The following is a 57,671-nucleotide window of genomic DNA, read 5'->3' on the forward strand; positions in this document are numbered from 1 at the left end:
GCCGGGACGCGATCGAACTGGCCGGTGGCAAGCGGACGTTCCTGGAGGACGGCGACGAGGTCGTGCTCACGGCCTGGGCACCGGGCCCGGACGGCACGCGGGTGGGTCTCGGCGAGGTCCGGGGCCGGATCGTTCCTTCCGCCTGACTTCCTTCCGCCTGACCGCTAGCGCAGGCGCCAGAGGGCGGGGACGTTCGGCGGCTCCCAGCCGGCCTGGGCGGTGTGTGCCTGGAGGCACACATAGCCCGGGCCGCCGTACGTGACGGTGTCCCCGGCCCGGTAGGCGGTCCCGGCGGCCCAGGTGCCGCCGGGCGTCCCCGTGGGGCTCGGCGTCGGGCTGGGGCCGGGGTCCTGCGGCACGTTCAGGACGAAGTCGAAGGCGGCTTCCCGGGCCCCGCCCGCGTCCCGGACGGTCATCAGGAGCCGCGGGTCGAAGATCGTGTCGGTGTTGTTGCGGGGTTCGTTCGGGAAGTACAGCTGCGTGGTGAGCACGGGCCGGCCGGGGGCCTGGAGCTTGACGTGGAGGTGCCGGGTGCGGCCCGGGTAGAGGCCGGGGACGATCGTGGTGAGCGCGAAGGCGCCCCGCGCGTCGGTGAATTGGTGGCCGCGGAAGCGGAATCCGGAGTTGTCGTAGGCGCCGTTGGTGTCGGCCTGCCAGAAGTCGAGCAGGACGCCCGGTATCGGCTTGCAGGCGAGCCCGAAGACATAGCCGCTGACGGTGAGCCGGATCCCCGGGGTCCCGGCCTCCAACAGGCTGGTCCTTCGCGGCGAGTTGGGCTTGAAGTACGGGCCCTCGGTCTGCGGCGGAGTCGGGTCGTCACCGTCGTCGCACGCCGGGGTGAGCGCGGGCACCGCCTCGCCGGCGGTGAGAGTACGGGCGAGCGCCGGGACGCCCATGAGCACGGCGGGCGCCGCCATACCGGCGGCGAGCGCGGCGCGCAGCACCGCCTTGCGGGTGACGTGCCCGGTGCTGGTTTCGTTGTCCATGCCTGCCTGCTCCTCGCGTGGGGGCTGAGGGGGTTCGGCAACGAACCTAGGCGGGGACGCCGCCGTCTTCGATGGACGGAACGGGGCCGTCATGGTGTTTTCGGAAGTCCCCCGGGCTGCGTCCCGCCTCCCGCCGGAAGAAGCGGCAGAAGTACGCCGGATCCTCGAACCCGACCCGCGCCGCCACCTGCCGCACCGACAGCGAGGTGGCCACCAGCAGCCGTTGCGCCTCCCGCACCCGCGCCTCCCGCAGCAGTACGGCGGGGGTCCGCCCGGTGGCGGCCCGCACGAGCTCGGTCAGGTACCCCGGGGTGACCCCCAGCCGCCCGGCACACTCCCGCACGGACACCCCGCCGACCCCGGCGTCGGACGCGATCCGCAGGAACTCCCCGGCAAGCCCCTGCGGCGGCACCACGACCCGCCCGCCCGGCACCCGGGCGGCCCGCACGAGCAACACGTGCAGCAAGGACCGCAGCACCCCGGCGAACCCGTCGTCCCCGCCCCGGTACTCCTCGGCGAGCTCCCCCATCAGCAACGAGGTCCGCTCGTGCGCGCTCCGGTCGAGATCCACCCAGGGCCGCTCGCCGAGCCGCCGCAGCAGCTCCTCGTCCCCGACGCCGCCCACCAGGAACTCGGGCGTGAACAGCACGAGGGACCCTTCGAGCCCCCGCACCCCCTCCCACCGGTGCACCTGCCCGGGAAGGATCACCCCCAGCTGGGGAGGACGGAGGACGAACCGCTCCGCGTCGAGCACGTGCACGCCCGTCCCCTCGACGACGTGCACGATCTCGTAGAACGTGTGCCGGTGCGGATAGTCGGCCCGGGACATCGGCCCCATCGCATCGAACCCCCCGGCCGCGAACGGCACCCGCTCCGGCAGCCGCACCTCCAACCGGTGCACCGGCGGCTCCCCGGCTAAAACCGCGGTCCCACGCACGGAATCCTCCCCGACAGGTACAGACCATTCGGCGATCCACGATCCCACGCGAACCGCCCCCTGTCAGGAGGCCCCGCGTCACCGGCCGCGCCGGCTCGGGTACGCCGAAGGGCCCGGCTCGCTTCGAGCCGGGCCCCGCACGCGCGCGTGACGCCTACCGGACGAAGACGCTCGCCTGGTTCGCCAGGTTCAGGAAGTACTGCGGCGCGAGGCCGAGCACCAGCGTGACCACGACGCCCGCCGTGATGGTGAGTGTCGTCAGGGCCGAGGGCACGGCGACCGTGGGGCCGTCCGCCTTCGGCTCGCTGAAGAACATCAGCACGATCACTCGGATGTAGAAGAACGCGGCGATCGCCGAGGAGAGCACGCCGACCACGACGAGCGCGCCCGCGCCGCCGTCCGCCGCCGCCTTGAAGACCGCGAACTTGCCGGAGAAGCCGGAGGTCAGCGGAATGCCGGCGAAGGCGAGCAGGAAGACTGCGAAGACCGCCGCGACGAGCGGCGAACGGCGCCCGAGACCGGCCCACTTGGAGAGGTGGGTGGCCTCACCGCCCGCGTCCCTGACCAGGGTGACGACGGCGAACGCGCCGATCGTCACGAAGGAGTACGCCCCCAGGTAGAAGAGGACGGACGAGATGCCGGCGGGGGTGGCGGCGATGACACCGGCCAGCAGGAATCCGGCGTGCGCGATGGACGAGTAGGCCAGGAGCCGCTTGATGTCGGTCTGGGTAATGGCGACGATCGCACCGCCCAGCATGGTGACGATCGCGACGCCCCACATGACCGGCCGCCAGTCCCAGGTGAGGCCCGGCAGCACCACGTACAGCAGGCGGAGCAGCGCGCCGAACGCGGCGACCTTGGTCGCGGCGGCCATGAAGCCGGTGACCGGGGTCGGGGCGCCCTGGTAGACGTCCGGGGTCCACATGTGGAACGGCACGGCGCCGACCTTGAAGAGGAGCCCCGCGAGGACCATGGCGAAGCCGATGAGCAGCAGGACGTCGTTGCCCATGGTGCCGGCGAGCGCCGGGTCGACGGAGACGACAGCGCCGTCGACGACGCGGGCGATCGTCGCGTACGAGACGGAGCCCGCGTAGCCGTAGAGCAGGGCGATCCCGAAGAGCAGGAACGCCGAGGAGAAGGCGCCGAGGAGGAAGTACTTGACGGCCGCCTCCTGCGACATCAGCCGCTTGCGGCGGGCGACGGCGCAGAGCAGGTACAGCGGGAGGGAGAAGACCTCCAGGGCGACGAAGAGCGTCAGGAGGTCGTTGGCCGCCGGGAAGACCAGCATGCCGGCGATCGCGAACAGTGCGAGCGGGAAGACCTCGGTGGTGGTGAAGCCGGCCTTGACGGCCGCCTTCTCCTGCTCGCTGCCGGGGACGGCGGCGGCCTCGGCGGCGAAGGAGTCGACCTTGTGGCCGTGGTCGGCCGGGTCGAGCCTGCGCTCGGCGAAGGTGAAGACCGACACGATCGAGGCGAGGAGAATGGTGCCCTGGAGGAAGAGGGCGGGTCCGTCGACGGCGATGGCGCCCATGGCCGCGATCTGGGCCTTGGTGGAGCCGTAGCCCCCGGCCGCCAGGCCGACGACGGCGGCGAAGGCGGCGGCGAGGGCGAGGACCGACAGGAAGACCTGGGCGACGTACCGGCCCTTGCGGGGCACGAAGGCCTCGACGAGGACGCTGAGGATCGCGGCGGTCAGCACGATGAGTACGGGCGAGAGCTGCGTGTACTCGATGTGCGGTGCCGGGATCTTGTTCAGCGGCTCGACCGCCGCCGTCGTCCACAGGCTGTGGACAGCCGTTGTACTCACTGGGCGGCCTCCACGTTCGGCACGGTGGGCTGGGGGTCCTTCTGCTGGACGTCGGACATGGTGTGCTGCACCGCCGGGTTGACGATGTCCGTCAGCGGCTTCGGGAAGACGCCGAGGAAGATCAGGACGGCGATCAGCGGGACGACCACCGCCAGTTCACGCACGCGCAGGTCCGGCAGCCCGCGCACCTCCTCCTTCACCGGCCCGGTCATCGTCCGCTGGTACAGGACGAGGACGTAGAGCGCGGCGAGGACGATGCCGGTGGTGGCGATGATGCCCGCCACCGGGTACCGGGCGTAGGTGCCGACCAGGACCAGGAACTCGCTGACGAACGGCGCCAGTCCGGGCAGCGACAGGGTCGCGAGGCCGCCGATCAGGAAGGTCCCGGCGAGCACCGGGGCGACCTTCTGCACGCCGCCGTAGTCGGCGATGAGCCGCGAGCCGCGCCGGGAGATCAGGAAGCCGGCGACGAGCATCAGCGCGGCCGTCGAGATGCCGTGGTTGACCATGTAGAGCGTGGCACCGGACTGGCCCTGGGTGGTCATCGCGAAGATGCCCAGGATGATGAAGCCGAAGTGCGAGATCGACGCGTAGGCGACCAGCCGCTTGATGTCCCGCTGGCCGACGGCGAGCAGCGCCCCGTACACGATGCTGATGAGCGCGAGGACGATGATCGCCGGGGTGGCCCACTTCGAGGCCTCGGGGAAGAGCCCGAGGCAGAAGCGGAGCATCGCGAAGGTGCCGACCTTGTCGACGACGGCGGTGATGAGGACGGCGACCGGGGCGGTCGCCTCCCCCATCGCGTTCGGCAGCCAGGTGTGCAGCGGCCAGAGCGGCGCCTTCACCGCGAAGGCGAAGAAGAAGCCGAGGAAGAGCAGCCGCTCGGTGTTGGTCGCCATGTCGAGCGAGCCGTCGGCCCGCGCCGCGGCGATCTCGGTGAGCGAGAAGTTCCCCGCGACCACGTAGAGCCCGATGACGGCCGCCAGCATGATGAGGCCGCCGACCAGGTTGTAGAGCAGGAACTTGACCGCCGCGTACGAGCGCTGGGCCGCCGCGTTCTCGTCGGAGCCCGAGTGCGCCCGGTCGCCGAAGCCGCCGATGAGGAAGTACATCGGGATGAGCATGGCTTCGAAGAGGACGTAGAAGAGGAAGACGTCGGTGGCCTCGAAGGAGAGGATCACCATCGCCTCGACCATGAGGATCAGGGCGAAGAAGCCCTGGGTCGGGCGCCAGCGCGGGGACTTCGTCTCCAGGGGGTCGGCGTCGTGCCAGCCCGCCAGGATGATGAAGGGGATCAGCAGCGCGGTGAGCGCGATGAGCGCCACCCCGATGCCGTCCACGCCGAGTTCGTAGCGGACTCCGAAGTCCTTGATCCAGGCGTGGTTCTCGGTCAGCTGGTACCGGTCGCCGCCGGGTTCGAACCGTACGAAGACGACGGCGGCGAGCACCAGCGTGGCGAGCGAGACGAGCAGCGCCAGCCATTTGGCGGCGGTGCGACGGGCGGCGGGGACGGCGGCGGTGAGGATCGCACCGGCCGCCGGCACCGCTGCCGTCAGCGTAAGGAGCGGGAAGGACATGGGAGTTACACCGCCCTCATCAGCAGGGTCGCGGCGATCAGCACCGCAGTACCTCCGAACATGGAGACCGCGTACGTGCGGGCGTAGCCGTTCTGGAGCTTGCGCAGCCGGCCGGAGAGTCCGCCGACGGCGGCCGCGGTGCCGTTGACGACGCCGTCGACCAGGGAGTGGTCGACGTAGACGAGGGAGCGGGTGAGGTGCGTGCCGCCCGTGACGAAGACCGCGTGGTTGAAGTCGTCCTGGAGCAGGTCGCGGCGGGCGGCCCGGGTGAGGAGCGAGCCGCGCGGGGCGACCACCGGGACGGGCCTGCGCCCGTACTGGAGGTAGGCCAGCCCGACGCCGATCACCATGACGGCGACGGTGGCGGTGGTGACGGCGGCGGCGCTGAGCGGCGAGTGGCCGTGGGCGAAGCCGGTGACCGGCTCCAGCCACTCGACGAAGCCGGCGAACTCGAAGTAGGCGCCTGCGGCGACCGAGCCGACGGCCAGCAGGATCATCGGGATCGTCATGGACCTGGGCGACTCGTGCGGGTGCGGCGGGTTGCCGTTCTCGTCGTCCTGCCAGCGCTTCTCGCCGAAGAAGGTCATCAGCATCACGCGGGTCATGTAGTACGCGGTGATGGCCGCGCCGAGGAGGGTGACCGAGCCGAGGATCCAGCCCTCGGTGCCGCCCTTCGCGAAGGCCGCCTCGATGATCTTGTCCTTGGAGAAGAAGCCGGACAGACCGGGGAAGCCGATGATCGCGAGGTAGCCGAGGCCGAAGGTGACGAAGGTGACCGGCATGTACTTCCGCAGGCCGCCGTACTTCCTCATGTCGACCTCGTCGTTCATGCCGTGCATGATCGAACCGGCGCCGAGGAAGAGCCCGGCCTTGAAGAAGCCGTGCGTCACCAGGTGCATGATCGCGAAGACGTAGCCGATGGGGCCGAGGCCGGCCGCCAGGATCATGTAGCCGATCTGCGACATCGTCGAACCGGCGAGCGCCTTCTTGATGTCGTCCTTCGCGCAACCGACGATCGCACCGAAGAGGAGCGTGACGGCGCCGACGACGGTGACGACGAGCTGCGCGTCCGGCGCCGCGTTGAAGATGTCGGCGGAGCGGACGATCAGATAGACACCGGCGGTCACCATCGTGGCCGCGTGGATGAGGGCCGAGACCGGGGTCGGGCCCTCCATCGCGTCCCCGAGCCAGGACTGCAGCGGCACCTGGGCCGACTTGCCGCAGGCCGCGAGGAGCAGCATCAGGCCGATCGCGGTCAGGGTGCCCTGGGAGGCCTCGCCGGTCGACGCCAGGACCGGCCCGAAGGCGAAGGTTCCGAAGGTGGTGAACATGATCATGATGGCGATCGACAGGCCCATGTCGCCGACCCGGTTGACCAGGAAGGCCTTCTTCGCGGCGGTGGCCGCGGTGGGCTTGTGCTGCCAGAAGCCGATCAGGAGGTACGAGGCGAGGCCGACGCCCTCCCAGCCGAAGTACAGGAGCAGGTAGTTGTCGGCGAGGACGAGCAGGAGCATCGCCGCGACGAACAGGTTGAGGTAGCCGAAGAAGCGGCGGCGGCGCTCGTCGTGCTCCATGTAGCCGATGGAGTACACGTGGATGAGCGTGCCGACCCCGCTGATCAGCAGGACGAAGGTCATCGACAGCTGGTCGAGCTGGAAGGCGATGTCCGCCTGGAAGTTCTCGACCGGGATCCAGGTGTACAGCCGCTGGTGCATCGCCCGGTCGTCGGCGCTCTTGCCGAGCATGTCGGCGAAGAGCGCCAGGCCGATGGCGAAGGATGCGGCCGCGAGCAGGGTGCCGAGCCAGTGCCCGGACTTGTCGAGCCGCTTGCCGCCGCAGAGCAGGATGGCGGCGCCGAGCAGGGGTACCCCGACGAGCAGCGCAATGAGATTTTCCACGGGTCAGCCCCTCACAGCTTCATCAGGCTGGCGTCGTCGACCGAGGCCGAGTGGCGGGCACGGAAGACGGACACGATGATCGCGAGCCCGACGACGACCTCCGCGGCGGCGACGACCATCGTGAAGAACGCGATGATCTGGCCGTCGAGGTTGCCGTGCATGCGGGAGAAGGTGACGAACGCGAGGTTGCAGGCGTTGAGCATGAGCTCGACGCACATGAAGACCACGATCGCGTTGCGCCGGATCAGTACCCCGGCGGCGCCGATGGTGAACAGCAGGGCCGCGAGATACAGGTAGTTGACGGGGTTCACCGGGTGGCCTCCTCTTCGTCCCGGTCCCGGCCGAGCCGCTCCTCGGAGCGCTGCTCCAGGGCCTTGAGGTCGGCGAGCGCCTCGCTGGACACGTCCCGGATCTGGCCCCGCTTGCGCAGGGTCTGCATGACGGTGAGCTCCGACGGGGAGCCGTCGGGCAGCAGGCCGGCGACGTCCACGGCGTTGTGCCGGGCGTAGACGCCGGGTGCGGGCAGCGGCGGCACGTGCGTGCCCTGCCGTACGCGCTGCTCGGAGAGCTCGCGCTGGGTGCGGGCCCGCTCGGTGCGCTCGCGGTGGGTGAGCACCATCGCGCCGACGGCGGCGGTGATGAGGAGCGCGCCGGTGATCTCGAAGGCGAAGACGTACTTGGTGAAGATGAGGGCGGCGAGGCCCTCGACGTTTCCGCCGCGCGCGGAGTTGGCCGCGCCGAGGCCGTTGAACTCGGTGAGCGAGGCCTGGCCGATGCCGGCGATCAGCAGGATGCCGAAGCCGAGGCCGCAGGCCGCGGCCCACCAGCGCTGGCCCTTGATGGTCTCCTTCAGGGAGTCCGCGGCCGTGACGCCGACCAGCATGACGATGAAGAGGAAGAGCATCATGATCGCGCCGGTGTAGACGACGATCTGGACGATGCCGAGGAAGTACGCGCCGTTGGCGAGGTAGAAGACCGCCAGGATGATCATCGTGCCGGCCAGCGACAGCGCGCTGTGCATGGCCTTCTTCATCAGGATCGTGGCGAGGGCGCCGGCGAGGGCGACGGTGCCGAGGACCCAGAACTGGAAGGCCTCGCCGCTCGACGTGGTGTACGCCGCGAGGTTCGCGCTCATGCGTCCGCCCCCTCCGGCTCGCCCTGCTCACCCTTGGAGACGGCGACCTGCTGGACGGTCCCGGGCGCGGCCTCGGTGACGAGGCCCCGGTAGTAGTCCTGCTCGGTCATGCCGGGGAAGATCGCGTGCGGCGAGTCGACCATCGTCTCCTCCAGGCCCGCGAGGAGCTGCTCCTTGGTGTAGATCAGGTTCTCGCGGGAGGAGTCGGCCAGTTCGAACTCGTTGGTCATCGTCAGCGCGCGCGTGGGGCAGGCCTCGATGCACAGCCCGCACAGGATGCAGCGGGCGTAGTTGATCTGGTAGACGCGGCCGTAGCGCTCGCCGGGCGAGTAGCGCTCCTCGTCCGTGTTGTCCGCACCCTCGACGTAGATGGCGTCGGCGGGACAGGCCCAGGCGCACAGCTCGCAGCCGACGCACTTCTCCAGGCCGTCGGGGTGACGGTTGAGCTGGTGCCGGCCGTGGAAGCGGGGCGCCGTCGTCTTCTGCTGCTCCGGGTACTGCTCGGTCAGCCGCTTCTTGAACATGGCCTTGAAGGTCACGCCGAAGCCGGCCACCGGATTCTGGAAGTCAGACACCGTCCGTCTCCTTTCCCTCACTCGCAGTAGCAGTATCGGAGGCGCCACTGACAACGAGGTCCCCCTCGTGCCGCGGCCTGCGCCGGGGCACGGGCGGCAGGGACTGTCCGGGCTTGGGCGGTACGGGGAAGCCTCCGGCCATCGGGTCGAAGGCCGGCGCGTCGGCGGGTTCGCCCGCCTCCGCCTTCGCCTTCCTGTCGCGGAACGTGTCGAAGAGGAAGGAGAGCAGCAGCAGTCCGAGGACGGCACCGGCCACGTACAGGACGATGTTGGAGAAGCCGATGTTCTCGTTCCGCAGGGCCCGGACGGTGGCGACGAGCATGAGCCAGACCACGGAGACCGGGATGAGGACCTTCCACCCGAGCTTCATCAGCTGGTCGTAGCGGACGCGGGGCAGGGTGCCGCGGAGCCAGATGAAGAAGAAGAGCAGCAGCTGCACCTTGAGGACGAACCAGAGCATCGGCCACCAGCCGTGGTTCGCGCCCTCCCAGAAGGTGGAGACCGGGTACGGGGCCCGCCAGCCGCCCAGGAAGAGCGTCACCGACACGGCCGAGACCGTCACCATGTTCACGTACTCGGCGAGCATGAACATCGCGAACTTGATGGACGAGTACTCGGTGTTGAAGCCGCCGACGAGGTCGCCCTCGGACTCCGGCATGTCGAAGGGGGCGCGGTTCGTCTCGCCGACCATCGTGACGATGTAGATGATGAACGACACCGGCAGCAGGATGACGAACCAGCGGTCCGCCTGCGCCTCGACGATCGCCGAGGTCGACATCGACCCGGAGTAGAGGAAGACGGAGGCGAAGGCCGCGCCCATGGCGATCTCGTACGAGATCATCTGGGCGCAGGAGCGCAGACCGCCGAGGAGCGGATACGTGGAGCCGGAGGACCAGCCGGCGAGGACGATGCCGTAGATGCCGACGGAGGCGACCGCGAGGACGTACAGCATCGCGATCGGCAGGTCGGTGAGCTGCATCGCCGTGCGCTGGCCGAAGATCGACACCTCGTTGCCCGCGGGCCCGAAGGGGATCACGGCGATCGCCATGAACGCCGGGATGGCGGCGATGATCGGGGCGAGGACGTAGACGACCTTGTCGGCCTTCTTGACGATCAGGTCCTCCTTGAGCATCAGCTTGATGCCGTCCGCGAGGGACTGGAGGAGGCCCCAGGGGCCGTGCCGGTTGGGGCCGACGCGCAGCTGCATCCAGGCGACGACCTTGCGCTCCCACACGATGGAGAAGAGCACGGTGACCATCAGGAAGGCGAAGCAGAAGACGGCCTTGATCGCGACGAGCCACCAGGGGTCCGTGCCGAACATGGACAGGTCTTCGGCGGCGAGGAGGGTGTTCATGCCGGGACCTCCGTCGTGGTGACGCCGCCGATGCGGACCAGGTCGCCGGGGTGGGCTCCGGTGTCGGAGTAGACGCCGGCCCCGGTCGAGTTCAGCGGGAGCCAGACCACGCGGTCGGGCATCTCGGTGACCTGGAGGGGGAAGGTGACGGAGCCGGCCGGGCCGGTGATCTCCAGCGTGTCGCCGTCCTTGACGCCGGTGTCGGCGGCGGTGGCGGCCGACAGCCGGGCGACCGCCGCGTGGCGGGTACCGGCCAGGGCCGTGTCGCCCTCCTGGAGGCGGCCGAGGTCGAGGAGGAGCCGGTGTCCGGCGAGGACGGCCTCGCCGTCGCCGGGCCGGGGCGCGGCCTGACCGGGCTCGGTGGGCTCGGAGGCCCGCTCCTCGGTCCAGCGGCCGAGCCGGTCGATCTCGCGTCGCGCGGACCGGAGGTCGGGCAGGGCCAGGTGGGCGTCCATGGCGTCGGCGAGCATGTGGAGCACGCGCGCGTCCGACGGCGACAGGGTCCTCGTCATCTGCTCGGGCTTGAGCGCGGCCTCGAAGAGCCGGGCCCTGCCCTCCCAGTTGAGGAAGGTGCCGGGCTTCTCGGCGACGGCGGCGACCGGCAGGACGACGTCGGCGCGGTCGGTGACCTCGCCGGGCCGCAGCTCCAGGGAGACCACGAAGGCCGCGTCGAGCGCTTCCCGCGCGCGGGCCGGGTCGGGCAGGTCGGCGACCTCGACGCCGCCGACGAGCAGCGCGGCGAGCTCGCCGGTGGCGGCGGCCTCCAGGATCTGGCCGGTGTCGCGGCCGTAGCGGTGCGGGAGTTCGCGGACGCCCCAGGCGACGGCGACCTCCTCCCGCGCGCGCGGGTCGGTCGCGGGCCGGCCGCCGGGCAGCAGCGCCGGGAGCGCGCCCGCCTCCACCGCTCCGCGCTCGCCGGAACGGCGCGGGATCCAGACGAGCCGGGCGCCGGTGGCGGCCGAGGCCCGCAGGGCGGCGGTGAGCGCGCCGGGCACGCCCGCGAGGCGCTCGCCGACGGCGATGACGGCGCCGTCCTGGCGGAGGGCCTCGGCGGCGGCGAGTCCGTCGCCTTCGAGGCCGACCCGGGAGGTGAGCGCGTCGAGCCACTCGGTCTCGGTGCCGGGGGCGGCGGGCAGCAGGGTGCCGCCCGACTTCTCCAGGCCGCGGGTGGCGTGGGAGGCGACCGCGTAGGTCCGCTGCCCGTGCTTGCGCCAGGCCTTGCGGAGCCGCAGGAAGACGCCGGGGGCCTCCTCCTCGGACTCCAGCCCGACGAGGAGGACGGCCGGGGCGGCTTCGAGCGAGGTGTACGTGACGCCCGTGCCGTCCAGGTCGCGTCCGCGGCCGGCGACGGCGGAGGCCAGGAAGTCGGCCTCCTCTCCGGAGTGGACCCGGGCCCGGAAGTCGATGTCGTTGGTGTCGAGGGCGACCCGGGCGAACTTGGCGTACGCGTAGGAGTCCTCGACGGTCAGCCGGCCGCCGGCGAGGACGCCGGTGCGGCCGCGGACGAGCCCGCGGGCGGCGGCCTCCAGCGCCTCGGGCCAGGACGCGGCTTCGAGCTCACCGGTCTCGGCGTTGCGGACGAGCGGGGTGGTGAGCCGGTCGCGCTGTTGCGCGTACCGGAAGCCGAAGCGGCCCTTGTCGCAGATCCACTCCTCGTTGACCTCGGGGTCCTCGGCGGCGAGCTTCCGCATGACCTTGCCGCGCCGGTGGTCGGTGCGGGTGGCGCAGCCGCCGGAGCACTGCTCGCAGACCGACGGCGAGGAGACCAGGTCGAAGGGGCGGGAGCGGAAGCGGTAGGCGGACGAGGTGAGGGCGCCGACCGGGCAGATCTGGATGGTGTTGCCGGAGAAGTACGACTCGAAGGGGTCGCCCTCGCCGGTGCCGACCTGCTGGAGCGCGCCGCGCTCGATCAGCTCGATCATCGGGTCGCCCGCGACCTGGTTGGAGAAGCGGGTGCAGCGGGCGCACAGGACGCAGCGCTCGCGGTCGAGCAGCACCTGCGTGGAGATGTTGACCGGCTTCTCGTAGGTCCGCTTGTGGCCGTCGAAGCGGGACTCCGACTGGCCGTGGGACATGGCCTGGTTCTGCAGGGGGCACTCGCCGCCCTTGTCGCAGACCGGGCAGTCCAGCGGGTGGTTGATGAGCAGCAGCTCCATCACGCCGTGCTGGGCCTTCTCGGCGACGGGGCTGGTCAGCTGCGACTTCACCACCATGCCGTCGGTGCAGGTGATGGTGCAGGAGGCCATGGGCTTGCGCTGGCCCTCGACCTCGACGATGCACTGGCGGCAGGCGCCGGCGGGGTCGAGGAGCGGGTGGTCGCAGAAGCGCGGGATCTCGATGCCGAGCTGTTCGGCGGCGCGGATGACCAGCGTCCCCTTGGGGACGGAGATCTCGATGCCGTCGATGGTCAGCGTGACGAGGTCCTGGGGCGGGAGCGCCGCCTCGCCGCCCCCGGAGGGGGCAGACGTGGTGACTGTCATGCGTTCACCTCCGTGTGGTCTGCGCGCCGGTCGGCCCAGACGGTCGACTTGGCGGGGTCGAAGGGGCAGCCCTTGCCCGTGATGTGCTGCTCGTACTCCGCGCGGAAGTACTTGAGCGAGGAGAAGATCGGCGAGGCGGCGCCGTCGCCGAGGGCGCAGAACGACTTGCCGTTGATGTTGTCGGCGATGTCGTTGAGCTTGTCGAGGTCGGCCATGACGCCCTTGCCGGCCTCGATGTCGCGGAGCAACTGGACGAGCCAGTACGTGCCTTCGCGGCAGGGTGTGCACTTGCCGCAGGACTCGTGGGCGTAGAACTCGGTCCAGCGGGTGACGGCGCGGACGACGCAGGTGGTCTCGTCGAAGCACTGGAGGGCCTTGGTGCCGAGCATGGATCCGGCGGCGCCGACGCCCTCGTAGTCGAGGGGCACGTCGAGGTGCTCCTCGGTGAACATGGGGGTGGAGGAGCCGCCGGGGGTCCAGAACTTGAGCCGGTGGCCCGGCCGCATGCCGCCGCTCATGTCGAGGAGCTGGCGCAGCGTGATGCCGAGGGGGGCCTCGTACTGGCCGGGCGAGACGACGTGCCCGCTGAGCGAGTAGAGCGTGAAGCCCGGGGACTTCTCGCTGCCCATCGAGGTGAACCATTCCTTGCCGCGTTGGAGGATCGCGGGAACGGACGCGATGGACTCGACGTTGTTCACGACAGTGGGGCAGGCGTACAGACCGGCGACCGCGGGGAAGGGGGGTCGCAGCCGGGGCTGGCCGCGGCGCCCTTCGAGCGAGTCGAGGAGGGCGGTCTCCTCGCCGCAGATGTACGCGCCGGCGCCGGCGTGCACGGTGATGTCCAGGTTCAGTCCGCTGCCGAGGATGTTCCGGCCGAGGTAGCCGGCCGCGTAGGCCTCGCGGACTGCCTCGTGGAGGCGGCGCAGGACGGGGACGACCTCGCCGCGCAGATAGATGAACGCGTGCTCGGAGCGGATCGCGTAGCAGGCGATGATCATTCCCTCGATGAGGGAGTGCGGGTTGGCGAAGAGGAGCGGGATGTCCTTGCAGGTGCCGGGCTCGGACTCGTCGGCGTTGACGACGAGGTAGTGGGGCTTGCCGTCGCCCTGCGGGATGAACTGCCACTTCATGCCGGTGGGGAAGCCGGCGCCGCCGCGGCCGCGGAGCCCGGATTCCTTGACGTACGCGATGAGGTCGTCGGGGCTCATCGCGAGGGCCCGCTTGAGGCCCTGGTATCCCTCGTGCCGCTCGTAGGTCTCCAGGGTCCAGGAGTTGGGCTGGTCCCAGAAGGCGGAGAGGACGGGGGCGAGAAGCTTCTCGGGGCTGCTGTTGTCGATCTCGGCCGCCAAGGTCATCACTCCCCCTCCTGACGGGTTGCCTCACCGCGCGGGTGAACGATTCGGTGGTGGAGCGGCTCGCCCTTGGACAGGCGCAGGCCGACGAGGGAGGCCGGGCCGGCTCCGCCGGTGGCCTCGACGGCGCCGGGGCGCTCGTCCGGGAAGCCCGCGAGGATGCGGGCCGTCTCTTTGAAGGTGCAGAGGGGGGCGCCGCGGGTGGGTTCGACGGTCCGGCCGGCCCGCAGGTCGTCCACCATCTTCTTGGCGGACTCGGGGGTCTGGTTGTCGAAGAACTCCCAGTTGACCATCACGACGGGTGCGAAGTCGCAGGCCGCGTTGCACTCGATGTGCTCAAGGGTGATCTTGCCGTCCTCGGTGGTCTCATCGTTGCCGACGCCGAGGTGGGCCTTGAGCTCGTCGAAGATGGCGTCGCCGCCCATGACCGCGCAGAGCGTGTTCGTACAGACGCCGACCTGGTAGTCGCCGGAGGGCTTGCGCCGGTACATCGTGTAGAAGGTGGCGACGGCGGTGACCTCGGCGGTGGTCAGGCCGAGGAGTTCGGCGCAGAACCGCATGCCGGTACGGGTCACGTGGCCCTCCTCCGACTGCACGAGGTGCAGCATCGGCAGGAGTGCGGAGCGGGAGTCCGGGTAGCGGGCGATGATCGCCTTCGCGTCCTCGGTCAGGCGCTCGTGGACCTCGGCCGGGTACGCGGGGGCGGGCAGCTGGGGCATCCCCAGGCTGACGTTCTCCGTCATCGGTCGACGCCTCCCATCACGGGGTCGATGGAGGCGACGGCGACGATGACGTCGGCGACCTGGCCGCCCTCGCACATCGCGGCCATGGCCTGGAGGTTGGTGAAGGACGGGTCGCGGAAGTGGACCCGGAAGGGGCGGGTGCCGCCGTCGGAGACGACGTGCACGCCGAGCTCGCCCTTGGGTGACTCGACGGCCGCGTAGGCCTGCCCGGCCGGGACCCGGAAGCCCTCGGTGACCAGCTTGAAGTGGTGGATCAGGGCCTCCATGGAGGTGCCCATGATCTTCTTGATGTGGTCGAGGGAGTTGCCGAGGCCGTCGGGGCCGAGCGCGAGCTGCGCGGGCCAGGCGATCTTCTTGTCGCCGACCATGACCGGTCCCGGGGCGAGGCGGTCGAGGCACTGCTCGACGATCCGGAGCGACTGCCGCATCTCTTCCAGGCGGACGAGGAAGCGTCCGTAGGAGTCGCAGGTGTCGGCGGTCGGGACGTCGAACTCGTAGTTCTCGTAGCCGCAGTACGGGTCGGTCTTGCGCAGGTCGTGCGGGAGGCCCGCGGAGCGCAGGATCGGGCCGGTGGCGCCGAGGGCCATGCAGCCGGTGAGGTCGAGGTAGCCGACGTCCTGCATGCGGGCCTTGAAGATGGGGTTGCCGGTGGCGAGCTTGTCGTACTCCGGCAGGTTCTTCTTCATGGTCTTCACGAACTCGCGGACGGCGTCGACGGCGCCGGGCGGCAGGTCCTGGGCGAGGCCGCCGGGGCGGATGAACGCGTGGTTCATGCGCAGGCCGGTGATCAGCTCGTACAGGTCCAGGATCATCTCGCGGTCCCGGAAGCCGTAGATCATGATCGTGGTGGCGCCGAGCTCCATGCCGCCGGTGGCGATGCACACCAGGTGGGAGGAGAGCCGGTTGAGCTCCATGAGCAGGACGCGGATGATGCTCGCCCGGTCGGGGATCTGCTCGGTGATGCCGAGGAGCTTCTCGACGCCGAGGCAGTACGCCGTCTCGTTGTAGAACGAGGTCAGGTAGTCCATGCGCGTGACGAAGGTCGTGCCCTGCGTCCAGGTCCGGTATTCGAGGTTCTTCTCGATGCCGGTGTGGAGGTAGCCGATGCCGCAGCGGGCCTCGGTGACGGTCTCGCCGTCGATCTCCAGGATGAGCCGGAGCACGCCGTGGGTGGACGGGTGCTGCGGGCCCATGTTGACGATGATGCGCTCGTCGTCGGCCTTGGCGGCGGACTGGACGACCTCTTCCCAGTCGCCGCCGGTCACCGTGTAGACGGCGCCTTCTGTCGTCTCGCGGGGAGACGCGTGGGAAGTGCTCACGAGTACGACCTCCGCTGGTCCGGAGCCGGGATCTGGGCGCCCTTGTACTCGACGGCGATGCCGCCGAGGGGATAGTCCTTGCGCTGCGGGTGGCCCTGCCAGTCGTCCGGCATCATGATCCGGGTGAGGGCGGGGTGGCCGTCGAAGACGATGCCGAAGAAGTCGTACGTCTCGCGCTCGTGCCAGTCGTTCGTCGGGTAGACGGCGACGAGGGACGGGATGCGCGGGTCGGCGTCGGGCGCCGAGACCTCCAGGCGGATCAGCCGGCCGTGGGTGAGCGAGCGCAGGTGGTAGACGGCGTGCAGCTCGCGGCCCTTGTCCCCGGGGTAGTGGACGCCGGAGACGCCGGTGCAGAGCTCGAAGCGGAGCGCCGGGTCGTCGCGCAGGGTCCGGGCGACCCGGACGAGGTGCTCGCGCTCGATGTGGAACGTGAGCTCGTCGCGGTCGACGACCGTCTTCTCGATGGCGTTCTCCGGGAGCAGTCCCTGCTCCTCCAGTGCGCCTTCGAGCTCGTCGGCGACCTCGTCGAACCAGCCGCCGTACGGGCGGGAGGCCGGCCCCGGGAGCCGGATGGAGCGGACGAGGCCGCTGTAACCGGACGTGTCGCCGCCGTTGTTGGCGCCGAACATGCCACGCTGGAGGCGTACCTCCTCGCCGTGCTCCCCGCGCTGGCCCGGCAGGTTCTGCTCGCTCAGCTCCTTCTCGGGGTTGGGTGTCTCGTCACTCACCGGAGCAGACCCTTCAATTCGATGGTCGGCAGCGCCTTGAGCGCCGCCTCCTCCGCCTCGCGCGCCGCCTCCTCGGCGTTCACGCCGAGCTTGGAGGTCTGGATCTTCTGGTGGAGCTTGAGAATCGCGTCGAGGAGCATCTCCGGCCGCGGCGGACAGCCGGGCAGGTAGATGTCGACGGGCACGATGTGGTCGACGCCCTGCACGATCGCGTAGTTGTTGAACATGCCGCCCGATGAGGCGCAGACGCCCATGGAGATGACCCACTTGGGGTTCGGCATCTGGTCGTAGACCTGCCGCAGCACGGGCGCCATCTTCTGGCTGACGCGGCCGGCGACGATCATGAGGTCGGCCTGGCGCGGCGAGCCGCGGAAGACCTCCATGCCGAAGCGGGCCAGGTCGTACCGGCCTGCGCCGGTGGTCATCATCTCGATGGCGCAGCAGGCGAGGCCGAACGTCGCGGGGAACACGGACGCCTTGCGCACCCAGCCCGCGGCCTGTTCGACCGTCGTCAGCAGAAAGCCGCTCGGGAGTTTCTCTTCGAGTCCCATAGGTGCCCCTCAGCCCCTCAGTCCCATTCCAGGCCGCCGCGACGCCACACGTAGGCGTAGGCGACGAAGACGGTGAGCACGAAGAGCAGCATCTCCACGAGCCCGAAAAGCCCCAGGGCGTCGAAGGTGACCGCCCAGGGGTAGAGGAAGACGATCTCGATGTCGAAGACGATGAAGAGCATCGCCGTCAGGTAGTACTTGATCGGGAAGCGGCCGCCTCCGGCGGGAGTGGGTGTCGGCTCGATGCCGCACTCGTACGCCTCAAGCTTTGCCCTGTTGTACCGCTTTGGCCCGATAAGCGTGGCCATGACCACGGAGAAGATCGCAAACCCCGCACCCAGGGCACCGAGCACGAGGACGGGCGCGTACGCATTCACGCTCCTCGCTCCTTCCAGTCGTCCTTGACCGTTGGATCGCACGACCGGACCGTGAAAGATCGCCCCCATGTGAGGCAGTTCACAAGCCCGGCTGCCCCGCATCTTATGCCCGCCCCTCTGTGATCTGCGACACGGGGTACAGCAACGAGTTTGTGATCTCCACCACCTGACGAAGGATCATGAAGCCGGATGAGCGGTGATCTTGTTGCGCGAAGCGCCCAGGTGATCACCAGATGTGACATCCGTACCGGAAGTCGCTGCTCGGAGGGGGTGTCGCACTATCAAGCCATGGCCCATACAGGCAAATTGGCGATGGGATGGATCAAGGTGATAAAGGAAGCGCGCGTCGCCCGGTCGGGGGGTCCGGCGTACGGAGGTGGACGCGTGCACCCGTTCACGAGCTCGGCTGTGACCTGCGTCACGTCGCACAGGGGCCTGGGAAAGCGGGGCTTGGCCACTCAGGTGAAGAGATGGTAAGTGACGGGCAATTCGGACGTTTTATTGAAAACACATGATCAAGGGCGCGATGACGCGTGCCCGATTTGCCCGTTACGGCGTCAATAAGGGCGCCAGAGAAGCGGATTCAGCCGCTCCTGGGGCAACTGTGGCGCAGCCCACGTTTCTTGAAGGGAACCACCAAGCCCTGATAGCGGTTGTTCCCATGTCCCACACCGCTCACATACCCAGCCACCGGAAGCCCCGCCGCAGCGCCTCGAAGCTCGCGCTCCGTGCCGGAGTTGCCGGTGGCGTCCTCGGCACCATCGCGGTGGCCGGTGCTGCCGGGCCGGCGAATGCCGAGCCGGTGACCGAGACCATCGAAATGCCCACGCTCGGATCCCTCGACACCGCGGGCCTGGCGAGCGCCGTCGCCGCCTCGGCCGAGACGTCCCAGCAGGAGGCCCTCGACCAGAGCCTCCAGGCCCAGGAGAACGCGGCCCTGCAGAAGGCCGCCAAGGAGGCCAAGAAGGCCAAGGCCGAGGCGGACCGCAAGGCCGAGGCCGAGCGCGCCGAGAAGGCCCGCGCCGAGGCCGAGGCCAAGGCTCAGGCCGAGCAGGAGCGCAAGGACGCCGAGGAGCGCGCCTCCCGCGACCGTGCGCGCACCCAGCTCTCCACCACCTCGACGACCTCGGGCAACACCGGCTCCACCGTCTCGGACTCCGACTCCAACGGCTCCGGCTCCACCGGTTCCTCCTCCTCGGACGGCGGCTCCTCCGCGGGCAGCAGCACCGAGACGCAGGCGCCCTCCGGCACCGCCGCCGCGATCGTGGCCTTCGCGCGCGCCCAGGTCGGCGACGCGTACGTCATGGGCGGCACCGGCCCCAACTCCTGGGACTGCTCCGGCCTCGTCCAGGCCGCCTACGCCTCGGCCGGCATCGACCTGCCGCGCATCTCCGGCGACCAGTCGAGCCGCGGCACCTCGGTCTCGCTGAGCAACCTCCAGCCGGGCGACGTCCTGTACTGGGGCAGCCGCAGCGGCTCGTACCACGTCGCGATCTACGTCGGCGGCGGCAAGTACATCGGCGCGCAGAACCCGTCCACGGGCGTCGTCGAGCGCTCGCTCGACTGGGACACCCCGTCGGGCGCCGTCCGGATCCTCTGATCCGACGCACCACGTGAGCGGAAGGGCCGTCACTCCTCGGGGGAGAGACGGTCCTTCCGCTTTTGTCCTGCTTGAGACGTGGCTTCCGTAATGTTCCTATCGGCCGGAATGTGCCGTCGGTCGGAATGTACCGTCAGCCGGAATGCGCCGTCGGTCGGAAAGCGTCGATGAGGCGCGCGTAGCTGTCGCCGCCATGACCGGACTCCACCGCCGAGCGCATCAGATCCAGGTGCAGGCGCGGCAGGCGCCCGTCCACGCCCCGGGCCTCCCCCGCGTGCAGCAGGTGGCCGATGGCCGCCACCTGCACGTCGATGGTGGCGTCGTCCCCCGGGTACTCCCCCGCGTCGATCTGCTCCGCGTAGCCGCTCATGAACCAGGAGACGGTCTTCAGCCAGCGGTTCGAGACCTCCGTGAACCGTGCGGCCGTCACCCCGTCCGCGCCCGCGAGCGCCGTCGCGTGCAGCCAGCCGCCGAAGACCGACCACATGAGGCCGAGGAGCCCGGCGTCGTACAGCGAGGCGAGTCCCGCGTCCGCGCCGAGGTCGACCGGGTCCCCGAGCGCGGCCAGCGACGGGCGGTGCGCGGCGAGGAGCTCCGGGGACCCCGAGTAGAGAATCATGTTGGCGCTGTCGCCGATGCCGGGCGGGGTCGTCATGATCCCGCCGTCCAGGTAGCCGATGCCGTGCTCCGCCGCCCACTCCGCCTCCGTACGGGCCTGCTCGGGCGAGCCCGTCGTGAGGTTCACGAGGGTCTTGCCGCGCAGAGCCGCGGCGGCGGGGGCGAGCAGTTCGCGCACGGCCGGGTAGTCGAGGACACAGATCAGGACAAGTTCCGCCCCCGCGACGGCCTCGGCGACGCTCGCGGCGCGGACCGCTCCCCGGGCCGCGAGCGGCTCGGCCTTCTCCGCGGTGCGGTTCCAGACGGTGGTGGGGTGGCCGGCGGCGAGGAGGGCGGAGGCGAGGGCGGCACCCATCTGGCCGAGGCCGATGACGGTGACGGGGGTGGGGGTGGGGGTGGGGGTGGGGGTGGCGGTGGCGGTGTTCTGGTTGCTGCTCATGGGTTCCACGCTCGCAGCGGCGGGATCCGGCCGACAGTGGCAGAACTGACCCTGTGCGCACGGTTCCTGCCATAGCCTGGCGGTCATGGGTGCAGGGGCGGGAGCGGGTACGCGTACGGGCGCGGGGGTCGTCGCCATCGCCGTCGTACCGGACGGCAGGGTCGGACTCACCCTCTGGGAGCTGTACGAGATCTCCCTCGCGTCCGCGGTCTTCGGCATCCCACAGCCGGATCTGGCCGATTCCTGGTACGAGTTGCGGCTCTGCGGCGACCTGACGGCGGCGCCGGCACCGGGACCGCTCTCCCTGCGCGTCACGCACGGCCTCGACGGGCTGGTCGGCGCGGACACGGTCATCGTGCCGTCCGTGCCCGAGGCGGTCGTCGACGACGGCGAGGAGGTGCCCGCCGAGCTGGTCGCGGCCCTGCGCGCGGCGGCCGACTCCGGCGCCCGCATGGTCTCCCTGTGCACGGGCGCCTTCGCGCTCGCCGCCGCCGGGCTCCTCGACGGCCGGCGTGCGACCGCGCACTGGCAGCACACCGCGCGGCTCGCCGCCCGGTACCCCGAGGTCATCGTGGACGACTCCGTGCTCTACACGGACGAGGGATCGGTGTTGACCAGCGCCGGTGCCACCGCCGCGCTCGACCTGTGCCTGCACCTGGTCCGCAAGGACCTCGGCGCGGGCGTGGCGGGCCAGTTGGCCCGGCGGCTCGTGGTGCCTGCCCACCGGACCGGCGGGCAGGCGCAGTTCATCGAGGCGCCGCTGCCGCCCAGCGACGACGACAGCCTCGGCCCGGTCCTCCAGTGGGCGACGGAGCACCTGGCCGAACCGCTGACCGTGGAGGACCTGGCCCGGCGGGCCCGGCTGAGCCCGCGGACCTTCCACCGCAGACTCCAGGAGACCTGCGGGACCACACCGCTCCAGTGGCTGCTCCAGCAGCGGGTCGCGCGGGCGCAGACCCTGCTCGAGTCGACCGATCTGCCGGTGGAGCAGATCGGCGACCGCAGCGGGCTGGGCACGGCGGCCAATCTGCGGCGACATTTCACCCGGACGGTGGGGGTCTCGCCGAGCGACTACCGGCGGGCGTTCAGGCCGTCTTCCGGGGGATCGGGGACGGGTACGGGACCGGGCGCGGGACCGGGCGCCGGTTCGCGTACGGACTCGGGCTCGGGCGCCGGATCGGACGCGGTCTCCGGATCGGGCGCGGGCTCGCGTACGGACTCGGGCTCGGGCGCCGGATCGGGTGCGGGCTCCGGCTCCGGTCAGTGGCGGAGTGCCTCGGCAGGTTCGATCCGGGAGGCCCGCCAGGCCGGGTAGAGACCGGCCACCACCCCGGTGGCCAGTCCGATCACGGGGGCCGCGACGACGACCGTGGGGTGGACGACCGGGGTCCAGTCCCGCACGAGCGCCACCCCGATCACCGTACAGACGCCCATCGCCGTCCCGACGAGCCCGCCGACCGCGCCCAGGGCCCCGGACTCCGTGAGGAACTGGACGGTGATGTGGCGCCCCCGCGCGCCCAGGGCGCGCCGCAGTCCGATCTCGCCGGTCCGCTCCAGGACCGCGACCAGGGTGGTGTTGGCGATGCCGACCGCGCCGATGACCAGGCAGATCCCGGCGAGCAGCAGGAACAGCTGGTCGAGGTCGCCGGTCACACCGGCCCGCAGCGTCCTCGGGTCCGGCGGCGGGACGGCCTTCAGGTACTCCGGATGGTCCGGGCGCAGCGCGACCGGGGCCTCGTCCGCGATCTGCCGGGCGGCCCCCGTCTCCGTGGCGACGAGCATCCGCGCCTCCCCGGCCCCGGGCGGCCCCCACATCCGCTCGGCGGTCGTCCGGGGCACGCTCACGGACATCAGGACGTCCGGCCGGCGTTCGACGTCGTCGACGATGCCGGCCACGACGAACGGCTCGTCCCCGATGAACACGGCGGGCCGGGTCTCCAGGGTGGTGATGCCGAGCCGGGCCGCGACGGTCGCCCCGATGACGGCGACCGGCTGCGCCTTCGACGAGGCGAACTCGTCGTAGAGCCGGCCCTGCGCGAGGCGGGGGACGGCGGCCCGGAGCGCGCCGGGCGAGGCGGCGACCACGTCGACCGGTACGCCGTCCGCGCCATCGCCCACGGGGGCGGCGCGGACGGTGACGTCGGGGCCGAGCCGGACCGTCCAGTAGACCCCGGCGTCCCGGACGCCGCCGAGCCGCTGGATCCGGGCGTCCGCGTCGGCGGGGAAGCCGGGGCCCGCGAACTCGTTCTGCTCCCGCGCGATGTCCTCGACGGTCACCTCGGTGGCGGTCAGCAGGTTGAACCGGGAGTCGATCCGGGAGGACGTGGTCGCGGTCAGGCCGAGGATCGCAACGAAGGTGCCGACGCCGAGGACGGTGCCGAGGGCGGTGAGCACCGAGCGGCCGGGACGCTGGAGCATGCCCGCGACGGCCTCGGAGAGCGCGTCGCGGGCGGCGAGGCGGGAGGGCTCGACGACCCGGCCGGACCGGGGGCGGATGATTCTCATGCGGGGTCCCGTTCGGGGCGGTGTACGCCGTCCCGGGGCGCGTCGGCCTGGGGTGTGCCGTCCCGGGGCGCGTCGGCCCGGGGTATGCCGTCCCCGGGCGCGTCAGCCCCGGGCGCGTCGGCCGCCCGCTCTTCGCTCAGGATGCCGTCGCGGATCGTCACCGTGCGCCCGGCCCGAGCGGCGACGTCCCGGTCGTGGGTGATGACGACGACCGTCATGCCGGAGGCGTGGAGTTCGCCGAGGAGCGCGAGGACCGTGTCCGCGTTGCCGGAGTCGAGGTTGCCCGTCGGCTCGTCGCAGAGCAGCAGCGAGGGCCGGCCCGCGAGCGCGCGGGCGATGGCGACGCGCTGGCGCTCGCCGCCCGACAGGCGGCCGGGGAGCGCGTCGAAGCGGTGGGCGAGGCCGACGCGTCGCAGCGCGTCCCTCGCCCGGGTGCGGCGCTCGGCGCGGGGCACGGCCGAGTACACCATGGAGAGCATCACGTTCTCCGTGGCGCTGCGGTGCGGCATGAGGTGGAACGCCTGGAAGACGAAGCCGATGCGGCGGCCGCGCAGGGCCGTGCGGTCGGCGTCGGAGAGGGCGGCCGTGTCGATGCCGTCGAGGAGGTACGTGCCCTCGGTGGGGGCGTCGAGGAGCCCGGCGACGTTCAGGAAGGTGGACTTGCCGGAGCCGGAGGGCCCGACGACGGCGACGAACTCCCCCACGTCGACGGAGAGTTCACAGGGCCGGAGGGCGTGGACGGGTGGCGGCCCGGGGTAGGTGAGGCCGACGCCCCGGAACTCCATGACGGGGCTCACTCCTGCCCCCGCCCGTCAGCGGTACCGCTGTCCCGCACGCCGGTCACCACCTCGGCACCCTCCTTCAAGGCTCCCGCCGCGAGCGGGACGACCTCGACGTACCCGTCGCCGAGGGTGCCGGTCCGCACCTCCACGGGCGTACGCCGCCCGTCGCCGGCCACGACGGTGACGAGGGTCCGGCCGTCGGCGCCCGCCGAAACGGCGGTGACGGGGACGACGAGGGCCTCGCCGTCCGTGGACGCCGCCTCGATCGTGAGCCGTACGTCCTGGCCGGCGAGGGCGGGCGGGATCTCCTTGTCGGGGACGGCGGTGAAGAGATAGCCGGCCGGGCCCTTGTCGGGGGCGGCGCCCTCCTGCCCCTCCTCCTGGCCGGTGCCCTCCTGCGCGGTGCGGGGGGTGGTGGGCGTGGGGGCGACGGTCCCGACCCGGGCGGTGAGTTCGGTGCCGGTCACCTCGTCGACGACGCGGACCTTCTGGCCGGGGCGGACCATGCCCTTCTGGTGGTCCTGGAGGTAGCCCTGGGCGAGGAGCCGGCCGGAGGAGAGGGACATCAGCGTGCCGGAGACCGGCGACCCGGGGCGTACGGCGGTCGACGCCACGCGGGCGGGGAAGCGCTCCACGAAGACGACCTCCCCGGCGGGGACCATCGGCCCGGCGGCGGCCCACACCGTGCCGAGCGCGGTACGGGCCTCGGCCAGGTCCTCGACGGCCCGGTCCCGCGCCTTGCGCAGGCTCTTCCTCTGGGCCTCGTCCTTGTTCTCGGCGAGCGCGTCGCGGGCGTCCTCGACGGCCCGTTCGGCGGAGGTCACGGCGGAGGTGGCGGCAGCCACGCCGGCGCCGCCGTCGTCCACAGCCGGGCGCGGGTCGTATCCGGCGGCGGCGTAGAACCCCTCCACGGCGACCTTCGTCCCCGGACCGTACGTCCCCGACGGGTCACCGCCCCGCCCGAGTCCGAGCGAGGCGAGCGCGCTCTGGAGCTGGGCGACGTCGTCACCGGTCGCCCCCGGCTTGAGGTCCCGGTAGACGGGCAGGTGCCCCGGCAGGACGAAGAGGGGCCGCCCGGATATCTCCAGGAGCACCTGTCCCGCCCGCACCGCCGCCCCCACCGCGAACGGCACCTTGGTGACAACGGCCACCCCACCCTCACCACCGGTCGCAACAGGCGCCACCTGCACGGTCTGCCCGGCGGCGACGGTGCCCCGCAGCACGACCGTCTCGTGCAGAACCCGCCGCTCGACGGGGGCGGTGAGCACGTCGGCGGGAGGTGGGGCGGCGTCCGCCGCGACCTGGGCGGGCGACTTGATCACCGTACCGGCGAAGGCGCCGGCGGCGGTCAGGACGACGGCCCCGACGACGAGCGCCCCCACGGCGAACCGCCCACGCCGGGCTCGGCGCTCGGGGCCGGGTCCGGTGTCCTGCGTGCTGCTGGGCTCCATGGCGATGTCCCTGTCCGCATCCCTGTCCGCACCCCTGTGCGTATCCCTGTCCGTATCCCTGTCCGCGTCCACGCCGGTGACTCGGTCGGAGACGGGCGCGGTGCCGAGGCTGCCCGGAAGCAGGTGCTCGCACTTCCGGCGCGGAACGGGCCGGGCACGTCGTACGGGTGCTCGACCGGCGCCACTCTAACCAGAAGGGGAAGGACGCCACTTACCAACTGCCGGACAATTCCGGCCTGTTGCCCACTTCGACCGACAGGGCGCGGCGGCTGGAGTACCAGGTGCGACGATTCCCCCTCTTCCGAAAGGGAGAGGGGAATCGTCACGTGGCCGGCGGTCGGAAGGGTCAGCCGCCCTCGACCGCGTTCCCCTGGCCCTCCTGGTTCTCCGCGGACACCGGGCCGCATTTGCGGAGGATCTCGGGGAGCTTGGTGTCGTACTTGAGGGCTTCGCTTTCCGGGAGGCGGCCGGTCTTCGGGTCCGGGTCGGGGTAGTCGGGGTATCCGTTGCGTCGGACGCATTCGGACACGGCCTTGTCGCGCTTCAGTTGTGCCTGGTCGACGGGCAGTTGGCTGGGCATCAGGCTTTTGCAGGCCTGGTCGGCTTCGCGCTGGGCCTTTTCGCTGTTGGCGTCCTTGTCGACGCGGCGGGCGCCGCCCTCCGTCTCCTCCAGCTTCAGGCCCTGCTCGGCGAGGCAGTCGTAGAACGGGGCGAAGGCGGATTCCGCCGCGGATGTCGGGTCCGGGCGGGCGGCGGGGGGTTCCGCGCCGTCTCCGCCTCCGCATCCGGTGAGCGCGAGAGCGGCGAGGAGTAAGGGGGCGGCCAGCAGGCGTCTCATCGGTGCACGTCCTTATCCGGGGTCCCGATGCCCGGGACATCCCGATACGGGGGGGTGGCGCTCGGGGGCCGGTGGCGTGGTGCGCCCCCACGGCTCGGCGCGGAACAGGCCGAGCGCCTCGTGCGGCTGCTCGACCGGTGCCACTCTAACCACCCGGGAGGGACGGGGGACCTCTCTCCAACTTGCTTGTTGTTTCTGCCTGTTGATTGCGTTTTCGGCCATGGCGCTTTGGAATCCCTCGACTTGACATAGTCGTCGTGGCGCCGCTTGGCCAATTCCCTTGCCGTGACGTCTACTTCCCTGTCGTCACCGCACAGGCACCCTCCGTCACACAGCTCTCGTGCAGCCTCCCTCGTACCGAAAGGCAAGGACATGAAGAACACCGCCCTCAAGCGCGCCCTCAGCACCGTCGTCGTCCTCGGCACCCTCGGAACGGGCGTGCTGGCAACCGCCGGCAGCGCCTCGGCCGTGACCAGGGACGGCTACCTGGACATCCGGGAGTTCGGCCTGTTCTACAACTCGTCCCTCGGCGGCTCATTCATTGACCTGTACATGGCAGACGGCGACCTCTCCAACGACCGGTTCATCAGCCCCGGGCCCGGCCAGGGTTACGTCGTGGGCAACAACGCCGCCTCGTACTTCAACAAGGACAAGGTCACCTGGTACGTCTACACCGGCGCGAGCGCGGGTGGCATCGAGGGCTGGATCCCCCCGGACCGCTTCGGCACCTTCTCCGACACGTTCAAGAACGAGGTCTCCTCGGTCTACCACTTCAAGGCCCGCTGACCCGCTGATCCGCTGCTCGCTTCCTCCCTGCCTCGCCCCTCCCGGAGCTCTCCATGCGTCCCCGCCGTCCACTCGCCGCCGCTGGTCTCCTGCTGAGTGCGGGGCTGTCGCTCACCGCCTGCTCCTCGGGCGAACCCGCCGTCTCCGCCGGCGCGAAGCCGCTGTCCGACCCTGCCAAGGTGTCCGCCGCACAGCTCGTGTACCCCCTGGACCCCTACAAGACGTCGAACGAGCAGATCCGCAGCCTGGAGAAGGCGCAGGACCTGCTGACGGCGGACTGCATGAAGCGGTTCGGGTTCACGTACAAGCCGCCGGTCCGGCCCCTGCCGCGCCCCCAGGGCACGTCCTCGCGGTACGGGGTCACGGACGCGGCGACGGCCGCCCGGTACGGGTACCTCAAGCCCGGCGTCGGCCCCGGGCCCGGCAAGGGCGCCGAGGACCCCCTCTCCCCGTCCGAGCAGCTCGCGCTGAGCGGACCGCCCCTCAAGGCCAAGCCGGGCGGCGGCATGGCGCTCCCCCCGCTCACCCTGGAGGAGTCACGCAAGACCGACAGCGGCCGGACGCTCAACGGGCAGAAGGTGCCGGTCGGCGGCTGCGGCCGGGAGGGGCACCTCCGGCTCTACGCGGAGAAGAAGGACCCCGTGGACCTGCTCTACGTCTTCGGGATGGAGTCGGAGGCGTTCTCCCGGGCCAAGGAGGCCCCGAAGGTGGCGAAGGCCCTCAAGGCCTGGTCGGCGTGCATGGCGGAGCAGGGGTACCGCGTCACCGACCCCATCTCGCCCCAGAAGGCCCTCGGCCTGACGTCCGAGGCCGACTTCGGCACCGCCCCGGCCATCGCCGCCGCCAAGCAGGACGTCGCCTGCAAGAAGCGCACGGATCTCGTCTCCCTCTGGTACGCCGCCGAGACCGGGTTCCAGAGCGAGCTCATGGACGAGCACGCCGAGACCCTGAAGCAGGTCAAGGTGGAGCTGGACGAGCGGATCCGGAAGGCCGCCTCCGTCAACGGCAGCTGAGCATGGGCGGCTGAGCAGATGCGGATACGGCGCTGCCCCCTCTTCCCGGGAGGGAGAGGGGCAGCGCCGTAAGAAGGTCGGCAGCGCCTCGCCGTCAGGCCTTCGGGGCCACCTTGGTTCCACCGAGGTAACCATCGGACGGGAAATTTCCTACCGCCGGTGGTAGGTTTTTGGGTATGAGCAGTCACGTGGCACCCCAGGCCGTCGAGCGGGCCGGCAAGAGATCCGTGTCGCTCGCCCAGTCACTGATCAAGGAAGTCGAGGAACGCGCCGGCAAGAGCGGATTCTCCTCCGTCGTGGCCGAAGCTCTGGAGGAGTGGCTCGCCGCGCAGAAGCTCCGTGAGGTCGTGACCGCCGACCGCAAGGCGTTCGGCCCCGTCTCCGCCGAAGCGCGGCGGCAGGCGGAGGAGGAGTGGTAAGCAAGCGCCTCAAGATCAAGGCAAAGAGCGAGGGCACGCTCGTCCTGGACGCCCAAGGGCTCTCACTGCACGTCGACGGTGACGAGGGGATGCGTGCGCGCATCGAGGTCGCTCAGCAGAGCGGCCGGCGCGTGGCGCTGTCCGCACTGACACCCTTGGAGGTGCGCCGGACAGGGGAAGCCGCCAAGCGACTCCGGTTCCTGCTGTCCCGGTTCGACGTGAAACCGGTCAGCGACGCGGTGACGGACGCCGCAGCGAATCTGCTGGACGCCTCGGGCCTTGACGGACACGAATGCCTCGTGGACGCCCTCGTGGTCGCCACGGCCGCACTCTGCACTCCCCCGGTACTACTCGTCACTTCCGACAAGTCGCACATCCCGGCGCTGTGCAAGGCCGCCGAGGAGCTTCCCGGCTCACCGAAGGTGAAGATCGTCAACGTGTGACGGCCAAACGCCACGAGCCGGGCCGCTCGACTGTCCAACGAGCGGCCCGGCGTCGAACCGTCAAGCTCGGGGTGCCACCTTCGAGAGGCCGTTGATGATGCGGTCCATCGCGTCGCCGCCCGTCGGGTCCGTGAGGTTCGCCAGCATCTTGAGGGTGAACTTCATGAGGAGCGGGTGGGTCAGGCCGCGCTGGGTCGCGATCTTCATGACCTTCGGGTTGCCGATGAGCTTCACGAAGGCGCGGCCGAGCGTGTAGTAGCCGCCGTAGGTCTCCTTGAGGACCTGCGGGTAGTTCCGCAGGGCCAGCTCGCGCTGGGCCGGGGTCGCGCGGGCGTGGGCCTGGACGATGACGTCGGCCGCGATCTGGCCGGACTCCATGGCGTACGCGATGCCCTCGCCGTTGAACGGATTGACCATGCCGCCGGCGTCGCCGACGAGCAGCAGGCCCTTCGTGTAGTGCGGCTGGCGGTTGAAGGCCATCGGGAGGGCGGCGCCGCGGATCGGCATCGTCATGTTCTCCGGGGTGTACCCCCAGTCCTCCGGCATCGAGGCGCACCAGGCCTTGAGCACCTCGCGCCAGTCGAGCTCGCGGAAGGCGGAGGAGGAGTTGAGGATGCCGAGGCCGACGTTGGACGTGCCGTCGCCCATGCCGAAGATCCAGCCGTAGCCGGGGAGCAGCCGGTCCTGCGGGCCGCGGCGGTCCCACAGCTCCAGCCAGGACTCCAGGTAGTCGTCGTCGTGGCGGGGCGAGGTGAAGTACGTGCGGACGGCGACGCCCATCGGGCGGTCCTCGCGGCGGTGCAGGCCCATGGCGAGGGAGAGCCGGGTGGAGTTGCCGTCGGCGGCGACGACGAGCGGGGCGTGGAAGGTGACCTCGCGCTTCTCGTCGCCGAGCTTGGCGTGGACGCCGGTGATGCGGCCGGTGCGGTCGTCGACGATCGGGGCGCCGACGTTGCAGCGCTCGTACAGCCGGGCGCCGGCCTTCTGGGCCTGCCGGGCGAGCTGCTCGTCGAAGTCGTCGCGCTTGCGGACGAGTCCGTAGTCCGGGTACGAGGCGAGCTCCGGCCAGTCGAGCTCCAGGCGGACGCCGCCGCCGATGATGCGCAGGCCCTTGTTCCGCAGCCAGCCGGCCTCTTCGGAGATGTCGATGCCCATGGAGACGAGCTGCTTGGTGGCGCGGGGGGTGAGGCCGTCGCCGCAGACCTTCTCGCGGGGGAACGCGGTCTTCTCCAGGAGCAGGACGTCGAGTCCGGCCTTGGCCAGGTAGTACGCGGTGGTGGAGCCGGCCGGGCCCGCCCCGACGACGATCACATCTGCGGTGTGCTCGGAGAGGGGGTGCTCGGTCACGGCAGAGTCTCCCGGGTGTTCGGCGATGAGGACGTATCGCAGTCTATGGGGGGCGGGTGCGGGAGAAACGGAGGGTCACCCCACCGCTTTCCCGCAGGGTGAACACGTGTTCCCATGTGCCGAGCGTGATGGCAGATTGATCTTCCGTGACCGACTTCCGATTCGACCTACGGCGGGGCGCGCTGATCACGGCCGTCCTCGCCCTCCTCTGCTCGGTGTTCTACGTGCTGCCCGCGAACGCCGAGCCCACCGACTACGCCGACTGCCCGGCCGCCACGCTCTGCCTCTACTCCGGACCCGACGGGACCGGCGTGCGGCAGGACTTCACCGACCGGCAGAACCTGGAGGGCTACGAGCCTGCCTGGGACGGCAAGATCCTTTCGGCGAAGAACAACACCGCCCTCTGGGCCTGCGTCTACGGCGACCCCGCGTACGGCGGCGTCCTGCAGACCGTCAAGCCGGGCAACCCGGACGCGTACGCGCCCGGCGCCGTCCGCTCCCACAAGCTGGTCCCGACCCGCGCCCGCTGCTTCACCGGCTACGAGCGCTGCCCCGACAACCGGGTCTGCACCTTCACCGAGCCCAACGGCCGCGGCGCGATGACCGTCCACCTCCCGAAGACCGACCCGGTCACCCAGAACTACGGGAACAGCTACGGCACCGGCCCCATGCCCAAGTCCGTCTGGAACCACACGCAGAAGCACGTCTGCTTCTACCCCGAGCCGACGTTCAGCGGCGGCTGGACCGACAAGGCCGACTCCAAGAGGTACGGCGCGTACGTCGTCCTCCGCGGCAACAGCATCACCGTCCCGGAGCCGTTCGTCACGTCCCTCCGCTCCCACGAGCTCGTCGACGGAACGGCGGCATGCCAGTGACGAACCGCCTCCGCCCCTGGGTGGCCGTGGCCGCCGCGCTCGGCGCCGCCCTCACCCTCACCTCCCCCGCCGCGCGCGCCGACGAACCGGCGCCCGCTCCGACCAGCAACTGGACGAAGGACACCACGGTGGACACCATCACCGCCGGCGTCACCCGCACCACCTGGCACGAGAAGGTCCTCGCGGACGGAACGAGCCCCGAGAACCGCGCCAAGCCCCGGATCCTCCAGATCGTCGAGATCGACCCCACCGCCGGGGCACTCACCCTGGAGAGCACCATCGGGACGAGCGGCGGATCGGCCGAGAAGGTGATCGACCAGCTCACCGAGGTCTCCGACACCCCGGCCCGCCGCCCGTACGCGGGCGTCAACGGCGGCCTCTTCCAGCCCGAACCCGCCGGGGCCGGCGCCGCGGACACCGCGGCCCACTCCAGCGTGTCGGCCACCGACGGCGTCCTGCACAGCTCCAGCTGCTGGAACGACGGGAAGGGCAGTACCGGTGCGGTGATCCAGTACGGCACCCCGTACATCACCAAGCTCCTCACCTACCTGGAGCTGACCGGGCCCTCCGGCGAGACCGTGCGCTTCGACGACTTCAACCGGACCCCGGGCCGGCCCCCGCACTGCGCGCGGGACGACGAGGACACGCGGGTGAGCACGAAGCCGTCCGTCTACACCGACCCCGACGAGATCGTCGTGTTCACCGACGACTACGGCCTTCCCGTGCCCAAGCCCGGAACCGACCCGAACATCGCCGCCACCGCCGACCCCGGCTTCGAGGTCGTCGTCGACGCGCACGGCGTCGTCACCAAGGTCCGCGAGGGCCGCGGCGGGACCATCGTCCCGGCGGGCGGCCGCATCATCCAGGGCATCGGCACCGGGGCCCAGTGGCTCCGCGACCGGCTCGCCGTCGACGACCGGGTGACGATCGGCCAGAGGCTCCGCGACGTCACCCTGGCCCGCGACATCCCGCTGGACGACTCCGTCGACGTCGTCAGCTCCTTCCACCAGCTGCTCCGCGACGGATCGATCCCCGATGAGCTGCGCAACACGTGCAGCGAGCCGAGGACCGGCAAGGACGGCACGACCCCGATCTGCATCGACTCGCGCACGGCGCTCGGCACCAACGTCTACGGCCGCACGGTGCTCGTCACCCTCAGCGGCGAGACCGTCCCGCCCGACTCGACCGGCAAGTACACCCAGACCAACGAGGACGGCGCCTACCTGCGGGACTTCGCCACGCTCCTGAACGACCCGGCGCTCAACCTCCGGATCATCGACGCCATCAACCTGGACGGCGGCGGCTCCACGACCCTGGTGACGCGGCCGACGACGGGCTTGACCGTGAACACCCCGCCGACGGACCGGGTGAACGGCGAGTACGTGCACCGGAAGGTGGCGGACTCGGTGTACGCCGGAGTCGGAAGCTACGGCATGTACGCGAAGTAACCGCCGCCCGTCAGACGGCCTTGAACCCCCGGTGGAGCGCCACGATCCCGCCGGTCAGGTTCCGCCAGGCCACCTTCGACCAGCCGGCCTTCTGGAGCAGTCCCGCCAGGGTCGGCTGGTCCGGCCAGGACTGGATGGACTCCGCCAGGTACACGTACGCGTCGGGGTTCGACGAGACGGCGCGCGCCACCGGCGGCAGCGCGCGCATCAGGTACTCCTCGTACACCGTGCGGAACGGCGCCCAGGTGGGGTGCGAGAACTCGGAGATGACGACACGGCCGCCGGGCTTCGTCACCCGGTACAGCTCGCGCAGCGCCGCCTCGGTGTCCTGGATGTTGCGCAGCCCGAAGGAGATGGTGACGGCGTCGAAGACGTCGTCGCGGAACGGCAGCTTCGTGCCGTCGCCCGCCGTGAACGGCATCCACGGGTGGCGCTTCTTGCCGACCTGGAGCATCCCGATCGAGAAGTCGCAGGGCACGACGTACGCGCCCGCGCGGGCGAAGGGCTGCGAGGAGGTCGCCGTACCCGCCGCGAGGTCGAGGATCTTCTGCGCGGGGCGGGCGTCGACCGCCTTCGCGACCTCCTTGCGCCAGCGGCGGTCCTGGCCGAGGGAGAGCACGTCGTTCGTGAGGTCGTAGTTCGCCGCCACGTCGTCGAACATCGAGGCGACTTCGTGCGGCTGCTTGTCCAGGGATGCTCGGGTCACCCGGCCATTGTGGCAGCCGCCGGAATCCGTCTTCGTACCGCTTCAACCTTTTGGGCCCGGCCGCGCTCAGGGATGGGTGAGTGCATGACAGCGGCCGGTACGCGCCGGCGAGGAAGGCAGGGGTGCGATGGCGGTATCGACCGGATGGAGACCCGGGCCGGTGGACGGGTCGACGGACGGGGCGATGGGCAGGGCGACGGACGGGGCGACGAACGGGTCGATGGCCCTTGGCCACGGGCCGGCTGCGGTCACCGTCGAGGGGTTCGAGACCTTCGCCCGTGGCGCGCAGCAGCGGCTGTACCGCACGGCGTACCTGCTCTGCGGCGACGCCGAGACCGCCCGCGACCTGACCCAGACCACGCTCGCCAAGCTCTACCAGCACTGGCGGCGCGCGGGCACCGCCGAGCACCCGCACGCGTACGCCAAGACCGTGCTGACCAGGACGTTCCTGGCGGAGCGGCGCCGGCGGCTGCGGGATCTGCTCGTCCTCACCCGGGCGGGGGGCACCGTGCCGGAGCCCGCCGCCGACCACACCGATCTGCGCGTCACCCTGCTCGCGGCACTCGCCGAGCTGCCGCCGCGGGCCCGGGCGATGGTCGTGCTGCGCTACTGGGACGACCAGAGCGTGGCCTCCGTGGCCTCGCAGCTGCGGTGCAGCGAAGCCACCGTCAAGAGCCAGTGCTCGCGCTCGCTCGCCCGACTCCGCCTGCGCCTGGCCGACGCCGGGCTCTCGATCTGAGGAAGGGGTCCGCTGTGGACACCGACGACACCACTCTGCTCCGCGACGCCCTGGACCGTACGACGGACGGTCTTCCCCCGCTGCCCGACCTCGCCCCGCTCGCCGTGCGCGAGGGGCGGCGGCGGAGGGCCCGGGCCCGGATCGCCGTCGCGACGACCGCCTTCGGCGTGGTCACGGCGGGGGCCCTCGGCCTCACGCTGCTGACGGGGACGACCGGCCCGGGCGTGTCGAAGCCCGCCGCCGGGGGCGCGAGGACGAACTACCCCCCGGTGGTCGTGGAGGAGACGCCGGGCGTCACGCCGCCGGACAACCCCGAGAGGCTTTCCGAGGCCGAGCGGGAGCGCCGCGCGCAGCACCAGCAGAAGATGGCGGCGCTCCTGGACGAGCTGCTGCCCCCGAAGATCACCGACATCCGCCCGGTGAAGGACCGGACGGCCGAGTACCGGATCACGGCGGGCGGCGAGACCTTCCACATGGTCGCGTCGGTGCGGCCGGAGAACGATGCGGTCCTCCAGCGCTGCGCGAACAGGCAGAAGGGGATGCCTCCCTGTGAGGAGGACACGAAGCTGAGGCCCGGTTTGATGATCGCGTGGCCCACCCGGGCGACCGTGCAGTACTGGTTCCGCAAGAGCGTGGTCGAGCTCTCCGTGTACGGCGCGAAGGTGGTGCCGGTGACGGGACGCGTTCTGTCCGACGTCGCCAAGGACCCGCGCTTCCTGGAACTGGTGAAGGACGCGGACGCGCATCCGATGGAAGCGGAGGGGAGCATGATCGGCTCGGGCATTTCCTGGTAAGGGCTTCCCCGAGCGGCCTCCGGGAAAGGTCAGCGGGCCCGGTAGACCAGCCGGCCGTCGATGACCGTGGCGACGCAGGTCGACGCGCCGAGCCGGACCAGCGCGGCCCGGTCGGGGACGTCGAAGACGGCGAAGCGGGCCGGGCCTCCCGGGGCCAGGCCGGGAAGCAGGACCAGCGGCGCCGGGGAGAAGGACGGCGGGCCGGGGAGCGTGTCGGGGCGCCGGCCGATGACGAGACCGGCCCGGCGTACGGCGTCCACGGCGCCCTGGCCGCGGAGTTCACCGGCGACGCCGACCGTCCCGTGCGCCAGCATCCGCTGCACGCCCCGGCGCGCGGAGGCGCCCCGGCGGGAGGGGTCCATCCGGAAGATCCGCTGCGCCCGCTCCCCGGGGATCGGCTCGGTGCCGAAGCCCGCGGCCTCCCGGGGGTCCGGGTGGTACATGCCTTCGAGGAGCTCGGGGCCGTACGGGTTGAGCAGTCCGGGCGTGAGGATGCCGGGCCACTGCCGCACCCGCGCCTCGGGGCGCAGGGCGGCCAGGTCCTCGTACGGGCCGACGGCGGCGACGAGCGCGCCGTCGACCAGGACGGCGGTCTCGGGCGACGCCTCGGCGTAGTGGATCGTCAGCACGGTCGCGTCAGTTGGCGTCGAGGAGCTTCAGCTCGGGGTGTGCCGTGCCGCCCTCGATCGCCGTGGAGGAGATGTGCGAGGCGACGCGCTCGTCGACCGGGTCGTTCGCCGGGTCGTCGTGGACGACGAGGTGCTCGTACGTCGTGCTCCGCTGCGCCGGGACGCGGTCCGCCGTGCGGATCATGTCGATCATCTCGCGCAGGTTGGAGCGGTGCTTGGCGCCCGCCGAGGAGACGACGTTCTCCTCCAGCATGATCGAGCCGAGGTCGTCCGCGCCGTAGTGCAGGGTCAGCTGGCCGATCTCCTTGCCCGTGGTGAGCCACGAGCCCTGGATGTGGGCGACGTTGTCGAGGAAGAGCCGCGCGATGGCGATCATGCGCAGGTACTCGAAGAGCGTCGCGTGCGTACGGCCCTTGAGGTGGTTGTTCTCGGGCTGGTACGTGTACGGGATGAAGGCCCGGAAGCCGCCCGTCCGGTCCTGCACGTCACGGATCATGCGCAGGTGCTCGATCCGCTCGGCGTTGGTCTCGCCGGTGCCCATCAGCATGGTGGAGGTCGACTCGACGCCCAGCTTGTGGGCGATCTCCATGATCTCCAGCCAGCGCTCGCCGCTCTCCTTGAGCGGGGCGATGGCCTTGCGCGGCCGCTCGGGCAGCAGCTCGGCGCCGGCGCCCGCGAAGGAGTCGAGCCCCGCGGCGTGGATCCGGGTGATCGCCTCCTCGACGGAGACCTTCGAGATCCGCGCCATGTGCTCGACCTCGGAGGCGCCGAGGGAGTGGATGACCAGCTGCGGGTAGGCCTGCTTGATCGCGGCGAAGTGCTTCTCGTAGTACTCGACGCCGTAGTCCGGGTGGTGGCCGCCCTGGAACATGATCTGGGTGCCGCCGAGCTCCACGGTCTCCGCGCAGCGGCGCAGGATGTCGTCGAGGTCGCGGCTCCAGCCCTTGGCCGTGTCCTTCGGCGCCGCGTAGAACGCGCAGAACTTGCACGCCGTCACGCAGACGTTCGTGTAGTTGATGTTCCGCTCGATGATGTACGTCGCGATGTGCTCGGTCCCCGCGTACCGGCGGCGGCGCACGGCGTCGGCCGCGGAGCCGAGGGCGTGCAGCGGCGCCGAGCGGTACAGGTCGAGCGCCTCCTCGGGGGTGATCCGGCCACCCGCGGCAGCGCGGTCGAGAACAGACTGGAGCTCGGCCTTCTCGGTCACCGGATGCGTCCCTTTCGGAGGGGTTCTGACTGTCCGAACCAGCGTACGCCAGGGGGTGTCACGGCTACCGCAGGGTCTTCGGCGGGAGCAGTTCCACCCGGACGTCGGCCGGGAAACCCGTCGTCGGGCCGGTGCGGCGGGCGAACTCCCGCACGCCCGCGAGCTGCTCCGGGCCGAAGCGGAAGTCGAGCGTACGGAAGTACCGCTCCAGGAGTTCGGCGTCGAAGGTCTCCCAGCGGGCGGCCTGCTCGGCGACCTTGGCGACCTCTTCGAGGGAGAGGTCGCGCGAGGCCAGGAACGCCTGGTGCACCTCGTGGACGGTCTCCGGCTCGCGCGCCAGGAAGTCCTTGCGGGCCGCCCAGACGGCGAAGACGAACGGCAGCCCGGTCCACTCCTTCCACATGAGGCCCAGGTCGTGGACCTGGAGCCCGAGGCGGGGAGCGTCGTGGAGCGAGGCCCGGAGCGCGGCGTCGCCGATGAGGACCGCCGCCTCCGCCTCCTGCATCATCACGCCGAGGTCCGGCGGGCACGTGTAGTAGTCGGGCTTCACCCCGTACTGCTCGGCGAGCAGCAGCTGGGCGAGGCGCACCGAGGTGCGGGAGGTGGAACCGAGCGCCACCCGGGCGCCGTCCAGCTCCCGGAGCGGCCGCTGGGAGACGATCACGCAGGACATGACGGGGCCGTCGCAGCCCACGGCGATGTCGGGGAGGGCGACCAGGTCCTCCGCGTTGCGGAGGTACTCGACGAGGGTGATGGGGCCGACGTCGAGGTCGCCCCGGACGAGCCGCTCGCTGAGCTTCTCCGGGGTGTCCTTCGTGAGCTCGAGATCGAGGAGCGTTCCGGTCCTCGCCAGGCCCCAGTAAAGGGGGAGGCAGTTCAGGAACTGGATGTGTCCGACGCGGGGCCGGCTGCGCTGGTGGTCATTGGTTGCATTGTCCACATCGCGAGGCTAGACCCGCCTCATGGCGGGGGCATCGCCGGGGCTCGCGACACGGCGGGCGTCAGCATGGAACCGCAGATCAAACATGTGGGTGACGTGATCTTTCCCTCTACCGCCCGCCGAGTTCTGCGTGCTAGGCTCATCGCAAGTTGCAGTTTGGTTTCCCTTGCAGTACAGAGCCTGCGGAGCATGTGACCCGCAGGCTTTTGTAGTTTTCAGACTTGTTTGCAGGTTCTGGAGCAGGGCAACCCTTTGGCCCAAGGAGGGCTTATGGCTACCGGAACCGTCAAGTGGTTCAACGCTGAAAAGGGCTTCGGCTTCATCGCCCAGGACGGCGGCGGCCCGGATGTCTTCGTCCACTACTCCGCGATCAACGCGAACGGTTTCCGTTCGCTTGAGGAGAACCAGCTCGTGACCTTCGACGTCACGCAGGGCCCGAAGGGCCCGCAGGCGGAGAACGTCACCCCGAGCAACTAAGTTGCCTGGGTCGGCGGAGTCGCACGACTAGAGCAGTACCCAAGGAGCCCCGCTCCGTGCCTCACCGCACGGAACGGGGCTCCTGCCTTTGGCCGGGCCGGTCAGCAGGTGGGGATGACCGTCCCGTTGTTGTCGCGGGCCTCGTCGTTGCCCCAGCGCGACAGGTAGTACGCGGAGACGTACGCTCCGTAGCCGTTCTTCCCGGCGTAGACGGTGTCGAGGTCCGTCCTCAGCCACCAGTGGTTGAAGTTCCCTGAGCCGTCCCGGACCTCCTGGCCCCAGACCTTGCAGTAGACGTAGTTCGTGCCCGCGTTCAGCACGCCCTGGGCGTCGTTGGTGTTCGCCTGGGCGTAGCCCGTGGCGTTGGCGAAGGTGTCGACCCAGTACTTCCCTCCCCCGCCGCCCGAGCAGCCGTTGTCGCTCGTCAGGTACTTGGAGCCGTAGGAGCCCGGGTAGGGGGCGAGGGAGGCGCCGTTGATGACGATGGGCTGGCCGACGCCGTTGTAGAGCTGCTCGTAGTGGATGTGGGCGCCGGAGCTGTTTCCTGTGGTGCCGGTGGTGCCGATCTGCTGCCCCTGGGCGACCCAGGCGCCGTTGGCGACGGAGTACGCGTTCAGGTGGAAGTAGTACGTCTTCCAGCCGCTGCCGTGGTCGACCACGATGTAGTTGCCCGCGCCGGACGGCTGGGAGTAGCGGTAGGCGGTGCCGGACGCCGAGGCGAGGACCGGGGTGCCGGCCGTCGTGCCGCCGTCGGAACGGATGAAGTCGAGGGCCTGGCGGACCTCGGCGGAGTGGTGGCTGTAGGTCCACTTCTGGCCGCACGGGTAGGGCGCCTTGAAGAGCGGCGCCGCCTGGGCGGGGCTGGAAGTGGCGAGCGCGGTGAGCAGGCCCGCGACGAGCGCCAGCAGGGTGCCGAGCGGGGTGATCCGTGCACGCATGCGTCCTCCGGTACGAGGGTGGGGGCGGGGATCGGTGGCGCGGGGACCCTTGGGGGATCAGGGTCGACGCGCGTTGAACGGACCACAGCGTGCCGGAAGATCGCGTGCCGCAGTAGACCGCGAGAACCACACTCGTGCGGCGGTGATTACGTAGTCTGGACACATGACCGAACGGAAACCGCCGGGCGTGAGCTTCGAGTCATTCGTCGACAAGCAGATCCGGGAGGCCTCGGAGCGCGGCGAGTTCCGCAGTCTGCCCGGCTTCGGAAAGCCCCTGCCCGACGACTCGGCCCCGTACGACGAACTGTGGTGGATCAAGGGCAAGATGCACAGCGAGGGCGCGTCCGTGCTCCCGCCGTCGCTCGCCCTGCGCAAGGAGGCCGAGGACGCGGAGGAGGCGGTGGCCGCGGCCGTCTCGGAGCGCCAGGTCCGCCGGATCCTCGGCGAGATCAACACCAAGATCGCCGAAGCCCTCGCCCGGCCGCCGGCCGGACCCCCGCTCAACCGGACGCTCTTCGACGTCGAGGCGACGGTGGCGCGGTGGAAGGCGGAGAGGAGCCACCCGTGAACCCCGCGACTCCCAGGCATCTCGCGCATCTCACGCATGCCACGCATCCCGTGAACAGCGCCGCACTCCTGGTGGACGCGTTCGGCCGGATCCGCGAGGTCGTCCGCGATGCCGTGGAAGGGCTGACGGAGGACGAGCTCGCCGCCCGGATCGACCCGGACGCCAACTCGGTCGCCTGGCTCGTCTGGCACCTCACCCGGATCCAGGACGACCACCTCGCGGACGCCTTCGACACGGAGCAGCTGTGGGCCTCGGACGGCTGGGCCGCCCGCTTCGCCCTGCCGTTCTCCCGCCGGGCCACCGGGTACGGGCAGACGAGCGCCCAGGTCGGCGAGGTGCGCGCGTCGGCGGAGCTGCTGCTCGGGTACCACGACGCCGTGCACGCGCGGACGGTGGAGCTGATCGGCTCGGTGACGAACGCGGACCTGGGCCGGATCGTCGACACCGCCTGGGACCCCCCGGTCACCCTCGGCGTCCGACTGGTCTCGGTGATCGCGGACGACCTCCAGCACGCGGGGCAGGCGGCGTTCGTACGGGGCGTGGTGGAGCGGCGCGCAACGTCGTGACGCGTGTCAGCGGCGGCTGATAGCCTCCGCTCGATCTTCGTGTGAGGCAACTGTTCCGGTTGGGGGGCACCACCGGCCGCCTCCGCGCACCACGACCGCGTCGCAGCCTGCCTTCGCGCGGTCGCCCCTGGGGAGGACCGCAGCTTTGTCGTACCGCCTTCGCTCTACTCCACCGCACCCGCGTACGTCCGGTGTTCGTACGTCCCACCGTCTGCTCGCCGTCACGGTGGGCACGGTGCTCGCCGTCACCGCTGCCGTCACCACGGTCGTACCGGCCGCCGCGGCACCGGTCGCCACCGCGCCCGTCACCACGCCCGCCACCGCGCCCGGCGCGACCTCGGACGTCACGCTGCTTGGCCACAACATCCCGGCCGTGCTGGACCTCGACGCGGTCGGGAGCCGCTTCACCATGGCGTGGCGGCTGAGCCGGACCGACGTCGAGGTGACCGTCAGGATCCGCAACACCCGCACAGGCGAGACCCGGACGGAGGACGTCCGTCCGCTGAGCGTCCCCGACTACGAGTACGCGCGCTTCACCTGGCGGGGCGAGGTCACCTGGAACGGCACGGGCGACCAGTGGACCGGCGCGCAGAGCGGCCCGTACACCTGGGAGATCGTCGCGGTGCCGCTCGACGGCGTCGGCCGGGACCTGCGGGCCTCGGGGTCGTTCACGGTCGCCCGCGCACCCGGTGCGCACGACTACGACGGCGACGGCTCGCCGGACGTGCTCGTACGGGAGGCGGCCACGGGCCGACTCTGGATCAACGACACGTTCCCCTCTCCCTACTGGGACCGGCTGGACCAGAACCCCGGGCTGCTCGTCGGTACGGGCTGGCAGGTCCACGACCGGATCGAGGCCGTCGGGAACGTCGGCGGCGCGGCCTTCAGCGATGTCGTGGCCCGGGACAGGACGGGCGTGCTCTGGCTGTACCAGGGCACCGGGATCGCAAAGGCCCCGCTCGCCACCCGGGTCAGGGTCGGCGCCGGCTGGAACGCCTACACACAGTTCACCGGCGGCAGCGACCTGACCGGCGACGGCCGGGCGGACCTGGTCGCCGCCGACGGGGCCGGGGCGCTGTGGCTCTACAAGGGCACGGGGAAGGCGAGCGCCCCCTTCGCCACGCGGAAGAGGATCGGCAGTGGCGGCTGGGGCGCGTACGACCAGCTGACGGCCGTCGGGAACATCGGCGGAGGCACCGCCGGGGACCTCGTCGCCCGCGACCGGGCCGGTGTCCTCTGGCTGCACCTCGGGAAGGGCGACGGCACGTTCGCGGCCCGCACGAGGATCGGCGGGGGCTGGAACGCGTACAAGCAGCTCGTCGGCATCGGTGACGCCAACCGGGACGGACACCCCGACCTGTACGTCGCCGAGGCGGACGGCCGTGGGCCGGCGGCCCTCTACAAGGGCACGGGCTCCTGGAAGCAGCCGTTCCGTGCCGTGGGGGAAGTCGCTCACCTCGGCTGGCTCGACGACCCTTTCTTCGACATCTTCGTCTGACCCCGTACGGAAGGCGTCGCCGGCGGACCTCCTCCGCCGTACAACCACTGAAGCCGATCATGAGTCCAACCAAGCGTGGCACTCGCCATGTTCGTTTGTCTTGGGGGGATTTGACCTTGCAGAACCGTTTGTCCGGCCGTCGCCGTCACCTCGTCGCCGCCGTGGCCGCCGTCCTGTCGATCACCGCCGGTACGGCCCTGGCCGCCGGCCCGGCCATCGCAGCCGTTCCGGCCGCCCTCGCCGCCGCACCGGCGGCCGGCACGGCCGCCCAGGCACCGGCCGCCCCCGCTGCCGCCGCCGAGGACGTGAACGTGCCGTTCCCGGTCGACGCGGAGATCGCGGGTGCCGGGGCCACCGGCTTCCTGACCCGGAACCAGGGCGGCGAGCTCCACTGGACCCGGTACGCGGACGGCATCAAGACCGAGGTCATGTACGCCGCCGGCGGCGGTGTCGACCGTACGGGCACGGACATCCTGGTCATCGGGGACTCGAACACCCCGGACCTGATGCGCTCCGTCACCCTCCGGAACATGGCCGTCCCCGGCACCCCCTCCGTCCACTTCGACCTCGGCTCGCTCTGGGCCAGGTACGTCGAGGCCATCGGGCCGGACTCGGTCCTCGCCAAGCGGGTCGGCTCGGACAACACCGAGAAGCTGCTCATCGTCACCAACGAGAACGGCATCGCCCGCGAGCGCGAGGTGACCGGCCTTCCCGCCGACGCGAACGGCTTCTTCGCCGGCGCTCCCTTCCTCGACGGCAAGATCCTCGTCGGTTACGAGACCGGCTCCCCCGACCTGCGCGATGACGCCCGTGCCGTCATCGACCTGACCACCGGCGCGGTCGTCGAGACGTACCCCGCCGGCGCGTCCGGCTCCGCCCACCACCAGCTGGCCCTCTCGGCCACGCACGTCGCCTGGACCTCGTTCTCCGAGAGCGACGGCATCATCTACACCACGGTCGACCGGAAGACCCGCGTCTCGCAGCATCACACCTTCGGCATCACCGACGAGTACTTCATCGGCCTGGCGGGCCACTGGCTGGTGTACGGCGCCACGAGCAAGCTGACCGACAACGGCACGTTCCCCAACACGAAGCTGCAGGCCGTCGACCTGACGGCCGGTCCGAACTCCGAGCCCGTCGAGATCGCCGCGTACGCCCGCTCGATGGAGGCCGCGGGCGACGGCACCCTGCTGGTGCGGGGCGGTACGGTCGCGCAGGGCGAGGGCCTCTACAAGGTGTCCTCCTCCGCGGGCGGGGAGCTCGCCGTCCAGAAGGTCGCGACGACGGGGCAGCCGACCGAACTGACCTACCTCGGCTCGCAGGTGCCGGCCGTCGTCGACCTCGACCGGGACAGCGAGGCCGAGCTGAAGTGGCGGATGTCCCGGCTCAACGCCGACGTCCACCTGAAGCTCACCCACAAGAAGACCGGGCAGAGCTTCGTCCGCGACCTGAAGCTGCGCCGCGACTTCCCCTCCCGGCACACCTTCGACGACATCACCTTCGGCCTGACCTGGCAGGGCCTCGTCGACGACCTCTCGCTGGACGACAAGTCGGCCTTCAACGGCGACTACACCTGGTCGTTCCGCGCCGTCCCGCAGAACGGCATCGGCGCCGCCGTGGAGCAGTCGGGCACCTTCAAGGTGGTCCGCTCGGTCAAGCCGCACGACTACAGCGACAACGGTTCGCCGGACCTGTTCGCCCGGGACGGGAGCGGCTCCCTGTGGCGCTTCGACAGCACGTACAACTCGTACACGCGGAAGCTCGCGCCGACGTACCAGCGCACGGCGGTCGGTCCCGGCTGGAACGCGTACGACCGGATCGAGTCCGTCGGGAACGTCGCGGGGACCAACGTCGCCGACACCGTCGCCCGTGACAAGACCGGCGTCCTGTGGCTGTACCAGGGCACCGGCGACGAGACGAAGCCGCTGGGCGCCCGTACGAAGATCGGCTCCGGCTGGGGCGTCTACAACCACCTCGCCGGCGGCAGCGACCTCACCGGTGACGGCAAGCCCGACCTCGTCGCCGCGGACAAGGCCGGGGACCTCTACCTCTACAAGGGCACCGGCAGCACCACCGCGCCCTTCGGCGTCCGGAAGAAGGTCGGCGGCGGCTGGGGCGGCTACAACCAGCTCACCGCCGTGGGGAACCTGGCCGGCGGCCCGGCCGGCGACCTCGTCGCCCGCGACACGGCCGGCGTCCTCTGGCTCCACCTCGGCAAGGGCGACGGCACGTTCGCGACCCGCGTCAAGGTCGGCAGCGGATGGAACGGCTACACCGAGCTCATCGGCTTCGGGGACGCGAACAAGGACGGCCGCCCCGACCTGTACGCGTGGGGAGGCCCGGGCCGCCCGTCGTACTACTACGCCGGTACGGGCAACTGGAGCACGCCCTTCGCGGGCCGCGCCCCGGCCGAGCTGCTGATGTACGGCAGCGCGGGCTACCAGCACGCCTTCTGACGCCCGGCGGCACGTCGCCGCCCCTTCCGAATCCGGGACTCCCGTTCCGACGACTCCCGTGTCGACGACTCCCGTTCCGACGACTCCAGAGGAAACGATCCTTTGACTCGCTCGCGTACCCCCCGACGTCACCTCGCCGCCGCCGTCACCGCCGTCCTGGCGCTCACGGCCGGCACGGCCCTCACCACCGTCCCGGCCACGGCGGCCCCCGTCCCCGGCCCGGCGGTCGGGCAGACGGCCGAGGCGATCGGCACGATCCCGCAGGACGCGCGGGTCACCAGCGCCGGGACCACCGGCTTCCTCAGCACGGTCCAGCACTACGACACCTACACCACCGACTACCTCTGGACGAAGTACGCCGACGGCTCCACCACTGTCCTGAACAAGCCGAACACCTCCTTCTTCGGCGCCGGTTCGGACATCGTCTGGGGCCACCAGATGGGTTCGCTCTCGTTCTCGATGTACGACATGACCCACCCGAGCACCGCCGTGGGCGGCGTCTCGATGAACAACGGCACCTACGTACGCGGGGCCATCGGCTCGGCTCTCGTGACCACCACCGAGGACCGCAACACGGGCGCCGTGAGCGTCGACATCCTCCGCAAGAGCAGCTCCGGCTCGCCGGTCTCCACCCCCGTGACCGGAAACCCCGGCATCCCCGGCAACGCCAACCTGATCAAGGTCGTCCTGACGACGCCCGGCACGGCCGTCATCGCGTACGAGACGGGCAGGGACTCCACCCTCCGCTACCACCTGGCCGCCGTGGACACCGTGACCGGCGAGGTCCTGGAGACGCGCCCGGAGAGCTCGCTGGAGCTCGCCGACGTCACCCTCTCCCCGACCCACTGGTCCTGGATCGAGTACTACTACGTACCCGACGGCCCGCTCGGCCCGGGGAAGCGCGCCGCCCGCCTCCACACCGCCCCGCGCGGCGGCGGCGCGCCCACCACCACCGACCTGGGCCTCGTCGGCGGCGGAAAGACCATGCACACGGGCCTCCTGGGCGACTGGGTGACCTACACCCGCACCGGCGGCTTCCAGTCCACCGGCACGTCGGCGTACTACCCGCTGACCGCCCGCCCCCTCGGCGGCGGGGCGCCGGTCAAACTCCTCGACCACGTCGTCTCCGCGGTCTCGGACACCGACGGCTCGCTCGTCGTGCGCGGCGGCAGCCTCACCGAGGGCGAGGGCGTCTACAAGGTCACCGCGAACGAGACGGGCGGCGCCCCGATCGTCACCAAGGTCGCGACCTCGAACACCCCGACGGCACTCGGGATCGTCTCCCAGGACGCCGCCCCGACCGTGGTCGACCTCGACAAGAACCAGGGCGCGAGGTTCAGCTGGACCCTGACCCAGCCGAACGTGGAAGGCTCGTTCACCCTGCGGCACACCCGCACCGGCAAGACCGAGCAGATCTTCATCTCGACCACGGACGGGACGGCCAACCCGGACAACAAGGCCACGGTCGACTGGTCGGGCAAGCTCGCCTACTCCTCCATCGACGCCTACAACGGCGACTACACCTGGGAGCTCCGCGTCAAGCCGCGCAGCGGCATCGGCCCGGAGCTGAGGAAGAGCGGCGCCCTCAAGGTGGTCCGCAAGGCCGCCGCGCACGACTACTCCGACAACGGCACCCCGGACTTCCTCGCCCGGGACTCCGCCGGCCGGGTCTGGCGCGACGACATCAACAGCACGACGCCGCTGGACGGCGTCCCCACGTCCACGCGCACGCTGCTCGGCTCCGGCTGGGGCGTCTACAGCCACATCGAGGCCGCGGGCAACATCGCCGGCGCCTCCGTGAGCGATGTCGTCGCCAAGGACAAGGACGGCAACCTCTGGCTGTACCTCGGCAAGGGCGACGGCACCTTCGCGCCCCGCACCAAGATCGGCCCCGGCTGGAACGCGTACAACAAGATCACCGGTGGCAGCGACGTCAACAACGACGGCTGGTCCGACCTCTTCGCCACCGACACCTCCGGCGTCCTCTGGCTCTACAAGGGCACGGGCAACTGGCGGACCCCCTACGGCAGTCGGACGCGGGTCGGCGGCGGCTGGGGCGCCATGAACCAGATCACCGCCACCGGCAACCTCGGCGGCACCGTCCACGGCGACCTCGTCGCCCGAGACACGACCGGCGTCCTCTGGCTGTACCCGAGCACGGGCAGCGGCACCTTCGGCACGCGCGTGCGCGTCGGCGGCGGCTGGGGCGGCTACACCCAGCTCGTCGGCGCCGGCGACATCAACCACGACGGCCGCGCCGACCTCTTCGCGTACAGCCCGGGCGGCGGCTCGTACGTCCACCAGGGCACGGGCAGCCTCTCGACCCCGTTCGCCCCGCGCACGAGCATCGGCGTCTACCTGCCGGGCTCGACGGCGCACAACCCGGTCATCTGACACGTCGGTGTCGTGACGGGCCTGACGGGTCCGAGGCCATCCGGACAGTCGTACAACCTTGCGACGCCCTCGGAGGTCATGTGGGTGCGGCGTGGATCGCCGCACCCACACCACCCGAGGGAGAAATCCGCTTTGTCCCAGGCCCGTTCGCCCCGCCGCCACCTCGCCGCCGCCGTCGCCGTGGCCCTCGCCGCCGCCTGCGCGGGCACGCTCACGGCCGGGACGGCCGCCGCCACGACGACCGCCGCTTCGAGCAGCAGCACGGCCCAGGAGGGCGTGGCCGCCCTCCTGCCGGACTCCCGGATCGCCGGTCACGGGCCGACGGGGTTCCTGTCCGAGCACCAGGAGAACAGCGTCGCGCCGTACGAGTACCGCTGGACGCGGTACGAGGACGGCACCACCACCGACCTGCCCGCGGGCAGCTACCGGGGCGGCCTCGGCTCGGACGTGATCGTGAAGACCGAGGGAACCACGTACACGCTGTACGACATGGCCACGGGCGCCACCCCCACAGTCATCGACACGAGCTCTCTGGGCTCGACCGCCAAGCTCGCCGCGCTCTCCGGCTCGACCCTCGTCATGCGGGTCCCGCGCGCGACGGGCGGTGCCGACATCCACCTCGTCGGCAAGCCGGACGGCACCCTCGTGGACCGTGTCGTCACCGGGCTGCCCGCGGCCGCCCAGAACGACGTGTACGCCGTGTACATCGCGACCCCACCGGGCACGCTGCTGATCCGCTACAGGGTCCCCGGGGAGACCGCCGCGCGCGTGGCCCGCGTGGACCTCGCCACCGCCCAGGCCGTGGGGGACCAGGTCCTCACCGGCTCGGACACCAACCCCACCTTGACCGGTTCCGCCACGCACCTGGCCTGGACCGAGCCGTACGTCCACGGCAGCGACTCCAGGGCCCTCCGGGTGGCCCGGCACGGCGAGGCGGAGTCCAGCCGGATCCCGATCGGCAAGAGCGGCCAGATGACGGTCGGGTTCCTGGGCGACGACTGGGTGACGTACGCCGACGCGGAAGGAATGTGGTCCTACGACACCAACCCCCTGGACGCCCTGACGGCCACCTCCCTGACCGACGGCCGGACGGTCAGACTCCTCGACCTCGCGATCCGCATCCTGCCCGGCAGGAACGGCGAGCTGCTCGTCCACGGCGCCACCCTCGAACACGGCGAGGGCCTCTACCGGATCACCGTCGGCCAGGACGGCGAGCCGGTCACCACCCTCGTGGCGACCACCGGCGTTCCCCTCGCGTACACGGTCACCAGCGTGAACATCCCCGCGACCGTCGACCTGACCACGGCGAGCGGCGACCCGACCCTGAAGTGGAACGCCACCGGCATCAGCTACGGGAAGGTGACCATCGAGCTGACGCACACGGCGACGGGCGCGCGCGCGACCATCCTGACGATCGCCAGAAGGTCCGCGGCCCAGTCCTGGAACGGTCTGCTCGACGACCGAACGGCCGCCCCCCTCGGCGACTACACCTGGCGGTTCACGACGGAGCCCAGCAACGGCATCGGCCCGAAGACCGAGCGGACGGGCACGCTGAAGGTCATCGGCAAGCCGGGACCGCACGACTTCTCGAACAGCTCCGCGCCGGACCTGCTCCAGCGTGTCGGCGGCCGGCTCTCCGTCTTCGACACCCGGCAGATCCTCGCGCGCGAGTTCGGCAGGGACCCGGTGTCGGAGGTCGTGGTCGGCAACGGCTGGGACGCGTACGACCGGATCGCCACCCCCGGCAACCTGGGCGGCTCCGCGCACGCCGACCTGCTCGCCCGGGACAAGGGCGGCGTGCTGTGGTCGTACGAGGGCACCGGCAACCCGTCCGTCCCCTTCAAGACGCGTACGAGGGTCGGCGGCGGCTGGGGTGTCTACAACCAGCTCACGGCGGGCGGCGACATGAGCGGCGACGGCCGTCCCGACCTCCTCGCCACCGACAAGGCCGGTGTCCTGTGGCTCTACAAGGGCACCGGATCCACCACCGCGCCGTTCTCGAAGGCCGTACGGGTCGGCGGCGGCTGGGGCGTCTACAACAAGATCACCGCCACCGGGAACATCGGCGGCGGCCCCGCCGGAGACCTCATCGCCCGCGACGCCTCCGGCAAGCTCTGGCTCTACCTGGGCAAGGGCGACGGCACGTTCACGGGAAGGACCTGGATCGGGTCCGGCTGGAACTGGTTCCACGACATCGTCGCCGTCGGCGACGCCAACCGCGACGGCCGCAACGACCTCCTGGTCAGCCACCGCGGCGAGGGGACGGCGGGCCGGCTCTTCCTCTACCCGGGCACCGGCGACTGGCGCCTTCCGTTCCGGGAGTCGGAGTTGCAATCCGTCCTCACGCCGCCGCAACTCGCCCAGACCGACTCGCGACTCTTCTGACCCGCCACCCGCGCCACGCGGCCGAAGAGTCGTACAACCACTGATCACGATCACGAGTCCGACCGGGCGTGGCACACGCCACGCCCGGCTTTTCCTGGGGGGAACACGCCTTGCAGAACCGTCCGTCCGTCCGCCGCCGTCACCTCGCCACCGCCGTGACCGCCGTCCTCGCGATCACCGCCGGTACGGCCCTGGCGGTCACCCCGGCGACCGCCGCCGCGCCCCTGGCCGTCCAGGCCCCGGCGGCGCCCCTCGACGGCGCGATCAACATCCCCCAGGCGCACCGGATCCTCGGCTCCGGCCCCTCCGGATTCCTGACGGTCGAGTACCAGGACGGCGTTCCCGTCCACCGCTGGACGAGCACCGTCGCCCGTACGACCACGACCCTGCCCAAGCAGGGCGACTATTTCGCGGGCCACTCCGACACGGTCGTCACTCAGACGCCCACGACCGGCCAGTACCTGCTCCGGGACATGTCGGTGCCGGGCGGCTCGACCGCCGTCATCGAAGTGAACACCCCCGGGACGCGCCTGCGCGGGGTCGTCGGCCGGACGCTGCTGCTCTCCACGTTCGACGGCACGAAGGGCGGGCTCCGGCTCAAGAGCGAGGGCACCCACGCCGACTCCGACCGCGCGGTGACCGGCCTGCCCGCCGACACCCGGGTCGACTGGGCCGAGGCGGTCTCGCCGACGACCGCTCTCGTCCGGTACGACGCCGGCCCGTACCCGTGGACCTCGCACCTCGCCGTCGTCGACATCACCACCGCCCAGGTCGTGGAGACGCGCCCGGCGAACGCGTCCGACACCGCCGCCGACGCCTCCTCCTTCGCCTGGGTCGAGGGCGCCAAGCTCCGCTTCGCCGCACGCGGGGGAGCCGAGGCGGCCCCGGCCAAGGACCTCGTGCCCCTCGTCGACGAGGGCTGGAACTTCGCGAGCATGCACGTCGGCCTCGTCGGCCCCTGGGTGACGTACGCGCTACGGGTCGGCTACGAGGACGACCGCCGCTCCCGGTACAACCCGCTGACCGCGGTCGACTCCCGCAACCCCGCCGCCAAGGTCACCCTCCTCGACCACGCCACCTCCACGGTCTCCGCGGCCGACGGCACCCTGCTCGTCCGCGGCGGCACGGTCGCCCAGGGCGAGGGCGTCTACCGGATCGCCGTGAACCCGTCCACCGGCAAGCCGGCCGCCACGCTCGTCGCGAGGACCGGGGAGTCCACGGCCCTCGCCCTCCTCAAGACGGAGATCCCCTCCCCCGTCGACCTCGGCGCCCCCAACAGCCGCTCGGCGAAGCTCAGCTGGACCCTTTCCCGCAGCGCCTTCGAGGGCAAGGTGACGCTGCGGCACAAAGCGACGGGCCAGGCGACGTCGTTCACGGTCAACTCGTACGTGAACCCGCCGGAGGACGGCAGGTTCACCATCGGCTGGAACGGCACCATCGGCGAGTCCGGCGCCTACGCCCCGGCCGGTGACTACACGTGGGAGCTGAACGCCACCCCGGACAACGGGATCGGCCCGGCCCTCAAGAAGACCGGCGCGTTCAAGGTCGTCCGGAAGGCCGGCCTCCACGACTTCACGTCCAACTCGAGCCCGGACATCCTGGCGCGGGACGCCTCGGGCAAGCTGTGGCGGGACGACACGGCCACATCGGACGCGGGCGACGTCACCTCGGCCGGACGGTACGCGGTCGGCCCCGGCTGGCAGATCTACAACCGTCTGGAGGCCGTCGGCAACCTCGCCGGTTCGGCGGCCCCCGACGTCGTCGCCCGCGACGCCTCGGGCGTCCTGTGGCTCTACCAGGGCAACGGCAACGGCGGCTTCTCCACCCGGGCGAGGATCGGCTCCGGCTGGAACGCGTACACCAAGCTCACCGGCGGCTCCGACCTGAACGGCGACGGCCGCTCGGACCTCCTGGCCACCGACACCACCGGCGTCCTCTGGTTCTACAAGGGCACCGGCAGCGCGACCGCCCCCTTCGCGGGGCGCGTCAGGGTCGGCGGCGGCTGGGGCGCGTACAACCAGATCACGTCCGTCGGCAACCTCGCGGGCACGGCGGCCGGCGACCTCGTCGCGCGCGACACCGCCGGAGTCCTCTGGCTGTACCAGGGCGACGGCCGCGGCAAGTTCACGACCCGCGTGAAGGTCGGCGGCGGCTGGGGCGAGTACACCGACCTCGTCGGCATCGGCGACGCCGACCACGACGGCCGTGCGGACCTCTACGCGGCCGGGCCGTACGCCTCCCGGCTCTACGCGGGGACCGGCAGCGCGACGAGGCCCTTCAAGGCGGGCGTCGCCACGGACATCCACTCCGGCACGGACCGGTTCAACGCGATCTTCTGACACCCGAAAGAGACACCGCCCTGCCCACGGGCACGTACGACGACCGGTCGTCCGGCCCCGTCCCGGCGGAGCTCTCCCGCCCGTACCCGACGCAGTTCCGACCTCCGCAGAGAACCGAGGAAGCAGAGCCTTGAACCGCACGAGCAACACCCGGTACCGGCTCGTCGCCGCCGTCACCGTCGCCCTCGCCGTCACGGCGGGCGCGGCGGTGGCGGCCGCGCCGGGGGCGATGGCGACGACGGGGGCGGTGACGGCTGCCGCCGGGCAGTCGACGCAGGAGGACGTCGCCGTCCCGTTCCCGGTCGACGCGACGGTCGTGAGCGCCGGTCCGACCGGCTTCCTCAGCGCCCAGAGCGGCGAACAGCTCACCTGGCGGTGGACGCGGTACGCGGACGGCGTCGCGACCGTGCTCCCGCCGGGCTCGTACCGGGGCGCCAAGCAGACGGACATCGTGGCGAGGACCGACGGGAGCGGCGTCTACACGCTGTCCGACATGGCGACGGGAGGCGACCCGCTGGAGGTCGACACCCGCCCCCTGGGCGAGGGTTACACCCTCGCCGGGGTCGCGGGCACCACCCTCGTCATGAGGAAGGCCACCGCGACCGGCGGCACGGAGCTCCACCTCGTCGGGAAGGAGCAGGGCGCCCTCGTCGACCACACGGTGACCGGGCTGCCCGCCGGGATCGTGAACCCCTTCGTCATCGTGGACTCGCCCGGCACCGTGCTGGTCCGGTACACGGCCACGGTGGACGGGGTGAAGCGGAGCCGCGTGACCGTCGTGGACGTCGCGACCCACGCGGTCGTCGAGGAGCACGAGACGTCCGACGTCCCGGTCATCGGCATGGCCCTGTCGGCGACCCACATCGCCTGGGTCGAGAAGCCGGCCGACTCGACGGTGAAGGTGGCCGTGGCACGGCGGGGCGGCACCGCCGAGACCGTTCGCCACGACACGGGCAGCACGGCCAACGTGGCCATCCAGATCGTGGGCGACTGGCTGACGCACCGGCGTTACTCGGTCAACGCGCCCACCACGGCGAACCCCCTGTACGCGCTGTACGCCCGCCCCCTGTCGGGTGGCGAGCCGGTCAAGCTCCTGGAACACACGCTGAGCTCCACGGCCGGCCCCGACGGAACCCAGCTCGTGCGGGGCGGGACCTTCGAGCACGACGAGGGCCTCTACCGCATCGCCCCCGGCACCGCCGGTGCCCGGCCCGTCGTCACCCTCGTCGCGAGCACCGGCCAGCCCACCACCCTGGAGCTGGTGAGCCACACCGTCCCCACGACGCTCGACCTCGACCTGCCCGGCGCCGGCGCCCTGACCTGGACCCTGAGCCGGGGCGCGAACGCGAGCCTCGAACTCGTCCACAAGGCGACCGGGAAGACGGCGAAGCCGGGCCTCCCCACCATCACCGAAGGAGTCCACACCGCGCGCTGGGACGGTCTCTTCTCCGACGGCATCACCGCCTACAACGGCGAGTACACGTGGAAGCTGACGGCGACGCCCTGGGACCGCGTCGGCCCCGACCTCGTCCGCACCGGCACCTTCAAGCTCGTCCGCAAGCCCACCTCGCACGACTTCGACGACAACGGCAGCTCGGACCTGCTCCTGCGGAACGACCTCGGTGAGCTGCTGGTGCACGACAGCCACATGGACCCCTACCAGCAGGGACCGGTCTGGCAGAAGAAGGCCCCCGTACGGATCGGCACCGGCTGGAACACCTACGACCAGGTGCTCGTCGCGCCCGGGAACATCGCCGGATCCGCGTACGCGGACATCGTCGCCCGCGACAAGACGGGCGTCCTCTGGCTCCACCAGGGCGCCGGGCGGACCCTCGCGCCCCGGGTACGCGTCGGCGGCGGCTGGCAGATCTACGACCGGATCACCGGCGGCAGCGACGTGAGCGGCGACGGCCGCCCCGACCTCCTCGCCACCGACAAGGCCGGCGTCCAGTGGCTCTACAAGGGCACCGGATCCACCACCGCGCCGTTCTCGAAGGCCGTGCGGATCGGCGGCGGCTGGGGGATCTACAACAAGATCACCGCCACCGGGAACATCGGCGGCGGCCCCGCCGGGGACCTCGTCGCCCGCGACAAGGACGGCGTGCTGTGGCTCTACCTCGGCAAGGGTGACGGCACGTTCGCCCCCCGGACCCGGATCGGCGGCGGCTGGGGCTCCTTCCCGCCCACCGCGATGGGCGACGTCGACCGCGACGGACGGCCGGACCTCGTGGCGTACCGCAACGAGACGGTGTACTTCGCCAAGGGCACCGGGAACTGGAAGGCGCCCTTCGCGCCCGTCCGGGAGTCCACGTACCTGCCGACCAACTCGTACGCCCCGACGGTGTTCTAAGGCGCGAGCGGGACCGGCGGAACAGTGGGGACGGCCGCCCGGACCGTCTTGCCGACAGACCGGTCCTTCACGCCCCACGCGGTCGCGAGGGCGGCTACGAGCAGCAGCCCGTAGCCGTCCTCGTCGGGCTGCCCGGACGGTAACGGGCGACGCTCGCCCCGCGCTCCGAAGATCCCCAGCTCGCCGTCAATCCCGCAACGTGGTCGGCCTTCGTCTCGTACGCTGCGGAGGAATCGTAAAGATCATGAGCGGGTGGGGTGTCGTGTCGCGCCGCACCCGCTCCTCAGGGGGGCAACACACCATGAACCACGCGCACATACGCGGCCGCCGGCTCGCCGTGGCCGTCACCGCCGTGCTCGCCGTCACCGCTCTCGGCGGGACGCTCGTCACCGCCGCCGCGCCGGCCGCCGAGGCCGCGGTCGCGGGGCCGGTGGCGCCGACCGCGGACGCCACCTTCCCGGCGGGCGAGCAGCTCGTGAGCGCCGGGACCACCGGTTTCCTCACCTCGAAGGACGACGGCGCGGGCGGTTCCGCGCTGACCTGGACGCACTTCGACGACGGGTCCACGTGGCCGGTACCGGCATCGCTCGCCTACCAGAGCCGCTCGGACACGATCGTCACCCGCGAGGGGTACCGCTTCATCCTGCGGGACATGAGCGCGAACGGGATCTCGACCTACGTCGAGCCGATCGGGCTCGGCACGGACTACAAGGTCGCCGGGGCGGCCGGTTCGACGCTCTTCCTGAGCGTGCCGAACCCGACGTACGGGGGCGAGGACCTCTACCGGCTCACCCGTGTGAACGGCGTGCAGCAGCAGGAGAGGGTCACGCCCTTCGGCCGCGGCCGTGACTACAAGGTCCTGTCCCACTCGCTCGCCGACGCGGTCGTCGTCTACACGCAGGACTCCGGCACCGGACCGGTCTACCGCCGCGCGATCGCGGACCTCGGCGGCGGTTTCCTGAAGTCCGAGCGGGCCCTCTTGTCCTTCGACCCGGCCACGGTCACGACCGCGATCAGCCCGTCGTACATCGCGTGGACGGAGTACGTGGACGGCGCCGCCAGGGTGGCGATCGAGAAGCGGAGCGAGTACGAGCCCTTCAAGCGCATCTCGCTGGGCGCGGGCTCCAAGGGTGTCGTCGTCGGCTTCTCCGGGGACTGGGTGCTGTACGGGGTGCCGGGCGGGCTCACCGCCCCGACCGGCAACCCGCTGTACGCGCTGACCGCGCAGAACGTCCTCACGGGCCAGACGCACCAGCTGCTCGACCACTTCACGTCCTCGTCGACCGCGCCCGACGGGACGATCCTCGTCCACGGCGGGAAGTCGGCCGACGGCGAGGGACTGTTCCGGGTCACCGAGGCAGAGTGGCCGCAGATCGCGCTCGCCGCGCGGACGCCGGGCGCCTCGACCTCGCCGACCGTCCTCAAGAGCACCGTCCCGGCCGTCGCCGAGCTCGACCGCAACGGCGGTCAGGTCGCCATGGAGTGGCAGCTCTCGCGGTACAACGTGAACCTGGACGTCACCCTGCGGCACAACGTGACGGGCAAGACGTACACGAAGCGGCTGACGCGGCCCACCGCGCCCGCGCGGCTCACGTGGGACGGGCTGACCACGGACGGCTTCAGCGCCCCGAACGGCGACTACACGTGGAACGTCGTCCTCACGCCGACCAACGGCATCGGGTACCCGGGATACGCGTCCGGCGCCTTCAAGGTCACCCGGAAGGCCAACCCGCACGACTACAGCGACAACGGCTCGCCCGACCTGCTCGCGCGCGACGCGGCGGGCGTGCTGTGGCGGGACGACCTGCTCGACTGGCCGGTGGCCGGTCAGGTGACACCGGCGAAGCCGCGTGCGCGGATCGGCACCGGGTGGAACACGTACAACCTCATCGAGTCCGCCGGGAACATCGCCGGCAGCGGTGTCGGTGACGTCCTCGGGCGGGACACGGCCGGTGTGCTGTGGAACTACCTCGGCAAGGGGGACGGCTCCTTCGGGACGCGGATCAAGGTCGGTCCCGGCTGGGGCATCTACAACAAGCTCGCCGGCGGATCCGACCTGAACGGCGACGGCAGGGCCGACCTCGTCGCCACCGACGCCGCCGGCATCCTGTGGTTCTACAAGGGCACGGGCAGCGCCACCGCGCCGTACGCGGGCCGCGTGAAGATCGGGCCCGGCTGGGGCGTCTACAACCAGCTGACGGCCGTCGGGAACATCGCCGGGGGTGTCGCCGGGGACCTCGTCGCGCGGGACGCGGCGGGCGTGCTCTGGCTGTACCTGGGGAAGGGCGACGGTACGTTCGCCGCCCGGACCAGGATCGGTACGGGCTGGGGCGCGTACAGCCAGCTGGTGGGCGTCGGCGACGCGAACAACGACGGCCGGCCCGACCTCGTCGCGTACGGGTCGGCGGGCACGCACGTGTACCTCGGGACGGGGTCGTGGTCGGCGCCGTTCACGAAGACGACGACCTCGCTGTACGCGGGCGAGGGGACCAAGTTCACGTCGGTGTCGTGACGCTCGCCCAGCGCGGTACCGGGCGGTCTCGCCCCGGAACGCTCGTCGTAGCATCCGGGGCGTGACCTACCGGAACTTCGTCCTCTTCGACGTCGACGGCACCCTCATGGACGCCGTCGCCAACCAGCGCCGCATGTGGCACCAGTGGGCCGCGCGGTACGGACTCGACGGCGACGAGGTGTACGCGGTCGCGCTCCGGACCCGGCCCGTCGAGACCTTCGCGGCCGTCGCCCCGGGGCACGACCCGGACGAATGCCTCGCCCTCCTGCACGAGTTGGAGGACGAGGACGTCCGTACGGGTACGTACACGGCCTTCGACGGTGCCGCCGAGCTGCTCGGCGGGCTTCCGGCCGACCGGTGGGCACTGGTCACGTCGAACTACGAGCACCGGGTGCGGGGCCGCTTCGAGCGGACCGGGCTGCCGCTGCCGGGGCTGATCGTGGACGCGGCCTCGGTCGCCGAGGGGAAGCCGTCCCCCGTCCCGTACCTCCTCGCGGCCGAGAAGCTGGGCGCGGACCCGGCGCGGTGCCTGGTGATCGAGGACGCGCCCTCCGGGGTCCGCTCGGGGCTCGCCGCCGGCATGACGGTCTGGTCGGTCAACGGGCCGGCCGCCGTGGACGGCGCCCACCGCCACTTCCCGACCCTGGCCGACGCGGCGCCGCACATCCTGGCGTCGCTGGGCTAGGACTCCGGGCGGGGCGACCGGCGTTGCCTTCGGCACCTTGCGATCGTGCACACGGTCATTCGCTTGGCTGGTCAATTCGCCTGGACGGTCATTTCACCTGGACGGTCATTTCGCCTGGCTGGTCATTTCGCCTGGCTGGTCAGGACACAGTTCGGATAGTCGTTGTCCGGGTCTCCGATGGCGGCCCAGAGCTTCAGGGTCTCGCCTTTCTTCAAGGCGGAGTAGGGGTCGGGCGTCCGTCCACGCGTTTCGGGGTGATCGACGTCGAAGGTCACCCCGACGAAGCTTTGCTCCTTGTTGGAGCCTCGACTCCAGGTGCCTGTTCCGGACCAGGCCAGACTGTCGTACCAGCCGACGGCGACACAGACCTTGTCGGCGACGAACGTCCCGTCCTTCTTCAGCGTGAGGGTGCCGTCATCGGCATCGGTCCACGTGGTCACAAGGTCAGACGTCTTCAGAAGGACCGGTTCGCCCTCGGGCGGCGGCATGACGGTGAGCCTGCCGCAGGCCGTCAGGGAGAGAGCCATGGCGAGCAGGATGAACGTCGCAGGACGACAGGAACGCAACACACTCCACCCCTAGCGGGTTCCGCGGGCCGCGTGCGCGACCGATGGGATCAAGGACTCAGGGCGTACCTTGGCACGGAGTTTGAACACGTTCAAGTCGCAGGGGGCGAGGGGCCGCTCGCAGGAGCGCGCCGTCGGCGAAAAGCGACCGACAGGGGGCGGGCGGTTCTCGTGAGCTTCTGGTGGGACCGCCCTCTTTCCGAGAGTCGCAGCTTCCACCACCGCGTCAAGGGCGCCTACGGCGTCGGCAAGCCGATGGCCTACGGCCACCCTTGACCCGGCGCCGGAAGCTGCGCAAAAACTCTCGGAGGGCGGTCCGGGGGCCGGGGTCACGCGGGGCTTCGGGCAGTCCACCGCGCCGTAGGCGAGTGACAGGTGTGGGGGTGGGGGCTGGGTTTGCGGCCCGGGCCGGTGGACCTCACCGGTAGCGCGGGGGTGCGCAGTTGTTGAATGGGGCAGCCGGGCTCGGCTTGGCGAGTCACGGCCGCCGTTGGGTCGGGATTCAGGCCCCGCTGGTCACTCCCGGTGGGAGGAAGGCG

General features: G+C 71.1%; 48 protein-coding genes and 3 pseudogenes (1 of these 51 running past the window's edge). 22 read left to right on the forward strand and 29 right to left on the reverse strand.

Annotated features, from left to right (window positions below; all coding sequences use genetic code 11):
• Positions 1-146, forward strand: partial view of a fumarylacetoacetase gene (gene fahA / locus ASC82_RS23480; protein WP_056651461.1) — the end only. 1,081 nt of this gene lie to the left of the window's left edge; the window shows 146 of its 1,227 coding nt (coding positions 1,082-1,227); the start codon falls outside the window, past its left edge; the stop codon is at positions 144-146.
• An 18-nt stretch (positions 147-164) separates the two neighbouring features.
• On the opposite strand, the gene ASC82_RS23485 is transcribed toward fahA, so the two are convergent.
• From ASC82_RS23485 to ASC82_RS23560, 16 genes are all read right to left on the reverse strand, one after another.
• Entirely contained in the window at positions 165-986 is an 822-nt protein-coding gene (locus tag ASC82_RS23485) for a carbohydrate-binding protein (protein ID WP_056651464.1), read from the reverse strand.
• 46 nt (positions 987-1,032) lie between these two features.
• A complete protein-coding gene (locus ASC82_RS23490; protein ID WP_347336087.1) occupies positions 1,033-1,887 on the reverse strand; it encodes an AraC family transcriptional regulator in 855 nt (284 codons plus the stop codon).
• Positions 1,888-2,077: 190 nt separating this feature from the next.
• The gene (nuoN, locus tag ASC82_RS23495) at positions 2,078-3,730 is read right to left on the reverse strand and encodes an NADH-quinone oxidoreductase subunit NuoN (RefSeq protein WP_056651469.1); all 1,653 of its coding nucleotides are present in this window, start codon (positions 3,728-3,730) and stop codon (positions 2,078-2,080) included.
• Positions 3,727-5,307 carry an NADH-quinone oxidoreductase subunit M gene (locus ASC82_RS23500; RefSeq protein WP_056651472.1) on the reverse strand — a complete coding sequence of 527 codons (1,581 nt, stop codon included), beginning with the start codon at positions 5,305-5,307 and terminating at the stop codon, positions 3,727-3,729. Before ASC82_RS23500 ends, nuoN begins: the two co-directional genes overlap by 4 nt.
• Before the next feature lie 5 nt (positions 5,308-5,312).
• Entirely contained in the window at positions 5,313-7,205 is a 1,893-nt protein-coding gene (gene nuoL / locus ASC82_RS23505; RefSeq protein WP_056651475.1) for an NADH-quinone oxidoreductase subunit L, read from the reverse strand.
• An 11-nt stretch (positions 7,206-7,216) separates the two neighbouring features.
• Positions 7,217-7,516, reverse strand: coding sequence for an NADH-quinone oxidoreductase subunit NuoK (gene nuoK, locus ASC82_RS23510; protein ID WP_017239464.1), 300 nt, complete (start codon positions 7,514-7,516; stop codon positions 7,217-7,219).
• Complete coding sequence (locus ASC82_RS23515; RefSeq protein WP_056651478.1) at positions 7,513-8,340, reverse strand: NADH-quinone oxidoreductase subunit J; 828 nt, start codon at positions 8,338-8,340, stop codon at positions 7,513-7,515. Before ASC82_RS23515 ends, nuoK begins: the two co-directional genes overlap by 4 nt.
• Entirely contained in the window at positions 8,337-8,915 is a 579-nt protein-coding gene (gene nuoI / locus ASC82_RS23520; protein WP_056651482.1) for an NADH-quinone oxidoreductase subunit NuoI, read from the reverse strand. Before nuoI ends, ASC82_RS23515 begins: the two co-directional genes overlap by 4 nt.
• Positions 8,908-10,269, reverse strand: a complete 1,362-nt coding sequence (gene nuoH, locus ASC82_RS23525) for an NADH-quinone oxidoreductase subunit NuoH (protein WP_056651483.1) — start codon at positions 10,267-10,269, stop codon at positions 8,908-8,910. The genes nuoI and nuoH overlap by 8 nt, the downstream gene beginning before the upstream one ends.
• On the reverse strand, positions 10,266-12,749 hold the full coding sequence (locus tag ASC82_RS23530) for an NADH-quinone oxidoreductase subunit G (protein WP_056651486.1): 2,484 nt from the start codon (positions 12,747-12,749) through the stop codon (positions 10,266-10,268). Before ASC82_RS23530 ends, nuoH begins: the two co-directional genes overlap by 4 nt.
• A complete protein-coding gene (gene nuoF, locus ASC82_RS23535; RefSeq protein ID WP_056651489.1) occupies positions 12,746-14,104 on the reverse strand; it encodes an NADH-quinone oxidoreductase subunit NuoF in 1,359 nt (452 codons plus the stop codon). Before nuoF ends, ASC82_RS23530 begins: the two co-directional genes overlap by 4 nt.
• Positions 14,104-14,844, reverse strand: coding sequence for an NADH-quinone oxidoreductase subunit NuoE (gene nuoE / locus ASC82_RS23540; protein ID WP_056651492.1), 741 nt, complete (start codon positions 14,842-14,844; stop codon positions 14,104-14,106). Before nuoE ends, nuoF begins: the two co-directional genes overlap by 1 nt.
• A complete protein-coding gene (locus tag ASC82_RS23545) occupies positions 14,841-16,163 on the reverse strand; it encodes an NADH-quinone oxidoreductase subunit D (protein ID WP_056651494.1) in 1,323 nt (440 codons plus the stop codon). Before ASC82_RS23545 ends, nuoE begins: the two co-directional genes overlap by 4 nt.
• Positions 16,160-16,891, reverse strand: a complete 732-nt coding sequence (locus ASC82_RS23550) for an NADH-quinone oxidoreductase subunit C (RefSeq protein WP_056651496.1) — start codon at positions 16,889-16,891, stop codon at positions 16,160-16,162. The genes ASC82_RS23545 and ASC82_RS23550 overlap by 4 nt, the downstream gene beginning before the upstream one ends.
• Complete coding sequence (locus ASC82_RS23555) at positions 16,888-17,442, reverse strand: NADH-quinone oxidoreductase subunit B (RefSeq protein ID WP_024756031.1); 555 nt, start codon at positions 17,440-17,442, stop codon at positions 16,888-16,890. Before ASC82_RS23555 ends, ASC82_RS23550 begins: the two co-directional genes overlap by 4 nt.
• A 17-nt stretch (positions 17,443-17,459) precedes the next feature.
• Positions 17,460-17,819 (reverse strand): NADH-quinone oxidoreductase subunit A, encoded by a 360-nt coding sequence (locus ASC82_RS23560; RefSeq protein WP_019888619.1) that lies wholly within the window; start codon positions 17,817-17,819, stop codon positions 17,460-17,462.
• A 661-nt stretch (positions 17,820-18,480) separates the two neighbouring features.
• On the opposite strand from ASC82_RS23560, the gene ASC82_RS23565 reads away from it, so the two are divergent.
• On the forward strand, positions 18,481-19,419 hold the full coding sequence (locus ASC82_RS23565; RefSeq protein WP_056651499.1) for a C40 family peptidase: 939 nt from the start codon (positions 18,481-18,483) through the stop codon (positions 19,417-19,419).
• Positions 19,420-19,552: 133 nt separating this feature from the next.
• On the opposite strand, the gene ASC82_RS23570 is transcribed toward ASC82_RS23565, so the two are convergent.
• On the reverse strand, positions 19,553-20,476 hold the full coding sequence (locus tag ASC82_RS23570) for an NAD(P)-binding domain-containing protein (protein ID WP_056651502.1): 924 nt from the start codon (positions 20,474-20,476) through the stop codon (positions 19,553-19,555).
• Between the two features lie 85 nt (positions 20,477-20,561).
• Here ASC82_RS23570 and ASC82_RS23575 point away from each other — a divergent pair.
• A pseudogene (locus tag ASC82_RS23575) lies at positions 20,562-21,566 on the forward strand (helix-turn-helix domain-containing protein); the annotation flags it as partial.
• A 170-nt stretch (positions 21,567-21,736) separates the two neighbouring features.
• On the opposite strand, the gene ASC82_RS23580 reads toward ASC82_RS23575, so the two are convergent.
• The 4 genes and pseudogenes from ASC82_RS23580 to ASC82_RS23595 all read right to left on the reverse strand — a co-directional run bounded on the left by ASC82_RS23580 (position 21,737) and on the right by ASC82_RS23595 (position 26,052).
• Positions 21,737-22,981: an ABC transporter permease gene (locus ASC82_RS23580; RefSeq protein ID WP_056651504.1), complete on the reverse strand. Its 1,245-nt coding sequence runs from the start codon at positions 22,979-22,981 to the stop codon at positions 21,737-21,739.
• A gap of 131 nt (positions 22,982-23,112) precedes the next feature.
• A pseudogene (locus tag ASC82_RS23585) lies at positions 23,113-23,766 on the reverse strand (ABC transporter ATP-binding protein); the annotation flags it as partial.
• An 8-nt stretch (positions 23,767-23,774) separates the two neighbouring features.
• A complete protein-coding gene (locus ASC82_RS30440; RefSeq protein ID WP_079039437.1) occupies positions 23,775-25,214 on the reverse strand; it encodes a peptidoglycan-binding protein in 1,440 nt (479 codons plus the stop codon).
• 346 nt (positions 25,215-25,560) lie between these two features.
• Complete coding sequence (locus ASC82_RS23595) at positions 25,561-26,052, reverse strand: hypothetical protein (RefSeq protein WP_056651507.1); 492 nt, start codon at positions 26,050-26,052, stop codon at positions 25,561-25,563.
• 372 nt (positions 26,053-26,424) lie between these two features.
• Between ASC82_RS23595 and ASC82_RS23600 the strand changes: the two genes are divergently transcribed.
• The 4 genes from ASC82_RS23600 to ASC82_RS23615 all read left to right on the forward strand — a co-directional run bounded on the left by ASC82_RS23600 (position 26,425) and on the right by ASC82_RS23615 (position 28,713).
• Positions 26,425-26,838, forward strand: a complete 414-nt coding sequence (locus tag ASC82_RS23600; protein ID WP_056651510.1) for a hypothetical protein — start codon at positions 26,425-26,427, stop codon at positions 26,836-26,838.
• Between the two features lie 53 nt (positions 26,839-26,891).
• A complete protein-coding gene (locus ASC82_RS23605) occupies positions 26,892-27,851 on the forward strand; it encodes a hypothetical protein (protein WP_056651512.1) in 960 nt (319 codons plus the stop codon).
• Positions 27,852-28,027: 176 nt separating this feature from the next.
• Positions 28,028-28,270 (forward strand): hypothetical protein, encoded by a 243-nt coding sequence (locus tag ASC82_RS23610; protein ID WP_157863495.1) that lies wholly within the window; start codon positions 28,028-28,030, stop codon positions 28,268-28,270.
• Positions 28,264-28,713, forward strand: a complete 450-nt coding sequence (locus tag ASC82_RS23615; RefSeq protein WP_199862597.1) for a DNA-binding protein — start codon at positions 28,264-28,266, stop codon at positions 28,711-28,713. The genes ASC82_RS23610 and ASC82_RS23615 overlap by 7 nt, the downstream gene beginning before the upstream one ends.
• Positions 28,714-28,773: 60 nt before the next feature.
• Here the strand turns inward: ASC82_RS23615 and ASC82_RS23620 are convergent, their stop codons facing one another.
• Positions 28,774-30,060, reverse strand: coding sequence for a geranylgeranyl reductase family protein (locus ASC82_RS23620; RefSeq protein ID WP_056651518.1), 1,287 nt, complete (start codon positions 30,058-30,060; stop codon positions 28,774-28,776).
• A 146-nt stretch (positions 30,061-30,206) separates the two neighbouring features.
• On the opposite strand from ASC82_RS23620, the gene ASC82_RS23625 reads away from it, so the two are divergent.
• Both ASC82_RS23625 and ASC82_RS23630 read left to right on the forward strand, forming a co-directional pair.
• On the forward strand, positions 30,207-30,935 hold the full coding sequence (locus ASC82_RS23625) for a peptidase inhibitor family I36 protein (RefSeq protein WP_056651521.1): 729 nt from the start codon (positions 30,207-30,209) through the stop codon (positions 30,933-30,935).
• Positions 30,926-32,383, forward strand: coding sequence for a phosphodiester glycosidase family protein (locus tag ASC82_RS23630; RefSeq protein WP_107105952.1), 1,458 nt, complete (start codon positions 30,926-30,928; stop codon positions 32,381-32,383). Before ASC82_RS23625 ends, ASC82_RS23630 begins: the two co-directional genes overlap by 10 nt.
• Before the next feature lie 10 nt (positions 32,384-32,393).
• On the opposite strand, the gene ASC82_RS23635 is transcribed toward ASC82_RS23630, so the two are convergent.
• Positions 32,394-33,089 (reverse strand): demethylmenaquinone methyltransferase, encoded by a 696-nt coding sequence (locus ASC82_RS23635; RefSeq protein WP_056651527.1) that lies wholly within the window; start codon positions 33,087-33,089, stop codon positions 32,394-32,396.
• A gap of 220 nt (positions 33,090-33,309) precedes the next feature.
• Between ASC82_RS23635 and ASC82_RS23640 the strand changes: the two genes are divergently transcribed.
• Positions 33,310-33,828 (forward strand): SigE family RNA polymerase sigma factor, encoded by a 519-nt coding sequence (locus ASC82_RS23640; protein WP_056652460.1) that lies wholly within the window; start codon positions 33,310-33,312, stop codon positions 33,826-33,828.
• Positions 33,829-33,842: 14 nt separating this feature from the next.
• Positions 33,843-34,622, forward strand: coding sequence for a hypothetical protein (locus ASC82_RS23645; protein ID WP_056651530.1), 780 nt, complete (start codon positions 33,843-33,845; stop codon positions 34,620-34,622).
• A 29-nt stretch (positions 34,623-34,651) separates the two neighbouring features.
• Here the strand turns inward: ASC82_RS23645 and ASC82_RS23650 are convergent, their stop codons facing one another.
• From ASC82_RS23650 to ASC82_RS23660, 3 genes are all read right to left on the reverse strand, one after another.
• Positions 34,652-35,251: a hypothetical protein gene (locus tag ASC82_RS23650; protein ID WP_056651533.1), complete on the reverse strand. Its 600-nt coding sequence runs from the start codon at positions 35,249-35,251 to the stop codon at positions 34,652-34,654.
• A gap of 7 nt (positions 35,252-35,258) precedes the next feature.
• Positions 35,259-36,458 carry a cyclic dehypoxanthinyl futalosine synthase gene (gene mqnC / locus ASC82_RS23655; protein WP_056651537.1) on the reverse strand — a complete coding sequence of 400 codons (1,200 nt, stop codon included), beginning with the start codon at positions 36,456-36,458 and terminating at the stop codon, positions 35,259-35,261.
• 64 nt (positions 36,459-36,522) lie between these two features.
• Positions 36,523-37,398 (reverse strand): menaquinone biosynthesis protein, encoded by an 876-nt coding sequence (locus ASC82_RS23660; protein ID WP_056651540.1) that lies wholly within the window; start codon positions 37,396-37,398, stop codon positions 36,523-36,525.
• 270 nt (positions 37,399-37,668) lie between these two features.
• Between ASC82_RS23660 and ASC82_RS23665 the strand changes: the two genes are divergently transcribed.
• The gene (locus ASC82_RS23665) at positions 37,669-37,875 is read left to right on the forward strand and encodes a cold-shock protein (protein WP_056651543.1); all 207 of its coding nucleotides are present in this window, start codon (positions 37,669-37,671) and stop codon (positions 37,873-37,875) included.
• 101 nt (positions 37,876-37,976) lie between these two features.
• On the opposite strand, the gene ASC82_RS23670 is transcribed toward ASC82_RS23665, so the two are convergent.
• Entirely contained in the window at positions 37,977-38,813 is an 837-nt protein-coding gene (locus ASC82_RS23670; RefSeq protein ID WP_056651546.1) for a M23 family metallopeptidase, read from the reverse strand.
• A gap of 163 nt (positions 38,814-38,976) precedes the next feature.
• Between ASC82_RS23670 and ASC82_RS23675 the strand changes: the two genes are divergently transcribed.
• The 8 genes from ASC82_RS23675 to ASC82_RS23710 all read left to right on the forward strand — a co-directional run bounded on the left by ASC82_RS23675 (position 38,977) and on the right by ASC82_RS23710 (position 53,369).
• Positions 38,977-39,381: a DUF1992 domain-containing protein gene (locus tag ASC82_RS23675; RefSeq protein ID WP_024760078.1), complete on the forward strand. Its 405-nt coding sequence runs from the start codon at positions 38,977-38,979 to the stop codon at positions 39,379-39,381.
• Positions 39,382-39,431: 50 nt separating this feature from the next.
• Complete coding sequence (locus ASC82_RS23680; RefSeq protein ID WP_056652462.1) at positions 39,432-39,947, forward strand: DUF664 domain-containing protein; 516 nt, start codon at positions 39,432-39,434, stop codon at positions 39,945-39,947.
• A 235-nt stretch (positions 39,948-40,182) separates the two neighbouring features.
• Positions 40,183-41,445, forward strand: coding sequence for a VCBS repeat-containing protein (locus ASC82_RS23685; protein ID WP_157863496.1), 1,263 nt, complete (start codon positions 40,183-40,185; stop codon positions 41,443-41,445).
• A 116-nt stretch (positions 41,446-41,561) separates the two neighbouring features.
• Positions 41,562-43,901, forward strand: a complete 2,340-nt coding sequence (locus ASC82_RS23690) for a VCBS repeat-containing protein (protein WP_157863497.1) — start codon at positions 41,562-41,564, stop codon at positions 43,899-43,901.
• 102 nt (positions 43,902-44,003) lie between these two features.
• A complete protein-coding gene (locus ASC82_RS23695) occupies positions 44,004-46,295 on the forward strand; it encodes a VCBS repeat-containing protein (RefSeq protein WP_056651553.1) in 2,292 nt (763 codons plus the stop codon).
• Positions 46,296-46,427: 132 nt separating this feature from the next.
• Positions 46,428-48,680: an FG-GAP-like repeat-containing protein gene (locus ASC82_RS23700; protein WP_056651556.1), complete on the forward strand. Its 2,253-nt coding sequence runs from the start codon at positions 46,428-46,430 to the stop codon at positions 48,678-48,680.
• 110 nt (positions 48,681-48,790) lie between these two features.
• The gene (locus ASC82_RS23705; RefSeq protein WP_056651559.1) at positions 48,791-51,019 is read left to right on the forward strand and encodes a VCBS repeat-containing protein; all 2,229 of its coding nucleotides are present in this window, start codon (positions 48,791-48,793) and stop codon (positions 51,017-51,019) included.
• Positions 51,020-51,149: 130 nt separating this feature from the next.
• Positions 51,150-53,369, forward strand: coding sequence for an FG-GAP-like repeat-containing protein (locus tag ASC82_RS23710; RefSeq protein WP_056651562.1), 2,220 nt, complete (start codon positions 51,150-51,152; stop codon positions 53,367-53,369).
• Here the strand turns inward: ASC82_RS23710 and ASC82_RS31230 are convergent.
• A pseudogene (locus ASC82_RS31230) lies at positions 53,366-53,530 on the reverse strand (ATP-binding protein); the annotation flags it as partial. The gene ASC82_RS23710 and the pseudogene ASC82_RS31230 overlap by 4 nt on opposite strands.
• Positions 53,531-53,670: 140 nt before the next feature.
• Here ASC82_RS31230 and ASC82_RS23715 point away from each other — a divergent pair.
• The gene (locus ASC82_RS23715) at positions 53,671-55,881 is read left to right on the forward strand and encodes a VCBS repeat-containing protein (RefSeq protein ID WP_056651565.1); all 2,211 of its coding nucleotides are present in this window, start codon (positions 53,671-53,673) and stop codon (positions 55,879-55,881) included.
• Positions 55,882-55,942: 61 nt separating this feature from the next.
• On the forward strand, positions 55,943-56,566 hold the full coding sequence (locus ASC82_RS23720; RefSeq protein WP_056651568.1) for an HAD-IA family hydrolase: 624 nt from the start codon (positions 55,943-55,945) through the stop codon (positions 56,564-56,566).
• 122 nt (positions 56,567-56,688) lie between these two features.
• Here the strand turns inward: ASC82_RS23720 and ASC82_RS23725 are convergent, their stop codons facing one another.
• Complete coding sequence (locus ASC82_RS23725) at positions 56,689-57,093, reverse strand: hypothetical protein (RefSeq protein ID WP_056651571.1); 405 nt, start codon at positions 57,091-57,093, stop codon at positions 56,689-56,691.
• Positions 57,094-57,671: the final 578 nt, after the last annotated feature.

It is taken from the genome of Streptomyces sp. Root431, assembly GCF_001426585.1.
GTDB classification, from domain to species: domain Bacteria; phylum Actinomycetota; class Actinomycetes; order Streptomycetales; family Streptomycetaceae; genus Streptomyces; species Streptomyces stackebrandtii.

Coding starts and splice junctions, on each gene's coding strand:
- ASC82_RS23485 (WP_056651464.1), bottom strand. CDS start 986: ATGGACAACGAAACCAGCACCGGGCACGTCACCCGCAAGGCGGTGCTG.
- ASC82_RS23500 (WP_056651472.1), bottom strand. CDS start 5,307: ATGTCCTTCCCGCTCCTTACGCTGACGGCAGCGGTGCCGGCGGCCGGT.
- ASC82_RS23515 (WP_056651478.1), bottom strand. CDS start 8,340: ATGAGCGCGAACCTCGCGGCGTACACCACGTCGAGCGGCGAGGCCTTC.
- nuoH (WP_056651483.1), bottom strand. CDS start 10,269: ATGAACACCCTCCTCGCCGCCGAAGACCTGTCCATGTTCGGCACGGAC.
- ASC82_RS23530 (WP_056651486.1), bottom strand. CDS start 12,749: ATGACAGTCACCACGTCTGCCCCCTCCGGGGGCGGCGAGGCGGCGCTC.
- nuoF (WP_056651489.1), bottom strand. CDS start 14,104: ATGACCTTGGCGGCCGAGATCGACAACAGCAGCCCCGAGAAGCTTCTC.
- nuoE (WP_056651492.1), bottom strand. CDS start 14,844: ATGACGGAGAACGTCAGCCTGGGGATGCCCCAGCTGCCCGCCCCCGCG.
- ASC82_RS23555 (WP_024756031.1), bottom strand. CDS start 17,442: ATGGGACTCGAAGAGAAACTCCCGAGCGGCTTTCTGCTGACGACGGTC.
- ASC82_RS23565 (WP_056651499.1), top strand. CDS start 18,481: ATGTCCCACACCGCTCACATACCCAGCCACCGGAAGCCCCGCCGCAGC.
- ASC82_RS23570 (WP_056651502.1), bottom strand. CDS start 20,476: ATGAGCAGCAACCAGAACACCGCCACCGCCACCCCCACCCCCACCCCC.
- ASC82_RS23580 (WP_056651504.1), bottom strand. CDS start 22,981: ATGAGAATCATCCGCCCCCGGTCCGGCCGGGTCGTCGAGCCCTCCCGC.
- ASC82_RS30440 (WP_079039437.1), bottom strand. CDS start 25,214: ATGGAGCCCAGCAGCACGCAGGACACCGGACCCGGCCCCGAGCGCCGA.
- ASC82_RS23595 (WP_056651507.1), bottom strand. CDS start 26,052: ATGAGACGCCTGCTGGCCGCCCCCTTACTCCTCGCCGCTCTCGCGCTC.
- ASC82_RS23600 (WP_056651510.1), top strand. CDS start 26,425: ATGAAGAACACCGCCCTCAAGCGCGCCCTCAGCACCGTCGTCGTCCTC.
- ASC82_RS23605 (WP_056651512.1), top strand. CDS start 26,892: ATGCGTCCCCGCCGTCCACTCGCCGCCGCTGGTCTCCTGCTGAGTGCG.
- ASC82_RS23610 (WP_157863495.1), top strand. CDS start 28,028: ATGAGCAGTCACGTGGCACCCCAGGCCGTCGAGCGGGCCGGCAAGAGA.
- ASC82_RS23630 (WP_107105952.1), top strand. CDS start 30,926: ATGCCAGTGACGAACCGCCTCCGCCCCTGGGTGGCCGTGGCCGCCGCG.
- ASC82_RS23640 (WP_056652460.1), top strand. CDS start 33,310: ATGGCCCTTGGCCACGGGCCGGCTGCGGTCACCGTCGAGGGGTTCGAG.
- ASC82_RS23665 (WP_056651543.1), top strand. CDS start 37,669: ATGGCTACCGGAACCGTCAAGTGGTTCAACGCTGAAAAGGGCTTCGGC.
- ASC82_RS23670 (WP_056651546.1), bottom strand. CDS start 38,813: ATGCGTGCACGGATCACCCCGCTCGGCACCCTGCTGGCGCTCGTCGCG.
- ASC82_RS23675 (WP_024760078.1), top strand. CDS start 38,977: ATGACCGAACGGAAACCGCCGGGCGTGAGCTTCGAGTCATTCGTCGAC.
- ASC82_RS23715 (WP_056651565.1), top strand. CDS start 53,671: ATGAACCACGCGCACATACGCGGCCGCCGGCTCGCCGTGGCCGTCACC.
- ASC82_RS23725 (WP_056651571.1), bottom strand. CDS start 57,093: ATGGCTCTCTCCCTGACGGCCTGCGGCAGGCTCACCGTCATGCCGCCG.